Below are 56,175 nucleotides of genomic sequence, written 5' to 3'. Positions count from 1 at the left end.
ACCGCCCCCAGCGGGAGTTGGTGAGTGCTGGCGGTCCGCCTCATCGCACCCGCCGTGCCTTCCCCGGCTCCGGCGTACCTCCCGCCAAAATCTCCGCGAGCAACTCGATCCCGTCCACCACCCGCGGCCCCGGCCGCGCGAAGTAGCTGTTCGCATCCACCGCCCACACCTCGGCCCCCACCGGCATCCGCCCCAACACCCCACGCGCCTGCTCCGCCGCAGCCTCCACCCCAAACCCACAAGGCGCCACCACCACAACCTCAGCCCCCGTCAACGCCTCCCACCCCACAACCCCCGACCGCCCACCCGCCACCCCCACCAAATTCACCCCACCAGCCACCTCCACCATCTCCGGCACCCAATGCCCCGCCCCAAACAAAGGCTCCACCCACTCCACCACCCCCACCCGCTTCCCTTCGCCCACCCCGGCCCACCCACCCCGCGACCCCGCCACCCCACCAACGCCGGGCTCGCCGCCCGCGCGGCCGCCCGGGGCTGCGCTCCCGTCGACACCCGCTCCCGCGTGTCCACCGGCGGAGACGTTCCGGGTGTCGCCGGGGTGCACGCCTCCGGCGTGGAAGCCGCCGGGGAGGCGCCGCAGGCGGTCGGTGAGGTTGGTGAGGAGGGGCGTGCTGTCGCGGCCGATCGCCCTCGCGATTTGCTCGATGGAGGTGAGGATGCCGGGGAGGGTTTGGGGGTTGGTGGTGAGTAGTTGGGCGGTGCAGCCGAGGTAGGTGAGGGCTTCGGTGACGTCGGTGGTGTCGAGGGCGCAGACGGCGCAGAGGTCTTGGGTGATGACGAGGTCGGGGTCGAGGGCGCGGAGGGCGTCGGCGTGCAGGGTGTAGAGGTCCTCGCCGGCGGCCGCGCGGGCGCGGACCTCGGCGTCGATCTGGGCCGGGGTGAGGCCGGCGGGTAGTGCGGTGGTGGAGACGATCGGGCGGGTGCGGGCTTCGGCGGGGTAGTCGCATTCGAAGGTGACGCCGGCGACGTCGGCTCCGGCGCCGAGCGCGAAGCAGATCTCGGTGGCGGCGGGGAGGAGCGAGACGATGCGCACGTTTCAGACTCTAGACCCTGGGTTTGTCTTGCGTTGTCAAGGCAGGTAAGGGTTTTCCGCCTTGGGTTTGTGGGGAGGGTCACGTGTCTCGTTGTGAGACCAGTGTTCAACTGGACTGGTTTTCGGGCTTACTCTGAAAAGACGCCCCCGCCACCGGAGTCGACGGGCCAGCGGCCACCTCACCGCGTCCCAGCAGCACCCGCACCCCAGGGAGTGAACGTGCCGAAACTCGTCTACGACTTCGCCGAGGGCGACAAGTCCAAGAAGGAACTGCTCGGTGGCAAAGGCGCGAACCTCGCGGAGATGACCAATCTCGGCCTGCCGGTCCCGCCCGGGTTCACGATCAGTACCGAAGCCTGCAAGGTCTACCTGAGCACCGGCTCGGTACCGCCCGAGCTGGCCGACGAGATCGACCACCACGTCGACGTCCTGCAGCAGAAGATGGGCAAGAAACTCGGTCAGGCCGACGACCCGCTGCTGGTCTCGGTCCGCTCCGGCGCCGCGGTGTCGATGCCCGGCATGATGGAGACGGTGCTGAACGTCGGCCTCAACGACGACTCGGTGAACGGCCTGGCCCACCAGTCCGGCAACCCGCGGTTCGCCTGGGACGCCTACCGCCGGCTGATCCAGATGTTCGGAAAGACCGTGCTCGGGATGGAAGGCGACGTCTTCGAGGACGCGATCGAGGCCGCCAAACAGGCCAAGGGCACCCGCAACGACCTCGACCTGGACGCCGACGACCTGAAGGCGCTCGTCGAGACGTTCAAACAGGCCGTCCTCGACCACACCGGCCGTGAGTTCCCGCAGGACCCGCGGACCCAGATGGACCTCGCCACCGAGGCCGTCTTCTCCTCCTGGAACTCCGACCGCGCGATCCTCTACCGCCGCCAGGAGCGGATCGCGACCGACCTCGGCACCGCGGTCAACATCTGCTCGATGGTCTTCGGCAACCTCGGCATGGACTCCGGCACCGGTGTCTGCTTCACCCGCGACCCCGCCACCGGCCAGCCCGGCGTGTACGGCGACTACCTGCAGAACGCCCAGGGCGAGGACGTCGTCGCCGGCATCCGCAACACCGTCCCGCTCGCCGATCTCGAGCAGATCGACAAGACGTCGTACGACGAGCTGATGGCGATCATGGCCAAACTCGAGGGCCACTACCGCGACCTGTGCGACATCGAGTTCACCGTCGAGCGCGGCAAGCTGTGGATGCTGCAGACCCGCGTGGGCAAGCGGACGGCGGCCGCCGCGTTCCGGATCGCGACCAGCCTGATCGACGAGGGCGTGATCGACACCGACGAGGCGCTCAAGCGGGTCAAGGGCGCGCAGCTCGCGCAGCTGATGTTCCCGCGCTTCGACGGGGACGCCGAGACGGAGCTGCTCACCAAGGCGATCGGCGCGTCGCCGGGCGCGGCGTCCGGTCAGGTCGTGTTCACGTCGGCCGCCGCGGTCGAGGCCGCGGACCGCGGCGAGAAGGTGATCCTGGTCCGCCGCGAGACGAACCCGGACGACCTGCACGGGATGATCGCGGCGCAGGGCATCCTGACCAGCCGCGGCGGTAAGACGTCACACGCGGCCGTCGTCGCCCGCGGGATGGGCAAGACCTGCGTCTGCGGCGCCGACGAGCTCGACGTGAACGTTGCCCAGGGCACCATCAAGATCAACGGCACGGTCCTCGAGGCCGGCGCGACGATCTCGATCGACGGCACCACCGGCGAGGTCTTCCTCGGCGAGGTGCCCGTGGTCGCGTCCCCCGTCGTCCAGTACTTCGAGGGCACGCTGGACGCCGAAGCGGGTGACGAGCTCGTCGCCGCCGTCCACCGGCTGATCACGCACGCGGACGAGGTGCGCCGGCTCGGCGTCCGGACCAACGCCGACACCGCGGACGACGCGGCTCGCGCGCGCCGGTTCGGCGCCGAGGGGATCGGCCTGTGCCGGACCGAGCACATGTTCCTCGGCGAGCGCCGCGAGGCGGTCGAGCGGCTGATCCTGGCTTCGGACGACGCTGAGCGCGACGCGGCGCTGGCCGAGCTGGAGCCGCTGCAGCGCGGCGACTTCCTGGAGCTGCTCGGCGCGATGGACGGGCTGCCGGTGACGATCCGGCTGATCGACCCGCCGCTGCACGAGTTCCTGCCGTCGATGGAGGATCTCGCGGTCAAGGTCGCCTTGGCCAAGGAGCGCGGCGAGGACCCGGGGCGCGCGGCCGCCTTGCTGTCGGCGGTGCAGCGGCTGCACGAGCAGAACCCGATGCTCGGCTTGCGCGGGGTGCGGCTCGGGCTGGTGATTCCGGGGCTGTTCGCGATGCAGGTCCGCGCGATCGCCTCCGCCGCCGTCGAGCTGCGCGGCCAGGGCAAGGACCCGCGGCCGGAGATCATGATCCCGCTGGTCGGCGCCGTCCAGGAGCTGCACCTGGCCCGCGACGAGGTATCGCGGGTGCTGGCCGAGGTCGGCGTCGAGTGGGAGATCCCGATCGGCACGATGATCGAGCTGCCGCGCGCGGCTGTGATCGCGGACCAGATCGCCGAGGCCGCCGACTTCTTCTCGTTCGGCACCAACGACCTGACGCAGACCACCTGGGGTTTCAGCCGCGACGACGTCGAGGGCTCGTTCTTCTCCCGCTACCTGGAGAAGGGGATCTTCGCGGTCTCGCCGTTCGAGTCGATCGACACCGAAGGCGTCGGCGCCCTGGTCCGGACCGGCGTCGACCGCGGCCGGGCCGCCAAACCCGATCTGAAACTCGGCGTCTGCGGTGAGCACGGCGGCGACCCCGACTCGATCCACTTCTTCCACGAGGTGGGCCTCGACTACGTCTCCTGCTCGCCGTTCCGCGTCCCGATCGCTCGCCTCGAGGCCGGCCGCGCCGCGCTCTGAGGGCCGGCGCCAGGCCTTGACAGTGCGGCGGCGTGACGGACCGTATGAGCGTGTCCGCGCTCTCATCAGGCCCGGCGGGAAGTCGGTGACGAAGCGTCACCGGCGCCGACTTTCTGCTGCACTTTCTCTTAACCAAGGTCTTGCAAAGTACCTCGTGGGTTGGTCAGAATAACCGGGCGGGAAGGGAGTGCACCGTCGACTTTCGGGTCACTCGAACCAGCCGCTGTGGCGGCTCGTGACTCCCTCTCCCGCACCAAAATCTCGTTGTGTACAAGGCCGTATCCGATCCCCGTTGTAGGGTTCCGGGTATGGCCTTCTACGTTGTCCAGCTGCAGTTCGACCTTGCCGAGACCGACGAGCGGCTGGCGGTCCGCCCGGCCCACCGCGAGTACCTGAACGAGCTCAAGGCGGCCGGCAAACTCGTCGCCGCCGGCCCGTTCACCGACCAGACCGGCGCCCTGCTGGTGTACGACGTCGCCGATGAGGCCGAGTTGCGCGACATCCTCGCCAAGGACCCGTACACCCCGGCCGACGTCTACCAGCTCGCCCTGCTCACCGAGTGGCAGCCGCTGTTCCCGTTCACCGAGTGACGGGTTAGATCGCGCCTTCCAGATCGAGGTGGTCGACGTAGGCCCACAGCCAGACGAGCGGCGCCAGGACGAGTTCGGGGTCGCCGTCCTCGTCGGCGATGAAGATCATCGAGCCCTCGCCGTTCGAGATGTCCTCGACGACCGCCTCGCAGACGGCCAGTGACGCCTCGAAGATCAGTACCTCGGGTCCGTTCTCCCAGCGCGGCTGGGGGAGCGGGAGGACGGGCGCCTCGTCGCTGCCGCCGAGCTCGACCGAGACGCGCTGCAGCTCCTCGTAGAGATCGAAGGTGATCAGACCGGCCAGCGGGCGGCCGTCGTACCCGATCAGGTATGGGTCGTCGGCGCCTTCGCGGAAGTTGTCGCGCAGCTGGGGGAGGGCGGCCTGCAGGTCGGTCGCCTCCAGGTACGGCGCCTCGTCCAGCTCCTCGTCGTCGTCCGGCGCGCCCTGGCCGCTGCGCATCTCGTCGAACTGGTGCAGCAACTCGTTCAGCTCGTCGTGCGCTTCGCTGCCCGGCGCGCGCTGGGCGCGGCTCTCCAGATCGCGGAGGTGGTCGACCAGGTCGTCCTCGAAGTGCAGCTCGTACCGCGGCAGACCCGGCTCGCGGCCGGCGTTGATCTGCGCGACCAGCTGGGTGGAGACCGGCCCGAGCCGCTCGGCGAGCACCTCGAGCGGGGTGGTCGGCTTCTCCTCGGCGTCGTGCGCGCAGGAGTCGTCCTCGATGGCGCCGTCGCCATCGCCGTCGAGCGCGAGCAGCACCTGGAAGGCGGGGAACGCGAGCAGCGCGGCGGTCGCCATCATCCCGTCGCCGATCAGCATCAGCGGGTTGCCGCCGGCCTCGGTCCGGCGGACGTGGTCCGGCATCAGGGTCGCGGCCTGGTCGACGTTCACCTGGCTGGCCAGCGACGACAGGCCGTGGTCGGCGTCGACGCCGAGCAGCTCGACGAGCCGCTCCGAGCTCATGTCGAAATTCGACCGCAGCCAGTAGCGCAGCCAGCCGGCGTCGACCGGGTTGCCGAGCAGGTCGTTGACCCGGGCCCGGAAGTCGGCCAGGTCGGCGATCGCGAGGACGACGAGCACCGGCTCGTCACCGTCGCCGATCACCAGCGGCCGGGTGTCGCCGTCCTGGAAGCCGTCGATCACCTGGTGCAGGCTGTCGGCCGCCGCCTCCAGCGGCCACGCTTCCGCTTCGAACTCCCTCACCACCTCGGAGGTGTCGTCATACATCTGCTGGTCCTCTCCGAATGGCGGCGGGAGTTGGGTAAGTGTAGGCGGCGAGCGGCCCACCGGGGGTGCGGGGTCGACACCCCGTGACATTGGCTACGCTGGCACCGGAGGGTCGGCGCAGGGGTATCTCACATGTGAGATAAGGTCCGGCGCATGACTGATGACTACCTGAGCCGGATCGGCAATCTCATCCGGGACGCCCGCAAGCACCGCGGCTGGACGCAGACGCAGCTCGCGGATGTGCTGAACACCAGCCAGAGCGCGGTGAACCGGATCGAAAAAGGTCATCAGAACCTCACCCTCGAGATGCTCGCCCGGATCGGCGAGGCCCTCGACTCCGAAATTGTCTCTCTCGGTGGCGGTCCGGTCCACCTCCGTGTCGTCGGCGGTTTGCGGCTTTCCGGCGCGATCGACGTCAAGTCGTCCAAGAACGCCGGTGTCGCGCTGTTGTGCGCGAGTCTGCTCAACAAGGGCCGGACGACGCTGCGCAAGGTCGCCCGGATCGAGGAGGTCAACCGGCTGCTCGAGGTGCTGAACTCGATCGGCGTCCGGACCACCTGGCTGAACGACGCCGGTGACCTGGAGATCGTCCCGCCGGCGCAGCTCGACCTCGGCGCGATGGACGCCGCCGCGGCCCGCCGGACGCGCTCCATCATCATGTTCCTCGGCCCGCTGCTGCACCGCGAGGACACCTTCCAGCTCCCGTACGCCGGTGGCTGCGACCTCGGCACCCGCACGGTCGAGCCGCACATGACCGCGCTGCGCCCGTTCGGCCTGGACGTGAAGGCGACGGCCGGTGAGTACCACGCGGTGGTGAACCGGGCGATCACGCCGGTCAAGCCGATCGTGCTGACCGAGCGCGGCGACACCGTCACCGAGAACGCGCTGATGGCGGCCGCCCGGATCGACGGCGTCACCGTCATCCGCAACGCCAGCTCGAACTACATGGTCCAGGACCTCTGCTTCTACCTCGAGCTGCTCGGCGTGAAGGTCGAGGGCGTCGGCTCGACGACGCTGACCGTGCACGGCAAGGCCGAGATCGACGTGGACGTCGACTACGCGCCGTCCGAGGACCCGATCGAGGCGATGAGCCTGCTCACCGCGGCGATCGTCACCGGTTCGGAGATCACCATCCGCCGGGCGCCGGTCGAGTTCCTCGAGATCGAGCTCGCGCTGCTGGAGGAGATGGGCCTGGACTACAGCCGCAGCGAGGAGTACTTGGCCGAGAACGGCCGGACCCGCCTGGTCGACCTGACCACCCGCCCCTCGCAGCTGCACGCGCCGATCGACAAGATCCACCCGATGCCGTTCCCGGGGCTGAACATCGACAACCTGCCGTTCTTCGCGGTGATCGCCGCGAAGGCGACCGGGCAGACGCTGATCCACGACTGGGTCTACGAGAACCGCGCGATCTACCTGACCGACCTGAACAAACTCGGCGGCCGGGTCAAGCTGCTCGACCCGCACCGGGTGATGGTCGAGGGCCCGACGCACTTCTCCGGTGCCGAGATCATGTGCCCGCCGGCCCTGCGTCCCGCCGTCGTCACCCTGATCGCGATGATGGCCGCCAAGGGCACCTCGGTCCTGCGCAGCGTCTATGTCATCAACCGCGGCTACGAGGACCTGGCCACCCGCCTCAACTCCCTCGGCGCCCAGATCGAGACCTTCCGCGACATCTAGTCAGTCATCCGGAGAAGCCGTCACCGTCGACTGTCGGTGGCGGCTTCTACCGTTTTCCCATGCGGCCCCACGTAGTAGCCCAAATCGCCGTCTCCCTCGACGGCCGCACCACCGGCTTCGACGCCGACTTCGCCCGCTACTACGCCATGGCCACCCTCTGGCAAGAAGACGTCACCCTCATCGGCGCCGACACCATCCTCGCCCAAGAACCCGCCCTCCGCGCCGGCGCACGGGACGTCCTGGGCCGAGCCGCAGCGGCTGCTGCCGGGCCGGTGTTGGCTGTGGTGGATGGGCGGGGGCGGGTTGGGTGTTGGGAGGTGTTGCGGGGGCTGGGGTATTGGTCGGAGGTGTTGGCGTTGTATGCCGATCAGACGCCGGCGCGGGCGCCGGATGCGACTACTCGGGAGCTCGTGACCGGGTATGAGCAGGTCGACCTCGAAGAGGTTTTGCGGGTGTTGGGGAAGCGCGGGGCGGAGGTCGTGCGGGTGGAGTCGGGTGGGGGGTTGGTGCGGGGCTTGTTGGAGTTGGGGTTGGTGGATGAGCTGGCGTTGCTGGTGCATCCGGTGGTGGTGGGGGCGGGGGAGCCTTGGTGCGGGGCGGGCGGGGTGCGGTTCCGGCATGCCGGAACCGAGGTGTTCAGCGGCGGGATCGTGTGGTCCAGGTATTGCCTTGACTAAACTGGGTACACTGTACCTAGTTTCAGATTCGAGGAGGAGAAGGCTTGTCCGAAGCGAGTGTGCGGGAGTGGTTCGAGCGGTACGACGCGCTGGCGGCGGCGCGCGATTACGCGGGGATGGCCGACCTGGCGCTGTTCCCGCTGAACGAGGTGTCCGACGACGGCAAGGGGACCGGCAGCGCCACCCAGATCGACCGGGCGGCGTACCTGGCGCAGATGGAGCAGGTGATGGGCGGCGGCGGTGAGTTCAGCTTCGACGTGACGCGGACGCCGCATTTCCTGTCCGACGCGCTCGTCTTCGTGATCACCGACGGCACGATGACCTACGAGGGCCAGACCCAGCCGGTCCGGTACGGCGACCTGCTGGTCAAGGTCGGCGGCGACTGGAAGTTCCAGACCATGGCGCAGGGCGGCTGGGGTTAACCCGAACGTTCCGAAACTGTCGGTCGGCCCCGTTACTGTGAGCAGTGATGAGGAAGCAGCACGAGTGGTACGACGAGCATGACGCCGAGCGCTGGGTCGCGGAGCCGGTCAAACGACCGGGCCGGACGGCGTTCGCGCGTGATCGCGCCCGCGTGCTGCACAGCGCGGCGCTCCGGCGGCTGGCGGCCAAGACACAGGTCGCCACCGCCGGCAGCGACGACTTCGTCCGGAACCGGCTGACCCACAGCCTGGAGGTCGCGCAGATCGGGCGCGAGCTGGCCTCGACCCTCGGCTGCGATCCCGACATCGTCGACGCGGCCTGCCTGTCCCACGACCTCGGCCACCCGCCCTTCGGTCACAACGGCGAGCGCGCGCTCGACACGCTCGCCGCCGGGATCGGCGGTTTCGAGGGCAACGCGCAGACCCTGCGGCTGCTGACCCGGCTGGAGTCGAAGACCTTCGACGCGGCCGGCCGCAGCGTCGGGCTGAACCTCAGCCGCGCCACGCTCGACGCCTCGACGAAGTACCCGTGGGCCCGGCGTCCGGGGGAGCGGAAGTTCGGGGTGTACGACGACGATCTCGCGGTCTTCGGGTGGTTGCGCCCGGGGGTCGGCGAGCGGCGCTGCCTGGAGGCCCAGGTGATGGACTTCGCCGATGACGTCGCCTACTCGGTCCACGACGTCGAGGACGGCATCGTCGCGCGGCACATCGACCTCGCCGCGATCGACGCCGACCGGGCGCCGTACTGGGAGACCGTCCGGCGGATGTACTTGCCGGAGGCAACCGATGCTGAGCTCGACGAGAGCTGGCAGCGGCTGACCAAGCTGCCGTACTGGCCGGTCGGCCCGTTCGACGACAGCCGCCGCGCGCTCGGCGGCCTGAAGGATCTGACCAGTCAGCTGATCGGCCGGTTCGCGACCGCGGCCGAGCAGGCGACACATGCCGTCTTCGGCCGCTCCCGCCTGATCCGCTACGAGGCCGACCTCGTCGTCCCGGACGGCGTCCGCGTCGAGATCGGCCTGCTCAAGGGCATCGGCATGTTCCACGTGCTGAACTCGCCCGAGCGGCAGGCCCGCCGCGCCTCCCAGCGCGAGCTGCTCACCGAGCTGGTCGAGACGCTCTGGAAGACCGGCCCGGCCCACTTGGACGCCGCCCTCCGCGCCGACTTCCTCGAAGCCGCCGACGACGACGCCCGCCTCCGCGTGATCATCGACCAGGTCGCCTCGCTCACCGACCCATCTGCCCTCGCCTGGCACCACGCATTAGTCTCGAAGGTATGACCTCTGACCCCATCGTCATCGTCGGTGCGAGCCTCGCGGGAGCGACCGCGGCCAAGACCTTGCGGAAGGAGGGGTGGAGCGGCGGCGTCGTCCTGATCGGCGCCGAGACCGACCTCCCCTACGAGCGACCGCCGTTGTCGAAGGATGTCCTGCTCGGTAAGAAGGGGCCGGAGTCCGCCCAGCTGCACGACGAGCAGTGGTACGCCGATCAGTCGATCGAGCTCCGGCTCGGGACGACGGTCACCGCGGTCGACACCGCCGGGCACACCGTCACGTTGGAGGACGGTTCCCAGCAGGCCTACTCGAAGCTGTTGCTCGCGACCGGGAGCCGCGTCCGTCGCCTCGACGTACCGGGTGGCGACCTGCCCGGCATCCACTACCTGCGGACGGCGGAGCAGTCGCAGGAGCTGACCGACGCATACGCCGCGAAGCCGCGGGTGGTTGTTGTCGGCGCCGGCTGGATCGGTCTGGAGGCTGCGTCTGCGGCCAAGGAGCGTGGCTGCGAGGTGACTGTGGTGGCGCCGCAGTCGACCGTGCTCGCCTCGGTGATGGGTGAGCAGGTCGGCGAGCTGTACGCCGAGCTGCACCGCAAGCACGGGGTCGTGTTCCGCTTCGGTGCGCGGGTCGAGGGCTTCGAGGGCACCGACACGGTGACCGGCGTCCGGATCGCCGACGAGGTCCTGCCGGCGGACCTGGTGGTGGTAGGCGTCGGCGTCCAGCCGAACCTGGAGCTTGCTGAGGCTGCCGGGCTCGAGATCGCTTCCCCGGCTGAGGGCTCCGGTGTCGTCGCCGGCGCCGACCTGCAGACGTCCGCCGCGGATGTCTACGCCGCGGGCGACATCGTGCGCTGGCAGCACCCGAAGCTCGGCCGTTCGCTCCGCGTCGAGCACTGGCAGAACGCGAAGGACACCGGCGCGGTGGCCGCGAAGGCGATGCTCGGCCAGGAGGTCGTGCACGATGCGCAGCCGTACTTCTTCACCGACCAGTTCGACCTCGGCATGGAGTACGTCGGCGACGTCCCGCGCGACACGTCGTACGAGGTCGTCCTGCGCGGCGACCCCGCCTCGGGCGCCTATCTCGCCTTCTGGCTGGACGACGACCGCCACGTCCTGGCCGGTATGCACGTCAACGTCTGGGACGCGACCGACGGCATCCGGGCCCTCATCGGCAAGCAGGTCGACCCCGCCCGCCTCGCCGACACCTCGATCGAGCTAGCGGACGTCTAACGGATAAGCCACGTACGCGAAGGCGGTGCTGTCCGGGGACCAGCTCGGCACGTTCATCGTGCCCTGGCCGCCGAACAGCGTCGCCAGCTCGCGGATGCCGTCGGGGGTGAGCAGCCGGACGCGGACGTCCTCGATATCGGCCGGGTGCCCTTCGGTGCCGGGCGGGAAGCTGACGTAGGCGATCGACGAGCCGTCGGGCGCCGGGTGCGGGAACCAGTTGACCCGCTCGTCGTCGGTCAGCTGCTCGGCGACGCCGTCCGCGATCCGGAACAGCTGCGCATGCCCGGCGCGCTCGGAGTTGAAGTAGATCCACTTCCCGTCCGGCCCGTACTCCGAGCCGTCGTCCGCGTGCTCGTCATCGGTGATCTGGACGTCGGCGCCACCCGCGGCCGGGATCGTCCAGACGTTGGTGATCCGCCGGCCGTCGACCGGCTCCAGGCCGATGTAGGCGAGCGTCGTCCCGTCCGGTGAGATGCCGTGCAGGTAGTGCCGGAAGTCGGGCCCGCGATCGTTGGTCACCCGACGCCCCGGCCCGCCGGCGAACGGAACGGCGTACAGGTGACCGTCGGCGGCCGAGACATAGACGGTCGCGCCATCCGGGCTGACCACATGGTCGTTGTTGATATCCGGGACGCCGCCGAGCTCGATCTCGGTCAACCCGCCGTCGACCCGGAACAGCTTCCCGTTCCCGTTGACGATCAGCTCGCCGTCCGGCGTCCAGTTCGGCGCTTCGAACAGCACGTCGTCCGAGCTGAACACCAGCCGGGACGCGCCGCTCGCGACCTCGACGACATACAGCTCGGACCGTTGACCGGGGCGCAGAGTTCGGGGCACGGTCGCAAACCTAACCGACGCAGCCCGGGCCGGGCAGGGACAGCTCAGCCTGCAGGACGTCGAGATACGCACAACCGTCGCGCTCGTTGGGCTCGATCACGCCGCCCTCGTGCCATTCGTTCCACGCGTACAGGTAGAGGTGGTTGTCCACCGTGGACGGCCGTCCGGACGTGCGCATGTCGGACGCCGCGGCGCGCACCGCCTGGCGGAAACCTTCGATCGACTGATCCGGCATCCAGCGAATGGCCTTCACGTCGCGGGTCTCGATCGGATACCGCGGCCGCTCGTCGAAGTCGGCCAGCACGCAGCGGCCGTACGGACCCGTCGGCGCCTGGCGGTAGAACTTCGTCTGGTCGCGCAGGTAGGTCGCGTACGAGCGCGACTCGATCGACGGGCCGTCGGTCGTGCAGTACGGCGCATCCGCGCCCGCGTTCGTGACCTGTTGCGGGTCGAAACCCGCCTGGTTGATCATCACGTACAGGTCCTGGCCGGACTTCGCGCGGACCGCGTCGACGAACTGCTTGACCTGCGCGTTGCTGCCGTCGCCGAGCCCGCGGGCGTCGCAGATGTTCAAGATCTTCCGGCCGTCGTTGGTCCGCAGCGTGTTGTCCTGCTGCAGGTACCGCGCGAGGTTGGCGGCGACCGCGTCGTACTGGGCGACCGGGATGTTCAGCGGCGCGTACGGGTGCGCGCAGACGCCGATCGTGAAGTCGATCTTGTTCTTGTTCGACGCCTGCAGGAACGCTTCGAGCGCGGCGTCGGTCAGATCCTGCCGCTGCTTCTTGCTGTCCCAGTAGTAGTAGAAGTTGAAGAAGCTCAGCCCGGCGGACGTCGCCTGGTCGATGTGCTTCTCCAGCGTCGCGGGCTGTGAGTCGTCGTAGTACCCGATCGTGGGTTTGAGATTCGACCAGTCCTCGCCGGGCCAGTTGTCGGTCGCGTACGGCGTCCCGGCGTGGAAGTCGCGGACGCCGCCCCACCAGTCGTTGTCGCGGCCGTACACCTCTTTCGTGCGAGCGATGATCGTCGGGTGGCCGCCGGTGTGGAACATGCCGAAGTACACCGCGCCCGCGCGGATGGACGTCGGACGCACGTAGCCGACCGGACCGTCGAGGCGGTAGCCGGCGTTCAGCAGCTCGGTCGTGCGCGGCTCGGGCGCGAGGCGCCACTCTTTGCCGTTGCTGAAGCGGCGGAGCTGGACGAGCCCGGGACCGGGGCGGGCATCGACGTACCCGGCGATGCCCTCGTTGACCCAGCCCTTGCGGACCAGGGTGTCGCGCTCGTTGAGTGACGCGGTGAAGAGCCAGCGGGAGGCGCTCGCGGTCGGCTTCAGCCGGAACAGCGGTGTCGATCCGTCCTTCGGTTCGCGGCCGACGAAACCCGTCGTACCGGACTGGCGTCGGTAGCCGGCCGCAACAGCGGCATCCAGCTCCCGTGCGTCAGCGGTGTAGAGGCGGCCGACGCCGCCGGGAGAGACCAGCTCGACGAACGGCCGTGGGTGGCTCGGCCGGGCCGCGGCGGTGGCCGGCTTCTCGCCGGTCAGCACGAGGGTCGAGGCGAGCAGGGCGGCGGTCAGAACGAGCAGCCCAAGAGTGCGACGCACTTGTTTGTCCTCCCGTGGATGGGATCGGTTGCGGAGGATCGTAGACTCGCGGGGTGGCAGGCAGGATCAAGGAAGAGGACATCGCGCTGGTGCGCGAGCGCGCGCGGATCGACGACGTCGTCGGCTCGTACGTCACCTTGAAGAACGCCGGGGGCGGCTCGCTGAAGGGGCTGTGCCCGTTCCACGACGAGAAGTCGCCGTCGTTCAACGTCACCCCGGCCCGCGGCTTCTTCTACTGCTTCGGCTGCCAAGAGGGCGGCGACGTCATCGACTTCATCCAGAAGATCGATCAGATCACCTTCCACGAGGCCGTCGAGACGCTGGCCTCGAAGGTCGGCATCCAGCTGCGCTACGAGGAGTCCGGCGCGCCGATCCAGCGCGGTCCGGCCAACCAGCGCCCGCGGCTCGTCGAGGCGCACAAGGTCGCCGCCGAGTTCTACGTCGACCAGTTGTTCGGCGCGGCCGAGGCCTCGCTGGGCCGGCAGTTCCTGGACAAGCGCGGTTTCGACCGCGACGCCGCGGTCAAGTTCGGGGTCGGTTTCGCGCCCCGCGGCGGGGACGCGCTGATCGGCCACCTGCGCGGCCGCGGTTTCACGAACACCGAGCTGGTCAGCTCCGGCCTGGCCGCCGAGAACCAGCGCGGCCTGTACGACCGGTTCCGCGGCCGGCTGATGTGGCCGATCCGGGACGCGTCGTCCGATGTGATCGGGTTCGGCGCGCGACGGCTGTTCGACGACGACAAGATCGAAGCGAAGTACCTGAACACCCCCGAGACGCCGATCTACAAGAAGTCCAAGGTCCTGTACGGCGTCGACCTGGCCCGGCGCGAGATCGCCAAGGGCCGCCAGGCCGTCGTCGTCGAGGGCTACACCGACGTGATGGCCTGCCACCTGGCCGGCGTCCAGACCGCGGTCGCCACCTGTGGGACGTCGTTCGGCGACGACCACGCCCGGGTGCTGCGGCAGCTGCTGCTCGACCACGACCAGTTCCGCGGCGAGGTGATCTTCACCTTCGACGGCGACGAGGCCGGGCAGCGGGCGGCGCTCAAGGCCTTCGCCGGTGACCAGGCGTTCGCCTCGCAGACGTACGTCGCCGTCGAGCCCGACGGGCTGGACCCGTGCGACCTGAGACTGCAGAAGGGCGATGCCGCCGTCCGGGAGCTGATCGGCCGGCGGGTTCCGCTGTACCGGTTCGTGCTCGGCAACGTGCTGACGAAGTACGACCTGGATCGGGCCGACACCCGGATCGACGCGCTGCGCGAGGCGGCGAAGCTGGTGGTCAGCATCCGGGACCGCTCGAAGGTCGACTCGTTCACCCGCGAGCTCGCCGGGGAGCTGGGGATGGAGGTCGACCAGGTCCGGTCCGAGGTGCACCGCGCCGCGTCCCGGCCCGCGCCGCAGCCGCAGGCGGCCGGCCGCCCGCCGGTCACCGTCAGCACGGAGGCGCCGCCCCCGCCGCGGGCCGACGTCCCGTCGCCGCGGGACCAGCGGTTCGTCATCGAGTGGGATGTGCTGAAGGTCGCGATGCAGCATCCCGCGCTGGTCGGCGTCGCCTTCGACGAGCTGGACGACCACGACTTCACGCATCCGTGGCTGGCCGCCGTCCGGGCCGCGATGGCGAAGGTCGGCGGTCCGTCGGCCGCCGCGCCGGGAGAGGCCTGGGTGGTCGCCGTCCGCGAGGCCGTCGGGAACGATCCGGCCGCCGCGGTCGTCGGCGCGCTCGCGGTCGACCCGCTGCGGCTTGGCCGCGATCCCGACGAGCAGTACGCGCTGGCCTTGCTCGCGCGGCTGCAGGAGCTGACCTGCGCGCGCCGGATCGCGGATCTGAAGTCGAAGCTGCAGCGGACGAACCCGATCGACAAGGCCGACGACTACAACCGGATGTTCGGCGAGCTGATCGCGCTCGAGGCGTACCGCGCCGACCTCCGGAAGAAGGCCATCACCGGCGCGATCTGAGTAGTTCAGCGCATGTCGCGGGGGCTGGATTTCGCGACGATCGGTCCATGAACAAGCCGATTCAGCCGTCCCAGACCAACGCCTACTACGTGCAGGCCATCTTGTCGTTCGGCCTGTCCCTGACCGCGATGACGATCGCCGTCATCTACCTGCCCGCGGCCGGCTGGGTCCGCGCCTTCCTCGGCCTCGGACTGCTCTATCTGGTCACCTCGACGATCACGCTGTCGAAGGTCGTCCGGGACCGCCAGGAGCTGTCCGGAGTGAGTACCCGCGTCGACCAGGCGCGGCTGGACAAGCTGCTCGCCGAGCACGACCCGTTCCGCGTCGAGAACTAAGTATTCCTTGACAAGAATATTCTAGTCAGGGAATACTTCTGGTCATGGAACAGATCGCGGCGGTGCTGGGGGACGGGACGCGCTGGCGGATCGTCGAGCTGCTGGCCGAGCGTCCGCGCTCGGTCGGCGAGCTCGCGGAGCTGGTCGGGATGCGGCAGCCGCAGACGACCAAACACCTCCAGACGCTCGCCCGGGCGGGGCTGGTCACCGTCGTCCCGCTCGGCCAGCGGCGCGTGTACGCGCTCGAAGTCGAGCCGTTGCAGGCCTTCGAGCGGCGGGTGCGGGAGCTGATCGCCACCGCCGAGGCGCACGCGGGGGACCGGGACGTGATCGCCCGCTACCAGGCGGCGATCGCGGCCGAGACCGCTCGTGCCGACCGGGATCGGTGGGCCGATGGGCGGACGTTCGCCTTCGAGCGCCTGCTGCCGGTCGAGCCGGCCGTCGTCTGGCGGCACTGGGTCGAGCCGGCCCTGCTCGCTGCGTGGTGGGCGCCGCCGTCGCTGACGGTCTCCGAGGGCGTCATCGAGCCGCGGGCCGGTGGACGCGCCGTCCTGGAGTACGTCGATGCCGACGGGCGCTACCGGTCCGAGGGCACGGTTCAGCTGGCGACGGCGTACGAGCGGCTGGTGTTCGACCTCGCGCTGTTCGAATCGCCGGTGTCGTTCGTCTCGACGTACGACGTCGTCCTCAGTGCAGTGCCGACGGGGACGCGGCTGCAGATCGGCCTGCGGATCAGCGACAGCACGGTCGACGCCGCGCAGTACATCGCCGGGATCGAGACCGGGTGGAACCAGGTGCTCGACAACCTGACCAGAGTGATCGATGAAGGAGTTCAGTCATGACCAACCGCCTTGTCACCGCCAATCTGGCGCTCACCATCGACGGCCGCTACCACGGCCCGGGTGGGCCGCAGGACTTCGCGCCCATCGCGCCGTACGTGAGCACCGAGGTCGCGCGCGAGCATCTGGCGCGGATGCATCGCGACGCGACGACCGCGCTGCTCGGCCGGACCAGCGCCGAAGGATTCATGGGCTACTGGGCCGCGGTCGCCGAGGATGAGCAAGCCGACCCTCGGGATCGTGGCTACGCGCAATGGCTGGTCGGATCCGAGAAGGTCGTGCTGTCGACGACGATGACCGAGCCGCCGTGGGAGCGGACGCGGGTGCTGAACGCGCCGGCCGCGGAGGTGGTCGCCCAGCTCAAGACCGAGGGCTCCGGCGACATTTGGGTCAACAGTGCGCCGACCATCATCAAGGACCTGCTCGCCGCGGACCTCGTCGATCGGCTGTACCTGGTCATCGTTCCCGAGCTGGCCGGTGGCGGCTCGCGGCTCTTCGAGGACGGGCTGCCCGGGACGAAGTGGACGCTCGCGCACCAGGAGGCCGGATCGCTGGGTGAGCTGGCGCTCGTCTACGACCGCGCTTGATTCCAAGCGGTGAGCTTGACGGTGCCGGTGGTCCCGAGGTCGAGTTCGACCGGCCAGATCACCGGGCCCTCTTGCTTGCCGCGGGCAACGGAAAGGAAGGTCGCGCGCTGGGCGGCGCCGTCGTTGGTCGTGTTCGACCAGGACACGAACGCGTCCACCGACTTCCCTTGTTTCAGGCGGATCTTCCGCGGCCCCGGATCCTGTGCCATGTACGACGAGCCGCGGCTCACAGTGATCTTCATCGGCCGGCGCTCGGCGTCCAGGACGACGATCTCCGGGTAGCCCTCGACGACCAGGTCGTCGGCTCGGCAGTTGGTCAGCGTGACCGCCACCGACCGGTGCCCGAGTGCGGGCTCGATGTCGCTGACCGAGATTGACTGCCCCGATGCCGGACACGTCGCCGGCGGCCGCGTCGGCGTCCGCTTGACCGGTGTCGGCGTCCCGATGAGCTTCGGTGTCGGCACCGCCGTAGTCTGCCCGCCCGTCGCGCTTTCCGTCCCGCACGCGCTGATGATCAGCACCAGCCCCACCCACGCCAGTTTCACCCGAGGACGGTACCGCGCGGTCAGACCAGGTTCTTGCGTTGCGGGCAGGTGACGGCTCGCTTTCTTGCGTTCTGCGCAAGCTCTTATGCCTCTAGCGCCTGAGCGTTCTACGTTGGTGACATGACAACGAAGGGACAGCTCATGCAAGACATTCAGGTTCCCGCGGACTTCGCGGTGTGGCGCCGGGAGCGCTGGGACGAGATTGCCGGGCCCAATGGCAAGGCCAAAGTTGTTGCCAAGGGGATGATTTCTGGGGCCGCCGTCCAGACGCTGCCGGGGATTCCGGGTTCGTGGCGCACTGACGCCGAGGGCGGGCTGACCGTGACGGCGGCCGCCGCGGACGGCGTGACGGTCGGTGAGACGCTGGTGGACGGAACGGCCGTCGTCCCGTCCGGTAGCGCGCTCGGGTTTCCGGGCGGACGGGCCGGGTTCGCGGGTGGTGGGAACGGCGCCTACGGGGTTGTCGTCACCGATCCGCACGAGGTCGAGCGGCTCGGCCTGAGCGGGATCGACAGCTACCCGTACGATCCCGCCTGGGTTTACGAGGGGTACTACCAGGCCGCGCCCGAAGGTCGCCGGATCGAGGTGGAGCGACTGACCAGCCCGCCGAGTCCGGATCGGATCCTGGGGCCGCTGGATCTGGTCGTGACCATCGACGGCGCCGAGTTCGTGCTGACGGTGCTGGAGGAGCAGCCCGGGCAGCGGCTGGTCGTCTTCACCGACGAGACCTCCGGGAACGAAACCCCCGGCATCGGCCGGTGGCTGACGCTGCCGGACGCCGCTCCGGGCGAACCGCTGGTGATCGACTTCAACAAGGCGACGCTGTCGTACCACCATCTCCAGCCGTCGGTCTTCACCTGCCCGCTGTCACCGAAGGGCAACCACCTGCCGCTTCGGGTCGAGGCCGGTGAACGGGCCCTCGTCTTCGACGGCTCGGGCGACCTGAAAGCCAAGGCCGTGACCTACCTGCGCCACCTCGAGGAGCGCGACTGGAGCGCCGCCCGCGCCATGTGCACCCCCGCGGCGAGCGTGTGGCACAACGACGGCAAGGGCGACGAGTCCATCGACGAGAACATCAACGGGATGCAGGCCCAGATCGGCGCCATCGAGTCGATGCGGTACGACGTCCGCCGGCAGCTCGCCGTCGGCGACGAAGTCCTGCAGCAGCACGTCGTCCACGTCGCGACCCGGGACGGCCACCGCGGGGAGGTGCACGCCGCCGTCTACTTCCGCTTCGAGGGCGGGCTGATCAGCCGGATCGAGGAGTACGCCAACTTCGTCCCGGCCGAGTAGGCGCGGTCAGGACTGGACGGAGTCGCTCCACCAGTCGAGCCACTGCTTGGTCAGCTCGCTGTGGCGCGCTTCGTCGACGGCGTACAGGCTGAGGAGCACCCGGGACGACCCGCTGGTCTCGTCGTAGGTCAGGACGACGAGACCGTCGTTCCAGCCGTCGACCGTCAGGCCGAGCTGGTGTTCGGAGCGGAACCAGACCGTGCCGGTCGCCTGCTCGGCGGGGAACTCGAGCTCGTAGCGATCGCCGACGCGGAGCTCGGCGGCCTTGAGTGCGGCCTCGGGCGCGGTCTTGGCGGTGCCGGACACGAGCACCGTCCGGCGGACGTCGTCCGGGTGCCGCTCGACGGCGAACCTGAGCTGCTGCATGAAGGTGATCCAGCCCTCGGTGATATCGTCGTAGTACGAGGCCCAGTCGGGATCGTCGCCGACCGCGGCGCGGATCAGCGTGAGCTCGGTGCCGCCGTCGGCGGCCGCTTCGAGTTCGATCCGGTCGCCGCCGTTCAGGTCGATCGTGTGACCGTCCGTCGTCACGTCGGTGAAGTAGATCAGGTCGATCTCCTGGTCCAGGCTGCCGTCGACCCCGCCGGTGAACTCCCAGCCGTGCCACTGCCGGATCTTGTCCTTGTCCCGGAGCGCGGCCCAGACGGTGCTGGGCGGTGCGGCCACGGTGACCTTGATCCGTGGGCTGTCAGTCATCGGTTTCTCCTTCGGTTCTGGGCTTCCGCGGCGCCGGATGGGCGCCTGCGATCAATCGGTACGGACGGCCGTCGGGGGTGTCGAAAGCCGCGACGGTCTGCCGGACCGCCGCGGCCAGCGCGTCGCTGAAGCGATGCAGGTCGCCGGGCTCGGCGAACCGCACCTCGGTCTCGAGCGTGAACGTGAGCAGCCGCTGGCCGGCGTCGTCCGCGGCGGCCTGCATCCGGGCGACGTCCCGGACCGTCCCCGCAGCGACCTCGACCAGATGCTCGGCGGCGTACTGGTCCTGGATTCCTTCGAACGCGCGGCCCATCACGCCCGGATCGACCACCACCGCGCCGTCCGCGGCCCGAAACACCCGCTCCACGAACCCACGCCGCTGCCGCTCCTCCACCAGCTCGACCAGCCCGGCCTTCTCCAGCTCCCGCAAGTGGTAGTTCACCCGCTGCCGAGTCACCCCCAGCGCCTTCGCCAGCTCACTCGCCGACCCCGGCTCCCGCAGCAACTCCAACAGCTCCCGCCGCGCCGGCGACAGCGCAACCCGCACCGTCTCCGCCTCCTCGATGTACCGCATACCCCCAGTCTCCCAATAGAAAGAAAAATTTGTCAATAAGCCCTGCGAACCGCCGTGCTTGTGATTCGGCGTCCGGGGCCCGGCTGATCGGCCGGGCCCCGTCGTCGGCTCAGAAGGTGCCGGGGACCAGCGAGTCCTGCGGGAAGTTGTAGAGGCCGTTGCGGTTCTTCGCCGCGGACGCCGGCCCGGACAGCGGCAGGATCTCCCAGTGCTCGATGACCTTGCCCGCCTTGAACCGGATCAGGTCGAACGCGGACGCCGGCTGCCCGTTGAGCTCGAGCTCGCCGATGCTCAGGACGAAGTTCCCCTCGCCGAGGATCTTCACCACCTTCGTGTACTTCATCGCCCCCGACTCGAACGCCTGCCGGAAAGCCTCCCGACTGGCGGTAGCGCCGTCCTCATTGACCAGGACGCTGTGCTGCACGTACTCGCGAGCGTTCCACAACGGCTCGTCGAGCAGCGTGAAGTCGCCGTCCCGGAAGACCTTCGTGAGGACCGTCCAGGCCTTTGCCTTGTTCTGCTGGGTCAGGTGCCGATCCTCGACGGCGGTCGGTCCGTCGAACTGCGTGTGGCCGGCCCCGTTCGGCGGTGTGTCCCGCTGCTGCGCGTGCCACTGCTCGACGATCTGCCGATTCTCGAACCGGAACACATCCCACGCCGCGTAGTCGCCGTCGGGCAGCTTGGTGAGCGAATGCACCATCACGTACGGCCCATCACTCAGAACCCGCACCGGCGTCACCGAGATCTTCCCCGCCGGAATCCCAGCGAGCCACGCCTTGAGCCCACTCACTCCATCGGCGATCTCAGGATGATGCTGCACAAACCGCTGCGGATTGATGGCATTGAACGCCGCCGGATCGTTCGACCCGTACGCCGCCAGCAACCGCACCACAGCACTCTTCTGCTGCGCCGCGGACAACTCCCGCCCCTGCTCCACAACCGCCGGCGCCAACCCCGCCGGCTGCGCCTGCGCCGCAGGCACCACAACGGCCCCAAAAGCTCCAACGATCGCAACAGCCGTAATCAAAGCCTTCTTCATCATCAACACCTCACTGTCTGGGCGGCTCCTGAACTGCACCCCCAGTCTCGACAGCGAGGCGTCTTAGTTCAAAACTCAATCTCTTGTCATTTTCTGGTCACCGTTGGCCAGACCGTCAGCCCCCACGGATCGGGTCCGTGGGGGCCTGGGGGAGGGGTCAGGGGCCGACGCGGGGCGTCATCATGTCGTTGCCGCTGAGGCTCTGGTCGCGGGGGACGTCGTACTGGATGTTCTCCCAGTGCTCGACGATCTTGCCGTTGTCGACGCGGTAGACGTGCAGGACGATCACCGGTGTCGGGGTGATGTTCCGGAGCCGGGCGTGGACGACGACCTCGTCACCTTCGGCCATGATGAGGCCGGGCTCGAAGGTGGCGGCGGGCGGCAGGTTGACGATGGACTTGCGGAGCTGGGTCAGGCCGCTGGGGGTATTGGGGTCGTGCTGGGTGTACGGCTCCTTGTAGTAGCGCGGGATGATGCTCAGGTTGCGCTTGACCATGGTCTCGTTGAGGGCCGTGGCGACGATCCGTTCGTTGTCGTGGCGGTTCGGCTTGCTGGGCTTGAGCCGGGTGACCATCGGGTTCCCGTTGGCCGACTGCGACGCCGGCACCTCGGTCGCGACGACGTCCCACTGCTCGACGATCTGCCCGCGATCGAACCGGAACACGTCCATCACGATCTGCGTGACAGCGCTCCGTCCGGTGACCCGGGACTGCATCATCACGTAGTCGTCGTCCGCGATCACCTTGAACACGTCGTACCGCAACTTGGGCTTCTGCCGAATGAACTGCTTCAGCCCCGCGGCCCCGTTGGCGATATCCGGACTGTGCTGCACCAGCGACTGCCGGAAGTACCGGTCCACGGCCCGCAGATCATGCTTGTTGAACAGCTCGTGCACCACCGCCTTCGCCACCCGCTCGTTCCGCATCTCCTGCCCAGTCACCGGATTCGGCACAATCCCACTTCCACCCGCCGAAGCCGTCACCGGCGCCGCAACCAGCACCGCGGCCAAAACCGCCCCAACCATCCCCTTAACCCTCACGAGAACTCCCAACCGAGCTACCTGCGGCCGTTCCAGCCGCCATGTTCGAGGTCATGCCCCGAACCTAAAACCGCCCCGCCCACCCTCGGTCGTCCCGTTTTCCCCAGGACCCCCAGTCCCACCCTCGCCCCGAACGCCAGTAGGTTCGAGCCAATGTGGAGTGAAGTCCGACCCCCGACCCCAGCTCAGCTCCGCGACGCCTTCGGCGTCCAGGCCGACGAGCTACGCGCCCACCCAGCCGGCTTCGAGGCGGACGCCTTCACCGACGGCCGCTGGTTCGTGAAGCTATGTCGGCAGCAGCCGGAAGCCGACTCCACACTGGCCCTCACGGCCACCCTGGCCGCCCACGGCATCCCCGTGCCTATAGCGCAGCAAGCCCTCGACGGCTCGTTCACCGCCCCACACCTCGGCCGACGCTACGCCGTCTTCCCATACGTCGAAGGCCGCCAGGCAACAAGGAAGGACGCCGAGGCGATCGCCCAGGCGATGCGCGCGGTGCACGACATCCCGGACGTCGTACTCCCGCGGGCGAATCTGCACGAGTGGTGCATCGAGGCCCTGCGCGACCGATACGACCACCCCTGGCTCGGCGATCGCCGCGACGAGGTGTCGGCCGCCGTCGACCGGCTCGAGGCGACGATCGAGCGGGCACGCGCAATCGACGTCCCGCACGTCGTATGCCACCACGACCTCTTCCCCCACAACGTCCTCATCGACCGCGACGGCCAGATCGCCGCACTCCTCGACTGGGGCACCGCCCGCCTGGCCCCACCCGAGCACGACCTCTTCATGGCCCTCTGCGAGCCCAACACCGTCCACTTCCTAGAAACGTACGGCGCGGAGCACCTCGACCCCACCCACCTCGAATACGCCCGCCTGGCCCGCTCACTCCGCGACCTCGCCGTCCGTCTCCGCGACGAAGTCGACCTGGAAGGCATCAACACCTGGGGCTTCGCCGGCCTCCGCCGAGTCGACGCCGACCTCACACGCGCCCAGCCCTTCTGCGCCGGCTGACCGCACCGCCGCGCCGGCCTGTGGTGGGGCGGGTGGGGCTCGAACCCACGACCCAAGGATTATGAGTCCTCTGCTCTGACCGGCTGAGCTACCGCCCCGTGCTGGGAGATCGTAGCTGAGGGGGGTGGGGGGTTGGGGAAACCAGGGGTGGTTCAGGGGTTGTACGGAGCTGGTTCTGGGGTGGGGCGGGCATGATGGAGGTCAGGTTCGAGAAGGGAACGAGGATGGGCTGGTTCATTTTCCTGGTGCTCGTGGTTGGGGCGGTCGCGGCGTTCAAGTACCGGGTGCCTTTGTTGGCGAAGCTGACCGGGCAGCCGCAGCAGCGGATTCAGCGCGCGATCGATCGGCGGAAGGGCAAGTAGACGACGACAGGCCGCCCGGTACGCCGTACGCGTGTGCCGGGCGGATTGTGTCGGCCGGACCGGAGGGTTGGCCCGGGCGGTGAAGCGGCCCGGGGGCGGCGCAGGCGCGGGCGGTGCGGTGAGGGGGACGGCTGGCACTCAGCAACTCCCGCTAGAGGGGGTTGTGGGGGCAGGGGTGAGCGTGGCGGGGGCGGTACTGCGGATAGTTGGTGAGTGGGGGCGGTCCGGTTTCGGGAGGTGCGACGGGTGCGGAGGCGCGGCGGCTCCGAGGTTGTCGGAGCGGCGCGGTCGCTGGGGCGGCGCGGTGGCTGGGTGGTCGGGATGAGCTGCGGGGGACTGCTTTGTGCGCGTTTGGGGTGGTGGCGGGGCGCGGCTGAGCGGGGGTGGCGGATCTGGGCCTGAGTCGGCGGGGGATCCGGGGGAGAGGCGACGGTGGGCTGACCGGGGTGGTCGAGGAGAAACAATGAAGCCGAGTCTCTGGTGAGACTCGGCTTTTGGTGGCTCCCGCGACTGGACTCGAACCAGTAACCTGCCGGTTAACAGCCGGCTGCTCTGCCAATTGAGCTACGCGGGATCGGGGTGTTTCGGTGTCCCAATCCCTCAAGACCTGAGTAGGTTAGCAGGCCGGACGCGTAGGACAAAAACGGGATTGCAGCGGTGGGATTTCTGCTTCCGGGTCAGGGTTGCGGGGGGCTGTGGGGTCAGACGCCGAACTCGTCGCGGACGGCGGCGAGGGCGGCTTCGGCGCGGTCGACGAGGCCGGGCTGGGTGGGCTCCAAACCCTTGTCCAGAACGATGTTCCAGGTGATGGGGGCGTCGGTGGTGGCGGGGTTGCGGCGGCCGACGATGCGGACGCCGCGCTTGCCGGCGAGGAGGACGTGACGCTGGATGACGATACTCGCGTCGACCCGCTCGCGGAGGAGCTGGCCGAAGCGGCCCGGGTCGTCGAGTTTGAGGTCGGTGGCGCGCAACGGCGTACCGAAATCGGTGGTCTCGTAGACGTGCAGGACGGAGGCTTCGGAGTCCCACCCGGCGCGCTCGATCTGCTCCCAGCCGACTCGGCGGACGCCGGCTGCGGTTGGCTTCTCGGCGGCGACGTCGTCCGTCGGTAGGTAGACGGCTTCGCGCGTGCCGGCCACCCACTTGCCGTCGGTCAGTTGTACGGCGGCCAGGATCGACTCTTTCCGCCCGGCCGCGCCGCCGACCGCGGTCGCCAGCTCAGCCGGCCACGTCTTACGCCCAAATCTCACACCTCCATCCTCCCAGCCGCCTCAACCCCGCCGGCTGCGGCCCCGGGCGCGGGTCAGGCGGCGTAGTCGCGGAGGTGCTGCTGGGCTCGGCGGCGGAGGTGGCGGAGGGCTTCGCGTTCGAGGGCGCGGGCCTGGGTGGGGGTGAGGTCGAGCTCATGGGCGGTCTCCTCGGGGGTGGCGGGTGAGTGGTGGGGATGCAGTCCGTAGCGGAGGCGGATGACCTGCTCCTGCAGTTCGTCGAGGAATTGGAGCTGGTAGCCGAGGTCTTGGCGGAGGGCGGCTTGGTGGAGTTGGGGCTCTTCGTCGAGGACCGGGTCGGAATCGGCGGACTCGAGCGGCTCGTGGTGGACCTGCCAGGCGAGGGCGCGCTCGACGCGGGCCGCGGTCAGGGTGGTGGCGGTGGCCAGCTCGGCGGTCGTGGGCTCGCGGTTGTGGCGCTGGACGAGCTGGTGGCGGACGGCGGCGACGCGGCCGGCATCGGCGTACGCCTGGGCGGGCATCCGGATCATCCGGGAGCGGTCGGAGATGGCGCGGCCGACGGCCTGGCGGATCCACCAGATGGCGTACGTCGAGAAGCGGTGGCCGAGCCGGTGGTCGAAGCGCTCGATGGCTCGCATCAGGCCGATGTTGCCCTCCTGGACGAGATCCAGCAGGGAGATGCCTTTGCCGGTGTAGCGGCGGGCGATCGTGACGACGAGGCGGAGGTTGCCCTCGATCATCCGGTGCCAGGAGTGCCGGCCGCGGGCGACGAGCGCCTGCAGGTCGGCCGCGTTACCGGGCGGTGGCACGCGGGTGAGGCGTTCGCCGGCGAGCAGGCCGGCTTCGATCCAGAACGAGTGCTCGTTGACCTCCTCCAGGGTGAGTAGTTCGTGCCGCCCGATCTCGCGCAGGTAGGCCACCAGCGCGGTCACGTCGGCCGGGTCGCAGTCCAGTTCAGCCATCCGTCCTCCTGCACAAGAGAATGCAGGCGAACCGACGTCCGCGGACCGACAATCTGTGATCTGTGGATAACTCTCCGTTGATTACTACTTCAAGTACGCGCGCAGCCCGGACAGCAATCCGCCGTGGAACGGGTTCGCGTCCACCGCGTCGCACCAGTCCGCCCCGGTCGTGATCGGTTCGATCGGCGGCACCTCCACCGGCCCCGGCGCGGCGGCCTCCGCACCACGACGCCGTACCTCTACTTCCAGCTCGGGCGCAGGCATGTCCGGCAGCAGCACGAAGGCGTCGTACTCCGCGAGCACCCCCGCATCAGCCCGGACAACATCCGAATCCACAGTCAACGCGGACGCGGCGCGGGCGAGGGTGCTGGCGGCCCGGTGGGCGGCGGTGGTGGGGTTGGCGCGGATGGTGTTGAGCGCGGCGAGGATGCTGGGCCAGGTAGTGGTGGGGTCGCCGTAGTCGACGTGGCGGGTGAGGGGACCCAGACGGATGGGGGTAGCGCCGGGGGCCAGGGATTTCATCAGAGAGGGGAAGCCGTAGCGGGCGCGGCCGCCGATGACGACCAGGCGGATGTCTGGTTCGGTGGCGTTGATGAGGTTGCGGTACGGGTCGGGGTGGGTTCGGCGGACGACGATGAGGTCAGCCAGGGCTCCGCGTTCGATGCGGCCGACGGGGTGCGGCCAGACGGTGGAGAGGGCTTCGCCGGGGTTGCGGGTGGCCAGTGCGACCAGCTCGGCGTCGGTGAAGACGGGCGTCGGCTGGGCCTTGTTCCACAGGTCGGCGACCTTCAGCTCCCACAGCACGTTGCGGGTACCGGACGGCGCCCAGTCGGAGCCGATGCAGAGGCGGACGCCGGCCGCCTTCGCGGTCGCCACGTCGGCGGTCGCGCCGTACAGCCAGTAGTTCGAGAACGGCGACCAGACCAGACTCGATCCACCGGCCTTCATCAGCGCGAAGTCGGCCGCGTTCAGCGCGCCGCCGTGGATCGCGACGAGCTGCGGCTTCACCACGCCCACCTCGTCGAGCAGCTGGAACTCGGCCCGCAGCTTGGGGTCCGACCCCTCCGCCGAGTGCGCGATGAACCCGCGCCCGGCCGCGACCGCCGCCGCGTACGGCGCCAGCGCTTCCTTGCTGTCAGCAACCAATGTGCTGACCCGGATGAAGTCGTCCCGCGTCCCCAGCTTCTCGGAGTCCACGTTCCGGATCAGGTCGTCGTCCGGCGGGACGGCGCCGCGCGGGTTGCCCTGGATGGACGTCGTACCGCCCACGATCGCCCGGGTCTCGACGTACCGCAGCAGCGCCCGCCCGGCCGCCGCACCGAGCAGCCGCGCCGGCTGACTGATCTGCGCGCTGTACGTTGGCGCCCGGCCCCACTGGTTGTGCGACGTCCACGGGACCTGCCGCGACGGCTCCGTCCACAGCGGCAGGCTGTTGTACATCAGATGGTTGTGCAGATCGATCAGCCCTGGGCAGATGATCCCGCCGGCGGTGATCCGCGGCGCGTCCTCGAACCCGGCCGGTACGTCGTCCAGTGGCGTCACCGCCGCGATCAGCCCGTCGTCGCCGACGTACACCGCGCCCCGCGCCAGCACCCGCTCGTCGGAACGCATTGTCATGACCGTGCCCCGTAGTACGAACATCTACTGAGGGTAAGCGCGAGCAGGTACCTTTGGTCGGTGCGACTGGCGACGTGGAACGTGAACTCGGTGAAGCAGCGGATGCCCCGGCTCCTGGCCTGGCTCGACGAGCGGCAGCCGGATGTCGTCTGCCTGCAGGAGACCAAGCTGGCCGACGACGCGTTCAGCGCGTTGCTGGACGCCGAGCTGAGCTCCCGCGGCTACGAGACCGCCCTGTACGGCGAAGTCCAGTGGAACGGCGTCGCCATCTTGTCGAAGGTCGGCATCGAGGACGTCGTGACCGGCGTCGCCGGCGCGCCCGGCTTCCCGAACCCGGAGGCGCGCGCGGTCGCGGCGACCTGTGGCGGCATCCGCGTCCACTCGCTCTACGTCCCGAACGGTCGCGAGCCGGACTCCGACCACTACCACTACAAACTCGAATGGCTGCAGGCGCTCAAGGAGGTCGTGGCCAACGGCCCGGCCGACCAGATCGTCTGCGGCGACATGAACATCGCGCCGACCGATGCGGATGTGTTCGACCCGAAGGCGTTCATCGGCTCCACCCACGTCACGCCGAAGGAGCGGCAGGCGCTCGCCGACCTGATGGCCGCCAAGGATCTGCGCGACGTCGTCCGTGACCGCTGGCCGGACGACGTCGTCTACAGCTACTGGGACTACCGCGCCGGCATGTTCCACCAGAACCTCGGCATGCGGATCGACCTCACCCTGGCCACCCCAGGCGTCGCCGAGCGGGTCAAGGCGGCCTGGATCGACCGCCAGGCCCGCAAGGGCACCGGCCCGAGCGACCACGCGCCCGTCATGGTCGACCTGGACGTCGCACCGGACGGCGACCTCGGCCCGATGATCCCGCCGCCGTCCGCGCCGCGCCCCCGGAAACGCCCGGCGACGCTCCCGCAGAACCGATGATCCGCCGTCTGATCGCGGCCGCGCTGGTCCTGTCGCTGGCCGCGTGCAGCGGCGAGCCGCCGAAGACCGAGCGTCCGATCCACTGGGAGAAGGTGGACGTCGGCGCGGAGCCGGTCGCGCTGGCCGAACACGACGGCCGAATCCTGGTCGGCCTGAAACACCAAGGCGCCAAGGTCGTTCCGGGTGCGGTGCTGCTGAACGGCTCCGAGCGCAAGACCATCCCGGTCAAACCGTCCGCGGCGAGCCCGTACTCGTTCGAAGCGATCTGGTATTCAATCGCCTGGGACGGTAAGCAGGTTCTCGGCCTCGGCGGCGCGTCCGGCGGCGCCCACGGCAACGTCCGCTGGACGGTCTGGACCGGCACGACCGACACCGGCCTGACCGAGCACCCGCAGACCTTCGACACCTTCAACGGCCTGTCCGCCGGCCAGATGAGCTCAGCCGTGATCACCCCGGCCGGGCAGGCGCTGACCGGCTCGTGGGAGGGCGTCGAGACCGGCCTGGACGCCGCGATCTGGCTCCCGCAGCAGAACGACAAATGGCTCAAACAGAACTCGGCCACGACCCCGCTGCAGAACACCAAGTCGATGCTCGTCGGGACCAACTTCGGGACGGCGGACGGCGATGGCATCCTGCTCGCCGGATCGCAGGTCCGCCTCGCGCCCAACGTCGTCGAGCAGCACGCGGCGGTCTGGCGGTCGCAGAAACTCAACCAGGGCTGGACGCGCATCGAGCTTCCCGAGCCTGGCAACCGCGGCCAGGCGATCACCGCGCGCTGCGAACAACAAAGCTGTGTGATCTCCGGCGCGGTCGACGGCAAGCTCGCGATCTGGCGGCTCGGCCCTGGTAAGCCGCGCCGGCTGACCGGCGTCCCGGACATCCCGGTCGGTGACAAGGATCAGCTGCCGCAACCGCTCATCGACGGCTCCGACGACATCACCCAGGTATTTGCCCAGGACAACAAAATCCGGGTCCTGTCCGGCCGGGAAGGCGCCTGGCGGGTGTTCGACGCGAGCGGCGGGATCCAGGGGCCGGTGGGTCAGCTGGTCCGGGCCGGCGACAACTTCGACGCCTACTTGATCGCCGACGGCGCGCTCTGGCGAACCAACCTGCTCTAGCTGACCAGGCCCTTCACATATGCCGCCTGACCGATGTGCTCGAGGTCGTCGTCCAGGACGCTGACCAGGCGGACGGCGAGGGTGACCGGCGGGTTCCAGCGGGTGTCGACGATCCGGTCCAGCTCGGGTTCGGTGAGCAGGCGGAGGAAGTCGAGCGTGCGGGCGTGGACGGCGTCGTAGTACCCGCGGAGCAGCTCGGCCGACAGCACGACCTGGCCAACCTGCTCGGAGCTGTGGTCGTAGCCGGTGTCAGCGGCGTCGAACGGCAGGCCGAGGCGCTCGTGCCAGCCGTCGGTGGTGTGCACCTGCTCGTGCCCGGCGGCGTCGGCGAGGTGGTCGTCCTGGATCCGGGTCAGATGCCAGATCAGCCAGGCGATCGAGTTGGCCGTGTCGGACGGCCGGGCCGTCAGCGCCTGCTCGCCGATCCCGTCGAGTACGGCGTGCACCTGCTCCTGAACCCGGCTGAACCCGTCGATCAAGATCTCGCTCGACTTCATCACGATCCTCCTCGAGACGCTCTTATCCGGGCAGTACCCCGGACCACACGACGCCAACAGCGAGGCAGGCCAGAGTGACCAGGCCGAACACTCCGACCCACAGTAGCGCCGGTACGCCGGTGAGCCGGCGAAGCTGATCGGCGTCCGAGCTGCGGCCCTGCCCACCGCGGCGGGAGTGCTGCAGCTCGAGCACGGCCCGCGGCGCGGCCAGTAGCAGGAACCAGGTCAGCAGGTGCGCGAACGACGACTGCACCAACGGCGAGCCCCACCAGGTGACGCCGAAGACGATCGCGCCGAAGGCGAGCACCGACCAGAGCCCGAACAGGTTCCGGATCTGCAGCAGCAGGATCACCAGCGCCAGCAGCAGGCCCCACAGCAGCGCGACGGCGTACCCGCGGCTGAGCACGAAGGCCGCCGCGAGCCCGAACAGCGCGGGCCCGGGATAGCCGGCCAGCAGGACGGCGATCATCCCGGCACCGGTCGGTTTACCGCGGGAGACCGTCACCCCGGAGGTGTCGGAGTGCAGCCGGATGCCGGACAGCTTCCGCCCGACGAGCGCCGCGATCAGACCGTGCGCGCCCTCGTGCGCGATCGTCACGACCTGCCGCGTGTGCCGCCAGATCGGCCGCCAGGCGATCAACAGCAGGGCGGCCACCCCGGTCCCGATCACTACGCGGAGCGATGGCTCCGGCTGTGCCGACGTGATGCTGTCCCAGAACTCACTCACCCGCCCATCCTTGCAGTACTACGGAAATGGGATGTGCACGGTCACGCGTTCGCGGAGCTGCTCGTTCATTACCCATAGCTCGCCGGTGGCCGGCCAGTACGACAGGTTCTCGGTGTTCTTGGGCGCCTTCGTCCACACCGAGGTCGACGTCCCGCCGGTGCCGGTGTGCAGGCAGCTCGGGTAGTCGACGCCGTTGCCGATGTCGTCCGCGTACTCCGGGCATACCCCCGCGATCACGAACTTGTTGTTGTACGACACCGCGCCTTGCATCCCCCAGACCGGTGAGTTGAAGGCCTCGATCGCCCGGACGACGCCGTCCGTCCCGGCGCGCGGCAGCCCGGTCGCCTTGTCGAGCGGCCAGCGTACGATCCGGCCGCCGCCGCGGGTGGTGTGCTCGGCCGCGACGAACGAGCCGGTGCCGGCGTGGTCGAGGGCGAGGCTGGCGAAACAGGGCCGGACGCCGGTCGTCGACGCGCACCCGCCACCGGCGTACCAGTAGGCGCCGACCTGTGGGAGCGCAAAGGCGTGCCAGAGCGCGTGGTACTTGCCGTCGGCGCCCAATCCGACCTCGCCGGTGCTGGTGTCGGTGCGCCAGATGTGCCGCAGGTCGAAGACCCGCAGGACGGCGCCGCCGGTCGCGACGACGAGCAGATTGCCCGACCAGTACAGGCCGTGCCCGTGCCCGGCGATCGCCTGGAAGTTGCCGTCAGCTGTCGGCTCGACGAGCAACACGTGCCGGTACTTGTTGGTCGCGACGTCCAGGAACGAGACCCGGATCGCGGTGTCACCGCTGTTGTGCCAGCTCGCGACCACGACCCGCCGCGCGCCGCCGGCCGGCTGCGCGTCACCCGACCCGGACAGCCCCTGCGGGATCCACACGTTCAGGCCGTCGTCCTCGCCGTCCTGCCAGCAGAAACCCTTCGGATTCAGCGCGGCGTTCAAGTACGTCGAGTGACACAGCGGACGTCCGGTCCGGTTGGACGCAGCAAGCACCTCGGTCACACCGACCGGAGCAAGCTGCGGCTTCGTCTCCAGCTGGGCCACCCGCGCGCCGTACGTCGCGAATGTATCGCCAGAAACCAACTGAAACCCGGTCGCATCGATCCGGGGAAAGGACGCCGCCGCCTGGGCCGTAGGTGCAGTAAGCACGCCGACCACCAGCGCCACCGTGAAGAACATTCGACTGATCCGCATAACCCGATAATCGTTGACCCCAACGTAACGCGCGGCCGCACTGGCGTGGCGGCCGCCGATCGACGTCGTTGAGGGAAGGCCCTCGGTGCGACGCCAGTGACACCGAGGGCCTTCCGTCTCAGCGGGCCGAGGGTTTGCTCGCGGTGGCGAGCTCTTCGTCGGCGCGGACCAGGTACGGGTCGCGGTCGAGGACCAGGCGGGCCGCGGCCGCGCCGATGTCGAACCAGAGCCCGATCAGCTCGAGGCGTCCTTCGGCCTCGGCCTTGCGTACGCAGGGGAAACTGCGCAGGTTGGCGAGCTGGACGCCGACGTTCGCGACGGACAGCTTGTCGGCGGGGGACAGGGTCGACCCGGTGGCCGGATCGACGATGTCGGGTAGGCCGACCGCGCGGCGGACGGACGGCTCGAAGTGCCGGAGCCAGCTCTCCAGGCCGGTGCCGCTGGGCGCGTTCCCCGCCAGGGTCGCCGCGGCGGCCCCGCAGTGCGAGTGGCCGCAGACGACGATCGAGCGGACGCCGAGGACCTCGACGGCGTACTCGATCGCGGCGTCGACGGAGTTGCTGTTGGAGCCGTTGGGCGGCACCAGGTTGCCGACGTTGCGGACGCAGAACTGGTCGCCCGGACCGGTCGTGGTGATCATGTTCGGCACGATCCGCGAGTCCGCGCAGGTGATGAACAGCTGCGTCGGGCGCTGCCCCTCGGCGGCGAGTTTGGCCAGCATCGGCCGGATCTGGTCGGCCGACTCCTCGAACGCGCGGATGCCGTCCAGCATCGAGACCCGATGGTCGGGCTCGGCGATCACCTGGGGTTGCCAGGGGAGCAGCCGGCGCGCCGGATCCGGGCGCAGGGCGGCCCGGAAGGCTGTCCGGTTCAGGTCGACCGAGCCGCCGCGGGCGATGTGCCCGCGCCGCCAGTCCTCGATCGCTTCGTAGGCCGCGTGGTCGAGATGGTCGACGCTGAGCTCGATGCGGACATGGGCGCCGGTCGGGACCGAACGCAGCGTGCGGACCAGGGAGGCGACGCCGAGGAAGACCAGCGTGCCGCGGATCCGCACGGTCCACTCGCCGTTTTCCTCGGTCGCGGTGACCGTTGCCTTGGCCAACCGGTACAGCACCCGGCCGAGCGCGAGCATCAGACCGATCAGCACGCCTTCGGCGAGCCCGAGGACGGCGACGCCGCCCGCGGTCACGACGTACACGAGGAGCTCGTCATGCCGGCGCAAGGTGCGGATGTGCGCCATCTGGACCAGCCGCAGCCCGGTGACCAGCAGGACGCCGGCCAGCGCGGACATCGGGATCAGCTCGAGCATGGACCCGGCGGCCAGCACGAACGCCGCGATCCAGATCCCGTGCATGATCGTGGACGCGCGGGACTTCGCCCCGGCCGCCACGTTCGTCGAGCTGCGCACGATCACGCCGGTCACCGGCATCCCACCGAGAGCGCCGGAGACCGCGTTGGCCGCGCCCTGCCCGATCAGCTCGCGATCGAGGTTGCTGCGCTTGCCGTTGTGCAACTTGTCGACGGCGACCGCCGACAGCAGGGACTCCACGCTGGCGACCAGCGCGACGGTGAGCACCGCGGCGACGATCGCCCACGGCGTACCTTCCGGCAGGGCCGGCGGAATCAGCTCCTGGAGCGGTTGGTCGGGCAGGTTGACGCGGGTCACGTCGGGCATCGAGACCGCGGCCAGCGCGGTCACCGCGACGACCGCGACCAGCGGCGCCGGAACGGCCTTCACCTTGGGCAGTCTGGGCCAGGCGAGCAGGATGGCGACGGTGAGGACACCGATCAGCACCGAGTGTGGGTGATGCGCCACCAGGCGGCCGGGTAAGGCCGCGAGGTTCGCGATCAGGGAGCTCTGGGCCTGGCCGCCGAGCACCACGTGCAGCTGCTGGACGGCGATCGTGACGCCGATCCCGGCGAGCATGCCGTGCACCACGGCGGGCGACAGCGAGAGCGCGAGCCGGCCGATCTTGGTGACGCCCAGCAGAATCTGGACGACGCCGGCCGCGCAGGTGATGGCCGCGGTGGCCGCCCAGCCGAACTGGCCGACGAGACCCGCGACGACGACGGTCAGGCCCGCGGCCGGGCCGCTGACCTGGAGTGCGGAGCCGCCGAGCGCGCCGGCGACCACCCCACCGACGACCGCGGCCACGAGGCCCGCGATCAGGGGCGCGCCGGAAGCCGCGGCGATCCCCAGGGAGAGCGGTATTGCGATCAGGAAGACCACCAGCGAAGCCGGTAGGTCATGGTGAAGGATGGACTTCCAGCGACTGGCATCGGGCGCAGCACTGGAAGGGGGTGGTGAATGGGAAGTGGACATGGTCGGCACGGGTCCCTCCGGCGTCTGGTGCTCTCGGCATCTGGCGTCGAAACAAAGAGTGTCGATCTGATTACTGATCGTACTGGCCCGTTCAAGCCGGAAAAAGGAAAAATGCGAATTCGTTGCCAGCAGCATCGAGGAGTGCCGCAGTGGATCTACAGCTGACCGGAAAAGTTGCCGTCGTCACCGGAGCGAGTAAGGGCATCGGGCTGGCCTGCGCCGAGGCGCTGGCCTGGGAAGGCGCGACGGTGTTCGGCATCTCGCGCGATCCGGTCAACCTGGGGAAGGCGCGTGAGGATCTTTCAGCGAAAGGGCTGGAGCTGATCCCGGAGCTCGCCGACCTGACCGATCCGGAGGCGACCGCGGCCGCGTTCGCGCGGATCGGCGTCCCGGACATCCTGATCAACTGCGCGGGCGCGGCCCGGCAGATCCCGGTCGACGAGTTGAGCAGCGCGACGCTGCATGCCGCGATGGAGTCGAAGTACTTCACCTACATGCACGCGACCGAGGCCGTCGTCCGGCCGATGGCCGAGCGCGGCAGCGGCGCGATCGTGAACATCGTCGGCCAGGGCGGCAAGTCCGCGAACCCGCTGCACATCGGCGGCGGCGCGGCGAACGCGGCGCTGACGCTCGCGTCGATGGGCTACGCGAAGGCGTACGCCGGGCGCGGCGTCCGGGTCAATGTCATCAACCCGGGGCTGACGCTGACCGGCCGCGTCGACGACCGGCTGGACGCCGCCACCCGCGCGAGCGGCCGGCCGCGCGAAGAGCTGCTGGCCGAAATGGTTGCCGACATCCCGCTCGGCCGGGCCGGCGACCCGGCCGAGGTCGCGAATGTCGCCGTCTTCCTCGCGTCGCCGAAGGCCAGTTACGTCAATGGCGCCATCATCACGATGGATGGTGGCGCCACTGGCGTGATCTGATCGTCAGACGGTGATCCAGTCGATGTCGGCGATGTAGCCGGACGGGTTGTGGATCTTGAGCGAGTTGGCGCCCGCCGTCAGCTTGACCGGCAGGTAGGTGACCTGCGGCGTACCCCAGTCGTTGTCGCCGAGGCCGTGGTAGTTGATCCAGTAGCTGTCGCCGCCGTTGACGGTCAGCATGCTCTGCCGGCTGGTGTCGCCGTCGGTGTAGGCGACCTTGACCAGATAGGTGCCGGTCTTCGGGACGGTGATGTCGTTGAGCGTGACAGAGGCGTCGTACCCGATGTTGCCGATCTTCTTGCCGCCGGAGCACAGGGTGCAGCCGTTGGCGCTGGCGTTACCGGTGAGCGTGCTGTTCGCCGCTTCGGCCTCGTAGCGGACCGGCCCGCCGTTCTTCGAGGTCAGCATCGTGACCGGCGCGCTCGCCTCCGACGTCCGGTGGCCGTTCGCGCCCTTCACGGTGAAGGTGTACTGCGTCTGCGGCAGCAGCCCGGTGACGACGGCGCTCGGGCTCGAGCTGGTCGCGACCTGCTTGCCGTTGGCAAAGATCTTGTACGACGACGCGCCCGTGCTCGGCTGCCAGGACAGCGTGGTCGTCGTCCGGCTGACGTCGGTCGCGGTCAGATCGGCCGGGACGCTGATCGACGGCCGGTTGTTCGGCGTGATCTTGTACAGCTTCGAGCCGTGCGCCGGCAGTGTCGCGCTGACCGAGCCGGAGACGTTGCGGGTGTTCTTACCGGCCCAGACGTCGCGGACGGTCGCCTTGCCGTTGAGGCCGAGCTGGGCGAAGTCGCCGGTCACGGTCGCCGGCGTCTCGGCCAGGTTGAACAGGCCGACCGTGACGCTGCCGTCGGCGTTCTTGGCGTACCAGACCTGCTGCAGCTGGTCCTGGTTCAGCGGCCGGGCCGGGTTCGCGGACTGGTTGATCGCGAGTACCTCGCGGTTGGTCAGCAGCTTGAGACCGTAGGCGTCCAGCTTGGTCATGTCGTCACCGACGAACAGCGGCGCCGCGTTGATCGCCCAGAACGTCATGTAGCTCTGCCGCTCGGCCTCGTTCAGGCCGTCCATCTCGCCGACGCCGACGTTGATCGCGTCCAGGTTGTTCCAGTGGCCGGGGCCCGCGTCGTCGATCCACTGCGGCAGGTCCCACCAGCGCTGCTTCACCGAGCCGTCCCAGCGGACGATCGTCTCGCAGTAGCACTCGACGTCGGTGTCGATCCGCCAGCCGTTCGAGTTCTGCTTCCAGACGTCGGCGTACCGGTGGCTGAGCGACCACGACAGGGTGTAGAGCATCGGGCGGCCGGCGTTCTGCACCGAGCGCCACCAGGCTTCGACGTCCTCGGTGTTGTTGTGGTTCGGGTCGTCCGGGGCGCCCTTCCAGGAGCCGGGGCCGACGCCGTCCATCTTGATGAAGTCGACGCCCCAGCTCGCGAACAGCTTGGTGATCGAGTCGGCGTACTTCTGCGCGCAGTCGCTCTCGTAATTGATCTTGTACGCCGCGTCCCAGCCGTTGGTCTTGCGCAGGTCGGGGTAGACGATGTCGCGGGTGAAACAGCCGGGCGCGTTGTGGATCGGCGTGTTGCCCTCGCGGTAGACGTCCATGCCGAGGCCGACCACGGTGTAGATGCCGAACTTCAGCCCGAGTTTGTGGAGGTCGTCGCCGACGGCCTTCATCCCGCGCGGGAAGCGCTTCAGGTTGGCGACCGGGCGGCCGTACTCGTCGCCGCCGTCCTGCCAGCCGGCGTCGATGTTGATGTACTCGTAGCCGAACGGCTTGAGCTTGGTCGCCATCGCGTTGGCCTGGGCCAGGATGTTCTTCTCACTGATGAAACTGCCGGGACCGTCCGGGTTCACACCCGGGTAGTTGGTCGACTGCAGGCTCCACGAGCTCCAGCCGAGATACGGCTTGGCGGCCAGCTGTGGGTACTTGGCCGGGACCGGCCGCTTCTCGGCCTGCGGGGCGAGTGGCTGGGCGAGGGGCAGCGCGGCGTCGGCGGGGGCGATCACAGCTGACGTCGTCACCAGCGCGACGGCAGCCAGGGCAGCGGAAACACGGCGTCTGTTCACCCGGCCGAGCGTAGGGTCGCTTAATTTACATCGTCAAGTATTCAGGCCCGATGACTCTGAGTGCTGGCTGTGACACGAATGGCACATGTTCTTGATCAACCTCTCGCGGGGGGCCGCGCGTCCTACGTCCCAGAGGGCCGGCTCGTGAGGATCCGGCTCGATGAAGGAGGGGGTTCCATCATCATCACGTCGAACAAGGCCGTGCGAACGGCCATTGCGGCGGCGAGCGCCGTCGGTCTGGTCGCCGTCGCGGCGTCCAGCGCGACGGCAGCAGGGACGGCGGCGCCCGCCAGGCCCGCGCTGGCCCTGGTCTCGCCGGTCACCGAGGTCACGCTGGACGCCGACCCGGAGTACGGCACGCAGCTGAATCTGAGCACATACGTCGTGGCCGGCAACGCGCCGATCGAGGTCCGGGCGACCCGGGCGAACTTCAACTCGCCGGTGGTCGCCAAGCAGTACGTGAAGGGTAAGCCGGTGGCGATGCCGAAGCGGCTCGTCACGGACTTCTCCGGTCTGGGTAAGTTCCTGCACGTCGCGCTGACCGACGCCAAGGGCAAGAAGGTACTCGACGTCGACCAGTCGCTGTGCCTGAACGGCGACGGCTCGCGGACCCGGCCGGACGCGCCGGCCACCTCGCCGTACCCGGACTACTGCAACTCCAACCCGTTCACCACGGGCGCGGTCTGGGGTCTGCAGACCGGCTGGTCGGCCAGCACGTTCTCGTACGAGGACAAGCCGGTCAAACTTGCCGTCGGCAAGTACAAGGCCGTCATCACCGTCAACAAGGCCTACCGGGACCTGTTCAAGATCCCGGCGAACCAGTCGAAGCTCACGATGAACGTGAACATCGTCCCGGGTGACCCCGGCTGCGACCCGGGTCACGGCGACGGCTGCCGTTCGGCCCAGGGCAAGCAGGGCCCGGCGCCGAAGGCCAAGGCGCTGCAGCCGCACGCGAAGCGCCCGACCGGTAAGCCGTCGACGCCGAAGGGCCCGAAGCCGGACCTGGTCTCGGTACCCGCGTGGGGGATGGCGATCACCAAGGGCGAGGAGGGGACGGCCGACGCCGACCGCGAGTACCTGGCGTTCGCGGCGACCGTCTGGAACGCCGGCCCGTCGCCGCTGGTCCTGGACGGTTTCCGCCGCCAGGGCAAGGACCTGATGGACGCGTTCCAGTACTTCTACGACGACAAGGGTAAGGAGATCGGGTACCAGAACACCGGCACGATGGAGTGGGATCCGCGGGAGGGCCACGTGCACTGGCACTTCACCGACTTCGCGCGGTACAGCCTGCTGAACGGCAAGCAGTCCGAGGTCGTCCGCAGCCAGAAGGAAGCCTTCTGCCTGGCCGCGACCGACATGATGGACTACACGGTGAAGAACGCGAACTGGCACCCGATGAACACCGACCTGCACACCGCCTGCGGTGACCACACGTCGCTGTCGGTGCGTGAGGTGCTGGACGTCGGATCCGGTGACACCTACAACCAGACCAAGCCGGGTCAGTCGTTCGACATCACCGACCTGCCGAACGGCGAGTACTTCGTCGAGGTCAAGGCCAACCCGGAGGGCAAGTTGTTCGAGGGCAACACCAAGAACAACGTCGCGCTCCGCAAGGTGATCCTGGGCGGCGTGAAGGGCGCCCGGACGGTCAAGGTGCCGCCGGTCGGCGTGATCGACGCACCGTAATTGTCTGAGAAGACCCCGTGGCCCGCTCTCGCCGGCGGTCCACGGGGTCTTCGGCTATCTGCGCGTCCGGCGAGCGCTCAGCCGCGAGCGCCGCGACCGGCCCTCGGCCGGACAACGCCGGGCCTGCCCCGCGCTCTGCCCGCCGGACGGCCATCTCTCGTGCGCCGGCACCGGCTCGACCGGCGCCGGGGCCGCGACGCGGATCGTGCTCTGCTGCAGCGCGAGGCGGATCGGGGCCTGGTGCCACGGCGAGCGCGTCCGGACGACGACGATCCGGAAGCGGCCGTCCTTGCGCAGCCGCAGACCGATCGCGATGGTGGCGATCGCCGGGACGAGACCGGCGAGGGCGAGGCTGATCCGGGCGCCGAAGTTCTGCGCGATCAGGCCGACCAGCGGGCCGCCGATCGCGCCGCCGCCGATGAAGACCAGGTTGTAGAGACCGGAGACGCGGCCGCGCAGCTTGTCCGGCGTGGTCAGCTGCACCATCGACTGGCAGGCGGTCAGGAACATCAGCGTCGCCATCCCCATCGCGGCGAGCACGGGGATGAAGGTCCACAGCGATGGCTGGATCGCGGCCAGTACCTCGGTGACCGTGAGCAGGGTCGCGATACCGACCAGGTTGCGCAGGCGGGTCGGACGGACGCGACGGGCCGACAACAGCGCACCGGCCAGTGCGCCGACGGCCACCACCGAGTTCAGGACGCCGTACCCGGTCGCGCCGGTGTGGAAGACGCGGTCCGCGAACGCCGTCAGGGTCACGGGGAGGCTGATCGCGAACATGCCGTAGATGCCGACCAGGGCGATGGCCCAGCGGACGGCGGGCTCGTGGAACGCGTACTGCAGGCCGTCGCGGAGCCCGTCCCGGATCCGCAGGCCGGCCTGTTTGGCCGCCTTCTTCGCGGGCATCTCGCTCTCCCGCATCCGGAGCAGCGCGGTGATCGAGGCGAAGAACGTGCAGGCGTTGATCGCGAACGCCCAGCCCGCGCCGAGCGAGCCGAGCAGGACGCCGCCGAGCGCCGGGCCGATCATGCTGCCGAGCTGGAACGTCGACGACACCATGCTGATCGCGTTCCGGACGCGGTCGCGGCCGACGAGTTCGGTGACGAAGGACTGGCGGGTCGGGTTGTCGACGGCGGTGGCCAGGCCGAGGAAGAGCGCCATCGTGTAGACCTGCCAGACCTGCACGTCGCCGGTGAACGCGAGGACCGCGAGGACGGCGGCCGCGGTGCCCATCGAGATCTGGGTGACGAGCAGGATCTTCCGCTTCGGGAACCGGTCGGCGATCACGCCGCCGTACAGGCCGAGCAGGAGGGTGGGGAGGAACTGGAGCGCGGTGGTGATCCCGACCGCGGTGGCGCTGCCGGTGATCGTCAGGACCAGCCAGTCCTGGGCGATGCGCTGGATCCAGCCGCCGGTCGAGCTGACCAGCAGGCCGCTGACCAGGAGGCGGAAGTTGCGCACCTGGAGGGCGCTGAAGGTGTCGCGGAACCCGGGGCGGCGGAGGGGTTCGGTGCGGGGCGTCGTGGTGTGGGTGTGGAAGTCGGCTTCTTCTCGGACAGGACCGCTGGTCCGGGTGGTCAAAGGTGTTCCCTACGCGAGTGGGGTTGTCAGGGGAGGACATGTCCATACTTGTCGATCGGTCCTGGATTCCGACAGCGAATTACTCCTATTAGTCTTATTGCGTCCTGCAATAGGAGGTGTATCGATGTACGACCCGGACCAGCTGCGCACGTTCCTGGCGGTCGCCCAGTCGCTCAGCTTCACCCAGGCGGCCGACCGGCTCGGGATCCGGCAGCCGACGGTCAGCCAGCACATCCGCAAACTGGAAGGCGCCGTCGGCCGGCCGCTGTTCCTGCGCGACACCCGGACGGTCACACTGACCGCGGATGGCGAGGCGATGGCCGGCTTCGCGCGGACCATCCTGGCCGCGCACGAGGAGGCGGCCGGCTACTTCACCGGCTCGGAGCTGCGCGGCCGGCTGCGCTTCGGCGTCACGGACGACCTGGCGCTGACGCCGCTGCCGCGCATCCTGCGCGACTTCCGGCAGCTGTACCCGCGGATCGATCTGGAGCTGACAGTCGCCCAGAGCCCCAATCTGCTCCGGCGGGTCGAGTCCGGTCATCTGGACCTCGCGTACGTCAAACACTCGGTCGGGACGGCGTACGAGCCGAACGGACGCCTGGTACGCCGAGACCCGCTCGTCTGGGCCGGCATCGCGGGCACGCGGATCGCTCCGGACGGTCCGGTCCCGCTGGTCGCGTATCAGGCGCCCAGCCTGAGCCGGTCGCTCGGTGTGCAGACGCTGGAGCAGGCAGGGCGGTCCTGCCGGATCACCTGCATCGTGCGCGGTGTGAACGGCGTACTGGCTGCTGTGCGGGCCGGGCTGGGTATCGGGATCTTCGCGCGGTCGCTGATGCCGGTCGACCTGGTGGAGCCGCCTCCAAGCGCGGGGCTGCCGGAGCTGCCGGCCATCGACCTGGTGCTGATCACCAACCCGCGTGCGGCGAAGGAGCCCGCGGAGGCCTTGACTGCGGCCATTCTGGGCAGCAATGCGCCGTTGAAGCCGGACGCCGCCTAGAGCGCGGTTCCGCTGAGGATCAGGCTCACGACACTCACTGCTGCGATTCCGAGGGTCAGGAGGAACGGCGCCGTCCGCCAGGCGACCACTACGGCCAGCAGGCCGGCGACGAGACCTAATGCGATCCAGCCGACCACTCCGATCGGTCCGGGTGGCGGAATGGTCAGGAGCGCGGCGGAGGCCGCCAGCGGGATGGGCGCGAGCAGCCGGGCGTTGGCGCCGAGGCGCTGCGGCCAGCCGCGGACTCCGGTCGCCAGATCGTCTTGTAGGTCCGGTACGACGTTTGCCAGGTGGGCACCGACGCCTAGTAGTGCTCCGGCGGCCGTCGCCCACCAGGGCGCCCAGGTGTGCGTGGTGCCGAGGGTGACGAACGAGGGTAGTGCGCCGAAGGCAACGGCGTACGGGAGCCAGGAGATCGCGGTGGACTTCAGGCCGAGGTTGTAGGCCCAGGCGCACGCGACGAACAGCAGGTGGATCAGACCGGCCGCCAGTCCGTTGGCCAGCGATACGGGGATGGTGACGACCAACATGACTCCGGCGGCGACAGCGAGCGTGCGGCGACTCACCAGTCCGCGCACCACCGGCTTGTCTTTCCGGTTCACAATGGTGTCGCGGGCGGCATCTATCGCGTCATTGCTCCAGCCGATCGAGAGGTGGCCGGTGAGGATCGTTGCTGCGACCAGGAGACATCCGGCTGGACTACGCCCTGCGGACCAGGCCAGCGCCGTGACGAGCGCCGTCACCGCGACGGTCGGCCCGAGGTGGCAGGCCAGCAGCAGACCACGCAGTGTTCGCACCGACACCACGATGGCACGATGACGCGGGTCGCGGCGGTTCGGCCCGCGTTGCCGCCGTACCGGTATCAGCAGGCAGAGCTGACCGAGGCCTTCGCGGCAATGTGTCTGCCGGACGGTCGCGGGACTGCGCTGCTCCAGCGACTGCACGCGAACGCGGGCGTCTCCACACGGCATTTGGCGTTGCCGTTGGAGCAGTACAGCGAGCTGAAGGACTTTGGTGCGGCGAACGACGCCTGGATCGCCGCTGCGGTTGATCTGGGTGCCGAGGCGGTTGCGGGAGCGGTAGCGGACGCCGGGCTCGCGCTGTCGGACGTCGACGTCCTGATGTTCACCACTGTCACCGGTGTGGCCGCGCCGTCGATCGATGCGCGGGTTGCGGTGCGGCTGGGGCTGCGGGAGGACGTGAAGCGGCTACCGCTGTTTGGGCTGGGCTGCGTCGGTGGTGCGGCCGGGATCGCGCGGCTGCACGACTATCTGCTTGCTTGGCCGACGCAGGTCGCCGTACTGCTCTCTGTCGAGCTCTGCTCGCTCACGTTGCAGCGGGACGACTCCTCACTGCCCAACTTGGTTGGTGGTGCTCTGTTCGGGGACGGCGCGGCTGCTGTCTTACTGACCGGGTCGTCGCACCCGGCCGCGGCCGGTCCGTCGGTCGTGGCGACGCGGAGCCGGTTGTATCCGGACTCCGAGCGGGTGATGGGCTGGGACGTCGGGTCCGGTGGGTTCCGGATCGTGCTGGGGGCCGACGTCCCGGAGGTGGTGCGGACGTACCTCGGCGGCGACGTACGGGCGTTTCTGGGCGACCACGGGCTGACTGTGCCGGAGATCGAGACGTGGGTGAGCCATCCTGGCGGGCCGAAGGTGCTGGAGGCTGTGGCCGAGACACTCGACCTGCGGCCCGGTGCGCTCGACCTCACCTGGAAGTCGCTCGATGCGGTCGGCAACCTCTCCTCGTCGTCCGTGCTGCATGTACTAGGTGAAACGATGGCGATGCATCCTGCCCGCGAGGGCCCCGGCGTACTGCTCGCGATGGGTCCTGGCTTCTGTTCCGAGCTTGTCCTGCTGGAGTGGTGATGGTCTGGTACGTCGTACTCGTAGTACTGGTCGGCTTCGAACGGGTGGCCGAGCTGGTCGTCTCACTGCGCAACGCCAAGTGGAGCTTTGCCCAGGGCGGTGTGGAGTCGGGCCAGGGGCACTACCCGTTCATGGTCGTTCTGCACACCGGTCTGCTGGCCGGCTGCGTCGTCGAAGCCTTCTTCCGGCCCTTCGTCCCTGCACTTGGCTGGACGATGTTCGCCCTGGTCCTCCTCTCGCAGGCCCTCCGCTGGTGGTGCATCACCGTTCTGGGCCGGCAGTGGAACACCAGGGTGATCGTCGTACCGGGTCTGCAGCTGGTCGCCCGCGGCCCCTACAAGCTCCTGCGGCACCCCAACTACGTCGCTGTGATCCTCGAGGGCATCGCACTGCCCTTGGTCCACAGCGCCTGGATCACCGCAGTGGTTTTCACCGCGCTGAACATCCCGCTGCTCGCGGTCCGCATCCGCACCGAAGAGGCTGCCCTTACGAGCGCCCTCCACCGGTGATCGACCTCTTGGTAGCCGGCTGCGGCCCGGCCGGCGCCGCCACCGCCATCCGCGCCAAACTCGCCGGCCTCTCCGTACTAGTAGTCGAACCCCGCGAAGCGCCCATCGACAAAGCCTGCGGCGAAGGCATCGCCCACTCCGCCGTCGGCTACCTCGACCGCCTCGGCGTCGACGTCCCCGGCCGCCCTTTCCACGGCATCCGCTACCTCGACCCGCTCCACTCGGTCGAAGCCCGCTTCACCACCGGCCCCGGCCTCGGCGTCCGCCGCACCCAGCTCCACCAAGCCCTCCACACCCGCCTCCGCACCCTGGACATCCCCGTTATCCACACCCGGGTGGGGCCCATCACCCAAACCCCCTCCTCTGTAACCGCCGCCGGCCACACCGCCCGCTACCTAGCCGCCGCCGACGGCCTCCACTCACCCATCCGCCGCCACCTGGGCCTGGGCGTACAGACGGCGGGTGTACGGCGCGGGCTTCGGCAGCACTTCGCGGTGACGCCTTGGACTGACTTGGTGGAGGTGTACTGGTCGCGGCTGGGGGAGGCGTACGTGACGCCTGTTGCTGACGACCTGGTGGGGGTAGCGGTGCTGACCAGCGCGACGGGCAGCTTCGACTCACACCTGGAGGCGTTTCCGGCATTAAGAGACAGACTGCGCGGTGTCGCCCCTGCGTCGAGCGTGCTGGGCGCCGGTCCATTGCGCCAGCGGGTGCGACGCCGGGTCGCCGGGCGGGTGCTCCTGGTGGGGGACGCCGCTGGGTACGTCGACGCGCTCACGGGGGAGGGGATCGCGGTGGCGCTCCGGACGTCGGCTGAGCTGGTGGACTGCATCCGCGACGACCGACCGGGGGACTACGAGGCCGCCTGGCGCCGGGTGTCGCGGGAGTGCCGCCTGCTGACCGCTTCGTTGCTCTGGGCCCGCAACAACCGCCTGCTCGCGCCGAACATCGTTCCGGCCGCAGCCCGGCTGCCCGGTGTCTTCGCGCACATCGCCAACCGCCTCACCTGAGAGGCCCTGTCGGCTTTCCGACACCCTCTGTACCTACTCCACCACCCTCGGTACCCTCACCACACCGCACCCCCTCGCGACCACCGCCCCAGTCTTGAGGAGTCTGCTCATGAAAGCTCTCGCTGCCCTGGCGCTGCTCGCCGCCCTCGCCGGCTGCGGATCCGCGCCCGCAGCCGCCCCCGCGGCGCCCACGCCCACTCCGACGCCGACTCCCGCGGTCAGCACGGCGCCGGGCGAGCTGAAGATCGATCCGTCGTTCAACTCCGAGGACCTGGCCTGGATCGAGCTCATGATCCCGATGGACGACCAGCTGCTCCGGGTGCTCGGGATGGCCGAGCAGCAGGCGTCCGACCCCGCCGTCCGCGCCTTCGCGACCAGCGTCGCCAACGGGCACCGGGCCGAGCTGGAGCGGCTCAAGGAGACCCGGACCCGGTCCGGTCTGCCGATCCGCAACCCGCACGAAGGTCACGACATGCTCGGCATGATGACCGAGCCCGAAATCGTTGCCCTCGGCAAGACCTCCGGCCCGGACTTCGACAAGTCGTTCCGGACGAACCTCAAGGAACACCTGGACGAGTCGATCGTGATGGCCAACAACCTCGGCAAGATGGGCAAGGACCCGCAGACGAAACAATTCGCCGCCGGTATCGCCGTCAGCCGCGCAGCGCAGCTCAAGGAGCTCGCGGCGCTGTGAACGCGCAAAGGGGCCCGGCGATCGCTCAGACAATCGCCGGGCCCATGAGCCCGAGCCTCCTGGTGAAAGGCTCGGACCCGGCCGCCGCTCCAGCCTCCTGGTGAAAGGCTGGATCAGCGACAAGGAAGACTCTGTCAGCCGGATGTTGCCCAACCATTGCCGGAACATGAAGCCTTGTTACACGGGCCTGTGGCGTAAATCTCAGTGCTCAGTGCTCGGTTCGCACCGTCGCGATCTGCAATTGCAAGGCCAGTCGTTCCACTGGATCACTCAGGTCCAGTTCGGCGATCTCGCCGATCCGTTTCATCCGGTGCCGCAAGGTGTTCGTGTGCAGATGCAGCTCCCGCGCCGCGCGCTGCGGCTGCCCCGGATGCTCCAGCCAGGACTGCAAGGTCTCGACATAGCCGGTGTCGTGTTCGATGTCGTGCCGCAGCAGCGTTGCCAGCGGACCGTCCATCTTGTTCACGTCCAACGACATCACCGCCCGGTGCACGGTCAGCACGTGCCAGGCCTGCTCCACCCGCAACGCCGGCCCCGGTGCGACGCCTCGGCGTACCAGCCCTAACAGCTCCACCGCCTCAGCCCGCGAGCTCGGCAGATCTGCCGGACCGCGCGCCGGACCGCCTGCTGCGGCCACAGTCCCCGGGGCAGTCTTGCTCTGCTCAGCCACCAGCTTCGCCAACCACGGCCACGACCCGGGCCCCTCGGCATCCGTCACCACTGCGAGCACTGTCCCGTCCAGGTCGGCCAGATGCGGGTCGCTCCACCCGTGCCGCCGTCCGATCGACTCCCACAGGTCGAGCTGCTGCGGGACGTCGTACCCCTCCGGCGACCCGAGTGCGACCACGCGCCAGGGCTGCGGCGGTAGGCGTACGTCGACCGGGTTGTCCGGCGAGAACTGTCGTAGCAGCGTCCGCAGCCGGTCGATCGCACTGCGCCGCGCTACGTCGGCCTGCGCGCGCAGCCGCAACATGTGCAATGCCAACACCGAGGCCGCGTTACTGAGCTCCGCAGTGACGTCGTCACTCACCGGACCATCGACAACCGCCCAGATAGAGCCCAGCCACTCACCACCAGCCCGCACCGGGACGACGAGACGCGGCCGGATCCCGTTCGGCCCATCCGGCACCAGAAACGGCTCGCTGGACCGCGCCAGCCGCCGAAAGATCCCCCGAGCCCGGAAGTGCGCAATCACCTCAGCCGGCACCCGTCGTCCGACAATGGTCGAAACCCGCGTCGGGTCGGTGAAGTCCTGATTAGAGGAGTAGGCGAGCACCCGCGACTGGTTGTCCTCAATCGTCACCGGCGCATCCACAATCGCCGCGGCCGCGTCAGCCAGCGCGAACAGGTCCTGATGGACGCCGGCGTCCCCGGCGACTGGAGAGTCGGGTGCTGCTGCCCGGTCGATGACGCCGCGCAGCAGCCACACCACATGGGCCCACGTGACACTCGGCTGCAGCGCAACCAGCGTCAGCAGCCACCGCTCCGCCGCAGCGATGACAGTCGTCTCCTGAGCCAGCGTCGTCCGCAGTACGACGCCTGACGCGTTTCCGGCCGCGCAGCGCTCGACCAGCTCGATAGCATCCTCGGCGTCCCGCAGACCGAGCCCGAGCACCAGATCGCCCGGCTGACCGGTCGCCGGCTCCTGCGGGTCGGCCAGGAACACATCCCGGACCTCGGCGTCACCTTTGCCAGGCACCACCACGTCGAACAGCGCGGGGCCGACGGCAGTGACCAGGTCAGGCGCGGTGATCATGAAGTTATTGTGCGCTGAGCACAGTCATTTGTCCCGCGAATGGTGTGATCGCACCATGACAGCGCTCCGGAGCGGGCGCACCATCGATACATGGTCGCTGCTGGTTCCACTCATATCGTTCCCGACCGCGTCGCTGTCGTCGGCGCGGGCATGGTTGGTCTGGCTACCGCCTGGTTCCTCCAGGAGGCGGGCGTCGAGGTCACCGTGCTCGATCGCGAAGGCGTCGCCGCAGGCGCATCCTGGGGTAACGCGGGCTGGCTGACGCCGGGCCTGGCCACTCCGCTCCCGGAGCCGGCCGTCCTCAAGTACGGCGTCCGCGCGGTGCTGAGCCCGTCGTCCCCGGTGTACGTGCCGCCGAGCGCGAGCCCCCGGCTGCTCAACTTCCTGACCCGGTTCGCGCGGAACAGCACGGCCGGTCGCTGGAAGACCGCGATGGAGGCGCTGGTCCCGATCAACCGGCAGGCGCTGCCGGCGTTCGACTTCCTGGCCAAGGCCGGCGTCGAGGCGCAGACGTACGAGGCGAAGTCCTTCCTCGCGGCGTACCGGACCGAGGCCGAGCGCAGCGTCCTGCTCGAGGAGATCGAGCACATCCACGCCGCCGGCCAGGGCATCGAGTTCGAGGCCATCACCGGTGACGACGCCCGTGAGATCGAGCCGTCGCTGTCCGACGAGATCGGCGCGGCGATCCGGCTGCACGGCCAGCGCTTCATCAACCCCGGCGAGTACGTCGAGCTGCTCGCCGACTCGGTCCGCGCCCGCGGCGGCCAGATCATCAGCGGCGTCGTCGTCAAAGACATCATCGACGAGATCCGCGGCGTCCGGCTGATCACCGGCGACGGCGAGACCGACCCGTTCGACGCGGTCGTGATGGCCACCGGCGCCTGGCTGACCGACCTGGCCAAGGACTTCGGCGTCAAGACCGTCGTCCAGGCCGGCCGCGGCTACAGCTTCAGCGTCCCGATCGCGCATGTCCCGGCCGGGCCGGTCTACTTCCCGGCTCAGCGGGTCGCCTGTACGCCGCTCGGCGACCGGCTGCGGGTCGCGGGGATGATGGAGTTCCGTAAACCCGAGGCGAAACTGGATCCGCGCCGGATCGACGCGATCGTCGAGGCGGCCCGTCCGCTGCTCCGCGACGCCGACCTGGACGCCCGTACGTTCGAGTGGGTCGGCCCGCGGCCCTGCACCCCCGACGGCCTCCCGATCATCGGGGCCACCGCCTCGCCGCGCGTCTTCGCGGCCGGCGGGCACGGGATGTGGGGGATCACCCTCGGCCCGATCACCGGCCAGCTGCTGGCCGAGACCATCACCACCGGACGTACCCCGAGGGAGCTCGCGCCGTTTGACCCACTGCGCTGAGCCCCGTGGAGGGACCGGCGTCGACCGGTCCCTCACCGGGTGCTGACCACGCCTCTGACGGCACGAGGTGAACCCTTCCGGACGGCAGCCTCACCCGCCCGGCAACCACCAGGCTCACCTCGCGCCGCACCGGTCAGCACCCCGGAGCGGGCCCTGGATGTCGATCTCCTGCCCAGGGCCCGCTCCCGTACGACGAACGAGCCCCGGACTCCTGTCGGAGGAGCCCGGGGCTTCGTTCGTACGGTGTCAGTGCGTGTGCGGCTCGGTGCCGTGCTCGGCCTCGTGGGCCGCGATCTGCGCGCGGACCTCGTCCATGTCGACCGCCCGCAGCTGGGTGATCAGGTCCTCCAGCGCGGCGGCCGGCAGCGCGCCCGGCTGGGAGTACAGGACGACGCCGTCCCGGACCGCCATCAGCGTCGGGATCGACCGGATCTCGAAGGCCTGCGCCAGCTCGACCTGCGCCTCGGTGTCCACCTTGGCGAACCGGATGTCGTCATGGGTCTCCGACGACTTCTCGAACACCGGACCGAACATCTTGCACGGGCCACACCACTCCGCCCAGAAGTCGACCAGGACGAGGCCTTCGCCACCGACGACCGCGTCGAAGTTCTCCTGGGACAGCTCGACCGTTGCCACTACGACCTCCGAAGTTAGACGACTACAGGTCCTTCAACACCGAACCGCCCGCTGGTGTTCCCCAGGCTCAGATCGGCATGTCCACGAACGGGGAAGCGTAGTCCCGGACCTCCTGGAGGATCGAGGCGGCGTCATCGGCGGACAGCTCGGCCCGCTCCCGCTCGGCGATGATCATCTGTTTGAGCAGCCGGGTCTCGCCCGCGGTCGCCAGCCCGGTGATCTCGGGGTGCCCGTTCAGCAGCCAGGCGGTCGCCGCGGTGATGTACCGCTGCTCGTCGAACGGCCGGTACCAGGTGTCGTACGTCTTCTCCTCGCCGTCGCGCCAGCCGCGCCGGGCGATCATCTTGATCGTCATCAGCGCGGCGTCCGACGCCTGGACGGCGGCGACCAGCTCGGCGTAGTCCGCGGCGTACTGCGGATCGGTCGACAGGTGGTAGTTGAGCGGCGTGAGCACGGAGTCGAAGTCGAAGCGGCGCAGGCCCTCGCGGTGCACGGACGGCGCCTGCGCGGTGTGACCGGTGATGCCGATCGCGCCGACCAGTCCCTCTTCCTTCGCCCGGACGGCGGCCTCCAGCGAGCCGCCCTTACCGGTCACCAGGTCGAGGTTCTCCAGGTCGCAGACGGCGTGCATCTGGATCAGGTCGATGTGGTCGGTGCGCATCCGCTCCAGCGAGCGATTGATCTCGGCCCACGCCTCGTCGTACGTCCGCCGGCCGGTCTTGGTGGCGAGGAAGATCCGGTCCCGGATCTCGGGCATCCGCGGGCCCAGGCGGAGCTCGGCATCACCGTAGTCGGCCGCGACGTCGAAGTGGTTGAAACCGGCGTCCAGGGCCTCCTGGATCGACGCATCGGCGCGGTCCTGGTCGACGCCGCCGAGCGAGGCGGCGCCGAAGATCAGTACCGAGGACTGGTGGCCGAGCCGGCCCAGTCGGCGAGTTTCCATCCGGGTCCTCCAGGGGTAGCAGGGGTACTGCGACCCTATGCCCGGACAAAGCGGTTTTGACCCCTCGCCACGGGAGAGTTTTCCACAGGGGAGACCGCGAATCGGTTACTATGCGTGATCAGTTGGTGCGTTCTCATACCATGTTGTTCGCACGGATTTTCGAATCTGTCGGCGGCGTGTGGCATGGTGTGCGCTGCGTGGTCGAGTGAGCGGGAATGAGAGAGGAGCTATGGCGACGGTACCGAAGGTGTCACGCTTGGCGGATCAGGGTGACACTGCCCGCGTGCGGGGTAACAGTATGGCTGCGGGGAGCGATGGAACATCCGGATCCTGGTCCCAGGGCTCCCGATGGACAGTTGCTTGCCGTATTCTCCCGGCTACTGTCCGCGTAACTGCTGTCTGAGGGGCGGGTAGGTATGAGTTGGTGGCGAACTTTGCTGAATCTGCCGCCAAAAGGTGAGCACTGGGCGGACCAACGGCGGCCGAAGAAGGCTGGCCGAGGGCGCCCGCAGAGCACCGCACCGGAGTGGTGGCAACACCCCGACGGCCCGGTGTCACCCACCCCTCGCCAGGCCCAGGGCGTAGCCGCGCAGTACTCCGCGCCGCAGGGTCCGCCGCCGGCCGGTGGGGTGATGGCTCCGCCACGTCGTCCGGGCGCGCCGCAGCCTGGTCCTGGGGCCGGTCAGACCGGTCCTGGTCCGGCCGGCCCGCCGCCGGAGCAGCGCACCGGTCAGCGCCCGCCCGAGCGGCTGCGGCAGCGCTCGCCGCATGGCGCTCACGCCGCCCCTGGTCCCGTCCGCGAGGTCCTGGAGCCCGGCCAGGCCCCCTGGTCGACCGAGCCCGAGTCGTCCTTCTCCACCTGGGCCCGGCGGTTCTTCCGCGGCCTGGTGGTCGCCGTCCTCCTGCTCGCGGCGATCAGCGGCATCCGCTCGTGGATCAGCCCGAACCGCACACCGGAGACGATCGTCACCGGCCAGAACAGCTTCCCCGCGGACGAGTCGCGCGCGATCGCGACGCGGTACGCGATCTCCTACCTGACCTGGGACGAACAGGCCCCGGATGCGCGCTCCGCGCAGGTCAAGCTCGATCTCGCCAGCGGCCTGGACACCCGCGCCGGGTGGAACGGCCGCGGCAAGCAGACCGCGACGATCGCCTACCCGGGTGAGGTCAAGGTCGACCCGGGCGGGATCGCGGCGGTCGTCGACGTCCGCGTCCGCGTCCAGTCGTACTACTTGAAGGGCCGGGTCTGGACGCCGGGCGCCAGCTCCTGGCAGCGGCTCTCGATCCCCGTCGCGCGGACGGCGGCCCGCGTCGTGGCCAGCGGCGCCCCGACCTTCGTCCCGGACGGCAGCGCCCCGCTCCCGCAGAACCTTCCGGAGTCCGGCGTCCCGGACGACGACCTCACGGCCGCAACGCTCAAGGACGCGGAGGCGTTCTTCAGTGCGTACGCCGAGTCCGACAACAAGGTGTCGGCGGTGACGGCGCCGGGCGCGACCATCCGCAGCCTGGGCGGCGCGGTCAAGCTCGAGAAACTCAAGGACTGGCAGGTCTACACCGGCAACGACGACGAGCGCCGGGCGACCGCCGCCGTCACCTGGGACGGCGCGGGGGACACCGCTCTGGACCAGACGTACACGCTCACGTTGAGGCGTACTGTCGCCACCGACGGAGCACAGCGATGGCAAGTGGCCGCCGTCGGATGACAACAGCGACTGGCCGTCGGATTACCGAGGCACCAAGGGAGACACCGCAATGACGACGCACGAACTTGCTGCGAGCGTGGTTCAGCTCGTCGCGCCACTGGCCGACAGCAACGTCCCCACCGGCGCGGACTTCAAGGACTGGGTCCTGGTCATCGCGGGGAACATCTTCATCGCCATCCTCGTGCTGCGCGCGATCGGCCACTACTTCAAGCGTGAGTGGGGCGAGCTGTTCGGCCACATCGCGGCCGGGGTGCTGGTCGGCGGGCTGATCTACGCCAACAACCAGACCATCAACGTGCTCAAGGGCTTCTGGGGATTGCTCTCCGGGGGTAATTGATGCGTGTCGGCCGGACCCTGACCCACCACTTCGAGATCGAGACCCGGCAGTACGACCTGCTCGGGATCGACCTCGGTGAAGGCGCGCGGCGCCGGATGATCATCTTCGGCGCGGTGATCATCCTGCTCTGGATCGCGTTGCTGTTCCCGTTCATCGGCGTCCCGCAGAAGGGCACCGTGAGCCTGTACGTCGTACCGCCGTTCGTGATCACCGCGTTCGGCTGGCGGCCGGGCAAGTTCCACGAGCGGCGCCGCCGGGTGACCGAGTGGGCGCTCGCCGTCCGCTACGCGTTACGCGCGCACCGCCCGATCATCGGGCTCGGCGCCCGGGCCGCCGACAAGACGGAGTACCTGCCCTGGCGGGAGCGCGTCGCGACCCAGAAGGTGGCCAACCTGGCGAAGGCCAGAGTGACCCCGGAGTGGGAGCGCGAGGCCGTGGTGGAGCTGGATCCGATGGTCCGCGCCGGCGCGGACATCACCGTGAACCAGCGCGCCCGGTTGCTGGGCGCCGACCACGTCCGCCGGATCAGCGGCAAGACATCCTCAGGAAGAGGCAGGCATGAAGATCGCTGACAAGCTCCTCAACCTGGTGGGAGTCGGCCGCGAGCGCGGTCTGCCGCCGCCCCGGCTGGTCGCCATCGCCGACGGCCTGCTGGTCACCGAGCGCAGCGCCGAGGCGTGGTTCCTGATCTCGGTGGCCAACACCGACCTGGCCACCGAGGCCGAGCAGGACGCCGCGCTGGACGCCGCGGTCAGCGCCGCCGCGACCATCCTGGGCGACCGGCTCAGCCACCTGAAAGTGGTCTGGGGCCGCTCCACCGGCCAGGACTACCTCGACTCCGTCGCCGGCCACTACCGGCTCGGCGACCACGAGGCCTGGGCGCAGACCCGGGCCGACCGGATCGACGAGATGCGGATGCCCGAGCGGTACGTCGCGCTCGGCGTCCACCTCAGCGACCGCGACCCGCGCGCCACCGCGCAGGTCCGCGGCTCGATCAGCGACGCGCTCGGGACGACGTCCTGGCGGGTCAGCGCCCGCGAGCTCGCCCACCTGGACGAGCGGGTCCGCAAACTCGGCCGCCAGCTCGGATCGACCGTCTGGCGGGCGCACACCGCGCCGGCCGAGGTGATCTCCTGGCTGATCAGCCGCGAGATGCACCGCGGCGCCGTCGCGGCCCCGCGCCGCGGCCTGATCACCGGCGCCTCGCTGGCCCGGCTGACGTCCGGCCGCGTCGTCCCGTACACCGATCACCTGCGCATCTACGACTCGCGCGGCCAGATCGCGGCGTACACCTCTGTCCTGGCGATGACCGACTTCCCCGAGGAGCTCGAGACCCCGGGCGCGGGGGAGTGGCTGCGGACGCTGTCCGAGATCAAGGCGATCGACGACGACGGCGACGAGATCGACGTCACCGTCGAGGCCTCGGTGCGGTTCCGCGTGCTGACCAAGAAGACCGCGCGGCACCTGGTCGACGAGACCCGCAAGAGCGCGAAGGAGCAGCGGCGCTCGGCCGCCAAGGGCACCGCCGAGGAGACCGCCGACGAGATCGTCGAGACCGAGCGGGTGATGCGCGAGGTCAAACGCGACATCAACCGCAGCGGCCTGACCCTGGTCGAGGACCACCCGCGGCTGCTCGTCAGCGCGGACACCCGCGAGGACCTCGAGGCCTACGTCGACGCCGTCATCGCCCACTACGCGGACCGCGGTATCACCGTCGCGACCGGGGCCGACGAACAGCGCGACCTCTGGCTGGAGTCCCTGCCCGGTGACCAGCTGCGGGTGCCCGACCTCGGGCACGTCCGTGAGTCGACGGCGTTCTTCGGCTCCTGGTTCTGGGGCGGCGCCTCGATCGGCGACGCCACCGGCCCGTCCATCGGCTACCTGACCGGCTCCACACCCGGCCTGGTCCGCTTCGACGCCGCCGCCGGTTCCGCGCTCGGCGACGCGACGACGACGCTCTTCCTCGGCCGTTCCGGCCGCGGTAAGACGACCGCGGCCATGCTCGGCGGCCTCGACTCCGCCTTCGCCGGCGCCTGGGTCCCCCTGCTGGATCTGAAGGGTGACGCGGCCGGCGTCTCGGCCGTCGCCGCGGAGTACGGCGTCCCGACGGCTGTCATCGAGATCACCGCGCAGTTCTCCGGCGCCGCCGACCTGCTGCGCGTCCTCCCGGTCGACGACGCCTTGCTGCAGGCGCCGTCCCAGCTGATGCTCCTGCTGCCGCCGCACCTCCGCGGCGCCGCCGAAGCCCCGGTCGTCGCCGCGACCCGCGCCGAGATCCAGTCGCCGGATCCGTCGTCCTGGGGCGTCATCCAGCGCCTGTGCAACTCCGAGGAAGAGACCGTCCGGACGGTCGGCTTCGCCCTCCGCGACCTGGTCGAGACCGGTCTCGGCTCGGTCGTCGCCGGCCCGCCGTCCGGCCTGTCCTCGCTGACCACCAACCCAGGCCTCTGGGTGGTCCAGATGCCCGGCCTGACCCTGCCCTCACCCGAATCGGCCCCGGAGTCCTGGTCCCCGATCGAACGAGTCGGCATGGCCTGCCTCCGCGGCTGCCTGGCCTGGATGATCCGCACCACCGGCCGCCGCGAGTTCCGCGGCCGCTCCAAGGTCGTCATCGTCCCCGAGGTCCACCTCCTCACCAAGACCCCCGACGGCGCCTCCTTCCTCGACTACATCGCCCGAGTCGGCCGCGCCCTGGGCGCCTCCCTGGTCCTCGACACCCAGGACCCGGCGTCCATCCTCAAACTCCCCGGCCTGGTCGAGCAGATCACCACCCTGTTCGCCTTCAGCCTCCGCTCCAAAGAACAAGTCGACTCCCTCCTCGAACTCCTCGGCCGCCCCCAAACGGCCCCCTACCAAACCCTCGTCCGAGGCATCAACACCGCCGCCAACGGCAAATCCATCCGCCACGGCCACTGCATCATGCGCGACCGCTGGGACGAAGTAGCCACCGTCCAGATCGACATCCCCTCCCAACGCGTAGCCGCCCTCCTCCGCACCACCCCCGAATCCGAACACGCCCCCACCACCACCCCACCCGAACCCCCCACCCCGGCCGACCCCTTCACCGAAGAAGACCCCGAAGACCTCATCACCCCCGCCGCCACCGCCACCGCCCAATCCGCGGCCCACACCGCCCTCCCCACCCCACCTCCCGCCCCACCCCACCACCCCCTTCCCCCCCAACCCCCAACCAACGGCACCCCCGCCCCCCGCCACGAATCCCCCATCGGCCCCAACGAGGTCTACGACCAAGAAGCCGACCACCCCGCCTACAACGAAGCCATGCACACCCCCACCCCACCCCCCGACGACCGCCCCTCCAAAAAGGAGCACGTCGCATGAAATGGCAGCGCCGAGCCCGCACGGCGCTGACCGTCCTGGCCCTCTGGACCATCGTCAGCAGCCAGATCGCCCTGGCCGCCGACCCCGACCAGGGCCCCACCAACCCCACCGGCTTCGCCGACCTCCTCCCCACCCCCGACCTGACCCACGGCGACACCCGAACCCTCTTCGAGCAATACAGCCCGATGGACTATGGGCTCGACTTCGACACGGGCCTGTCGAACACGTTCAACATGATCTTCAACGGCTACGCGTCGATCGTCATGATGTACGTCCTGGCGATCACCCGCGCCGCGATCTCGGTCGGCTGGTGGCTGTTCTCCTTCACCGACGTCAAGCCGCTGACTGACGCCACCTCGGCGACGATCGGTGCGACAGGGACTCAGCTGGCCGGATGGTTGTTGCCTTCGGCACTCGCGTTCGGTGCCGTTGTCGC

51 protein-coding genes and 2 tRNA genes (1 of these 53 cut by a window edge) are annotated in these 56,175 nt (G+C 69.4%); 29 read left to right on the top strand and 24 right to left on the bottom strand.

The genetic code is table 11. From position 1 onward, the window contains the following. Nucleotides 1–40: 40 nt before the first annotated feature. The gene (locus ACZ6ZD_RS19370; RefSeq protein WP_465673915.1) at nt 41–1,054 is read right to left on the bottom strand and encodes a TroA family protein; all 1,014 of its coding nucleotides are present in this window, start codon (nt 1,052–1,054) and stop codon (nt 41–43) included. 219 nt (nt 1,055–1,273) lie between these two features. Here ACZ6ZD_RS19370 and ppdK point away from each other — a divergent pair, with 219 nt between their 5' ends. Both ppdK and ACZ6ZD_RS19360 read left to right on the top strand, forming a co-directional pair. Further along, a complete protein-coding gene (gene ppdK / locus ACZ6ZD_RS19365; RefSeq protein ID WP_465673913.1) occupies nt 1,274–3,925 on the top strand; it encodes a pyruvate, phosphate dikinase in 2,652 nt (883 codons plus the stop codon). Nucleotides 3,926–4,233: 308 nt separating this feature from the next. Then, nucleotides 4,234–4,515: a YciI family protein gene (locus tag ACZ6ZD_RS19360; protein ID WP_465673911.1), complete on the top strand. Its 282-nt coding sequence runs from the start codon at nt 4,234–4,236 to the stop codon at nt 4,513–4,515. 4 nt (nt 4,516–4,519) lie between these two features. Here the strand turns inward: ACZ6ZD_RS19360 and ACZ6ZD_RS19355 are convergent, their stop codons facing one another. Next, a complete protein-coding gene (locus tag ACZ6ZD_RS19355) occupies nt 4,520–5,740 on the bottom strand; it encodes a hypothetical protein (protein WP_465673909.1) in 1,221 nt (406 codons plus the stop codon). A gap of 153 nt (nt 5,741–5,893) precedes the next feature. Here ACZ6ZD_RS19355 and ACZ6ZD_RS19350 point away from each other — a divergent pair, with 153 nt between their 5' ends. The 5 genes from ACZ6ZD_RS19350 to ACZ6ZD_RS19330 are packed head-to-tail and all read left to right on the top strand — an operon-like array spanning nt 5,894 to nt 11,025. Then, a complete protein-coding gene (locus tag ACZ6ZD_RS19350; protein WP_465673907.1) occupies nt 5,894–7,420 on the top strand; it encodes a helix-turn-helix domain-containing protein in 1,527 nt (508 codons plus the stop codon). 59 nt (nt 7,421–7,479) lie between these two features. After that, nucleotides 7,480–8,097 (top strand): RibD family protein, encoded by a 618-nt coding sequence (locus ACZ6ZD_RS19345; protein WP_465673905.1) that lies wholly within the window; start codon nt 7,480–7,482, stop codon nt 8,095–8,097. Nucleotides 8,098–8,141: 44 nt separating this feature from the next. Then, entirely contained in the window at nt 8,142–8,519 is a 378-nt protein-coding gene (locus ACZ6ZD_RS19340) for a nuclear transport factor 2 family protein (protein ID WP_465673903.1), read from the top strand. 47 nt (nt 8,520–8,566) lie between these two features. Beyond that, nucleotides 8,567–9,799 (top strand): deoxyguanosinetriphosphate triphosphohydrolase, encoded by a 1,233-nt coding sequence (locus tag ACZ6ZD_RS19335; protein WP_465673901.1) that lies wholly within the window; start codon nt 8,567–8,569, stop codon nt 9,797–9,799. Beyond that, entirely contained in the window at nt 9,796–11,025 is a 1,230-nt protein-coding gene (locus tag ACZ6ZD_RS19330) for an NAD(P)/FAD-dependent oxidoreductase (protein ID WP_465673899.1), read from the top strand. The genes ACZ6ZD_RS19335 and ACZ6ZD_RS19330 overlap by 4 nt, the downstream gene beginning before the upstream one ends. On the opposite strand, the gene ACZ6ZD_RS19325 is transcribed toward ACZ6ZD_RS19330, so the two are convergent. Both ACZ6ZD_RS19325 and ACZ6ZD_RS19320 read right to left on the bottom strand, forming a co-directional pair. After that, nucleotides 11,011–11,859: a TolB family protein gene (locus tag ACZ6ZD_RS19325; protein ID WP_465673897.1), complete on the bottom strand. Its 849-nt coding sequence runs from the start codon at nt 11,857–11,859 to the stop codon at nt 11,011–11,013. The two genes, ACZ6ZD_RS19330 and ACZ6ZD_RS19325, sit on opposite strands and share 15 nt — an antisense overlap. Nucleotides 11,860–11,869: 10 nt before the next feature. Further along, the gene (locus ACZ6ZD_RS19320) at nt 11,870–13,459 is read right to left on the bottom strand and encodes a glycoside hydrolase family 99-like domain-containing protein (RefSeq protein ID WP_465673895.1); all 1,590 of its coding nucleotides are present in this window, start codon (nt 13,457–13,459) and stop codon (nt 11,870–11,872) included. Nucleotides 13,460–13,512: 53 nt separating this feature from the next. Here ACZ6ZD_RS19320 and dnaG point away from each other — a divergent pair, with 53 nt between their 5' ends. From dnaG to ACZ6ZD_RS19300, 4 genes are read left to right on the top strand one after another with little or no spacing between them, the layout of a single operon-like run. Further along, nucleotides 13,513–15,414: a DNA primase gene (gene dnaG, locus ACZ6ZD_RS19315; RefSeq protein ID WP_465673893.1), complete on the top strand. Its 1,902-nt coding sequence runs from the start codon at nt 13,513–13,515 to the stop codon at nt 15,412–15,414. A 47-nt stretch (nt 15,415–15,461) separates the two neighbouring features. Continuing rightward, nucleotides 15,462–15,749, top strand: a complete 288-nt coding sequence (locus ACZ6ZD_RS19310; protein WP_465673891.1) for a YiaA/YiaB family inner membrane protein — start codon at nt 15,462–15,464, stop codon at nt 15,747–15,749. A gap of 44 nt (nt 15,750–15,793) precedes the next feature. Continuing rightward, on the top strand, nt 15,794–16,591 hold the full coding sequence (locus ACZ6ZD_RS19305) for a metalloregulator ArsR/SmtB family transcription factor (protein ID WP_465673889.1): 798 nt from the start codon (nt 15,794–15,796) through the stop codon (nt 16,589–16,591). After that, the gene (locus ACZ6ZD_RS19300) at nt 16,588–17,175 is read left to right on the top strand and encodes a dihydrofolate reductase family protein (RefSeq protein ID WP_465673887.1); all 588 of its coding nucleotides are present in this window, start codon (nt 16,588–16,590) and stop codon (nt 17,173–17,175) included. Before ACZ6ZD_RS19305 ends, ACZ6ZD_RS19300 begins: the two co-directional genes overlap by 4 nt. Here ACZ6ZD_RS19300 and ACZ6ZD_RS19295 read toward each other — a convergent pair. Next, nucleotides 17,160–17,720, bottom strand: coding sequence for a DUF4232 domain-containing protein (locus ACZ6ZD_RS19295; RefSeq protein ID WP_465673885.1), 561 nt, complete (start codon nt 17,718–17,720; stop codon nt 17,160–17,162). The genes ACZ6ZD_RS19300 and ACZ6ZD_RS19295 overlap by 16 nt on opposite strands. Before the next feature lie 120 nt (nt 17,721–17,840). Between ACZ6ZD_RS19295 and ACZ6ZD_RS19290 the strand changes: the two genes are divergently transcribed. After that, complete coding sequence (locus ACZ6ZD_RS19290; RefSeq protein WP_465673883.1) at nt 17,841–19,013, top strand: DUF1684 domain-containing protein; 1,173 nt, start codon at nt 17,841–17,843, stop codon at nt 19,011–19,013. A gap of 6 nt (nt 19,014–19,019) precedes the next feature. Here the strand turns inward: ACZ6ZD_RS19290 and ACZ6ZD_RS19285 are convergent, their stop codons facing one another. The 4 genes from ACZ6ZD_RS19285 to ACZ6ZD_RS19270 all read right to left on the bottom strand — a co-directional run bounded on the left by ACZ6ZD_RS19285 (nt 19,020) and on the right by ACZ6ZD_RS19270 (nt 22,274). Then, the gene (locus tag ACZ6ZD_RS19285; protein ID WP_465673881.1) at nt 19,020–19,709 is read right to left on the bottom strand and encodes an SRPBCC family protein; all 690 of its coding nucleotides are present in this window, start codon (nt 19,707–19,709) and stop codon (nt 19,020–19,022) included. Next, nucleotides 19,702–20,283, bottom strand: coding sequence for a helix-turn-helix domain-containing protein (locus tag ACZ6ZD_RS19280; RefSeq protein WP_465673879.1), 582 nt, complete (start codon nt 20,281–20,283; stop codon nt 19,702–19,704). The genes ACZ6ZD_RS19285 and ACZ6ZD_RS19280 overlap by 8 nt, the downstream gene beginning before the upstream one ends. Before the next feature lie 109 nt (nt 20,284–20,392). Further along, a complete protein-coding gene (locus ACZ6ZD_RS19275) occupies nt 20,393–21,322 on the bottom strand; it encodes a nuclear transport factor 2 family protein (protein WP_465673877.1) in 930 nt (309 codons plus the stop codon). 157 nt (nt 21,323–21,479) lie between these two features. Continuing rightward, nucleotides 21,480–22,274: a nuclear transport factor 2 family protein gene (locus ACZ6ZD_RS19270; RefSeq protein ID WP_465673875.1), complete on the bottom strand. Its 795-nt coding sequence runs from the start codon at nt 22,272–22,274 to the stop codon at nt 21,480–21,482. A 240-nt stretch (nt 22,275–22,514) separates the two neighbouring features. On the opposite strand from ACZ6ZD_RS19270, the gene ACZ6ZD_RS19265 reads away from it, so the two are divergent. Then, nucleotides 22,515–23,375, top strand: coding sequence for an aminoglycoside phosphotransferase family protein (locus ACZ6ZD_RS19265; RefSeq protein WP_465673873.1), 861 nt, complete (start codon nt 22,515–22,517; stop codon nt 23,373–23,375). Nucleotides 23,376–23,396: 21 nt separating this feature from the next. Here ACZ6ZD_RS19265 and ACZ6ZD_RS19260 read toward each other — a convergent pair. Beyond that, a tRNA-Ile gene (locus ACZ6ZD_RS19260) sits at nt 23,397–23,473 on the bottom strand. 126 nt (nt 23,474–23,599) lie between these two features. On the opposite strand from ACZ6ZD_RS19260, the gene ACZ6ZD_RS19255 reads away from it, so the two are divergent. Continuing rightward, nucleotides 23,600–23,737 (top strand): hypothetical protein, encoded by a 138-nt coding sequence (locus tag ACZ6ZD_RS19255; RefSeq protein WP_465673871.1) that lies wholly within the window; start codon nt 23,600–23,602, stop codon nt 23,735–23,737. Between the two features lie 498 nt (nt 23,738–24,235). Here the strand turns inward: ACZ6ZD_RS19255 and ACZ6ZD_RS19250 are convergent. The 4 genes from ACZ6ZD_RS19250 to ACZ6ZD_RS19235 form a co-directional block, all read right to left on the bottom strand. Next, nucleotides 24,236–24,311 (bottom strand) — tRNA-Asn (locus tag ACZ6ZD_RS19250). Between the two features lie 127 nt (nt 24,312–24,438). Beyond that, nucleotides 24,439–24,987, bottom strand: coding sequence for a hypothetical protein (locus ACZ6ZD_RS19245; RefSeq protein ID WP_465673869.1), 549 nt, complete (start codon nt 24,985–24,987; stop codon nt 24,439–24,441). A 53-nt stretch (nt 24,988–25,040) separates the two neighbouring features. Then, a complete protein-coding gene (locus ACZ6ZD_RS19240) occupies nt 25,041–25,928 on the bottom strand; it encodes a sigma-70 family RNA polymerase sigma factor (protein WP_465673867.1) in 888 nt (295 codons plus the stop codon). 84 nt (nt 25,929–26,012) lie between these two features. Continuing rightward, nucleotides 26,013–27,569: an amidohydrolase family protein gene (locus ACZ6ZD_RS19235; protein ID WP_465673865.1), complete on the bottom strand. Its 1,557-nt coding sequence runs from the start codon at nt 27,567–27,569 to the stop codon at nt 26,013–26,015. A 36-nt stretch (nt 27,570–27,605) separates the two neighbouring features. Between ACZ6ZD_RS19235 and ACZ6ZD_RS19230 the strand changes: the two genes are divergently transcribed. Both ACZ6ZD_RS19230 and ACZ6ZD_RS19225 read left to right on the top strand, forming a co-directional pair. Further along, nucleotides 27,606–28,472: an exodeoxyribonuclease III gene (locus ACZ6ZD_RS19230; protein WP_465673863.1), complete on the top strand. Its 867-nt coding sequence runs from the start codon at nt 27,606–27,608 to the stop codon at nt 28,470–28,472. Continuing rightward, entirely contained in the window at nt 28,469–29,590 is a 1,122-nt protein-coding gene (locus ACZ6ZD_RS19225) for a hypothetical protein (protein ID WP_465673862.1), read from the top strand. The genes ACZ6ZD_RS19230 and ACZ6ZD_RS19225 overlap by 4 nt, the downstream gene beginning before the upstream one ends. On the opposite strand, the gene ACZ6ZD_RS19220 is transcribed toward ACZ6ZD_RS19225, so the two are convergent. From ACZ6ZD_RS19220 to ACZ6ZD_RS19205, 4 genes are all read right to left on the bottom strand, one after another. Beyond that, the gene (locus tag ACZ6ZD_RS19220) at nt 29,587–30,087 is read right to left on the bottom strand and encodes a mycothiol transferase (RefSeq protein ID WP_465673860.1); all 501 of its coding nucleotides are present in this window, start codon (nt 30,085–30,087) and stop codon (nt 29,587–29,589) included. The two genes, ACZ6ZD_RS19225 and ACZ6ZD_RS19220, sit on opposite strands and share 4 nt — an antisense overlap. Nucleotides 30,088–30,109: 22 nt before the next feature. After that, complete coding sequence (locus tag ACZ6ZD_RS19215) at nt 30,110–30,814, bottom strand: M50 family metallopeptidase (protein ID WP_465673858.1); 705 nt, start codon at nt 30,812–30,814, stop codon at nt 30,110–30,112. 18 nt (nt 30,815–30,832) lie between these two features. Beyond that, on the bottom strand, nt 30,833–32,008 hold the full coding sequence (locus tag ACZ6ZD_RS19210) for a hypothetical protein (RefSeq protein ID WP_465673857.1): 1,176 nt from the start codon (nt 32,006–32,008) through the stop codon (nt 30,833–30,835). Nucleotides 32,009–32,126: 118 nt separating this feature from the next. Continuing rightward, entirely contained in the window at nt 32,127–34,331 is a 2,205-nt protein-coding gene (locus ACZ6ZD_RS19205; protein ID WP_465673855.1) for a bifunctional SulP family inorganic anion transporter/carbonic anhydrase, read from the bottom strand. 149 nt (nt 34,332–34,480) lie between these two features. Between ACZ6ZD_RS19205 and ACZ6ZD_RS19200 the strand changes: the two genes are divergently transcribed. Further along, entirely contained in the window at nt 34,481–35,254 is a 774-nt protein-coding gene (locus tag ACZ6ZD_RS19200) for an SDR family NAD(P)-dependent oxidoreductase (RefSeq protein WP_465673853.1), read from the top strand. A gap of 3 nt (nt 35,255–35,257) precedes the next feature. On the opposite strand, the gene ACZ6ZD_RS19195 is transcribed toward ACZ6ZD_RS19200, so the two are convergent. Then, nucleotides 35,258–37,321, bottom strand: a complete 2,064-nt coding sequence (locus ACZ6ZD_RS19195; protein ID WP_465673851.1) for a fibronectin type III domain-containing protein — start codon at nt 37,319–37,321, stop codon at nt 35,258–35,260. A gap of 201 nt (nt 37,322–37,522) precedes the next feature. Between ACZ6ZD_RS19195 and ACZ6ZD_RS19190 the strand changes: the two genes are divergently transcribed. Then, nucleotides 37,523–39,007 carry a lysyl oxidase family protein gene (locus tag ACZ6ZD_RS19190; RefSeq protein ID WP_465673849.1) on the top strand — a complete coding sequence of 495 codons (1,485 nt, stop codon included), beginning with the start codon at nt 37,523–37,525 and terminating at the stop codon, nt 39,005–39,007. Between the two features lie 54 nt (nt 39,008–39,061). Here ACZ6ZD_RS19190 and ACZ6ZD_RS19185 read toward each other — a convergent pair whose 3' ends face one another. Beyond that, nucleotides 39,062–40,588, bottom strand: coding sequence for an MFS transporter (locus ACZ6ZD_RS19185; protein WP_465673847.1), 1,527 nt, complete (start codon nt 40,586–40,588; stop codon nt 39,062–39,064). Between the two features lie 124 nt (nt 40,589–40,712). Between ACZ6ZD_RS19185 and ACZ6ZD_RS19180 the strand changes: the two genes are divergently transcribed. Beyond that, entirely contained in the window at nt 40,713–41,585 is an 873-nt protein-coding gene (locus ACZ6ZD_RS19180; RefSeq protein ID WP_465673845.1) for a LysR substrate-binding domain-containing protein, read from the top strand. Here the strand turns inward: ACZ6ZD_RS19180 and ACZ6ZD_RS19175 are convergent. Beyond that, entirely contained in the window at nt 41,582–42,382 is an 801-nt protein-coding gene (locus ACZ6ZD_RS19175) for a UbiA family prenyltransferase (RefSeq protein ID WP_465673843.1), read from the bottom strand. The two genes, ACZ6ZD_RS19180 and ACZ6ZD_RS19175, sit on opposite strands and share 4 nt — an antisense overlap. 18 nt (nt 42,383–42,400) lie before the next feature. On the opposite strand from ACZ6ZD_RS19175, the gene ACZ6ZD_RS19170 reads away from it, so the two are divergent. From ACZ6ZD_RS19170 to ACZ6ZD_RS19155, 4 genes are all read left to right on the top strand, one after another. Continuing rightward, nucleotides 42,401–43,453, top strand: coding sequence for a type III polyketide synthase (locus ACZ6ZD_RS19170; protein WP_465673841.1), 1,053 nt, complete (start codon nt 42,401–42,403; stop codon nt 43,451–43,453). Next, entirely contained in the window at nt 43,453–43,962 is a 510-nt protein-coding gene (locus tag ACZ6ZD_RS19165; protein ID WP_465673839.1) for an isoprenylcysteine carboxyl methyltransferase family protein, read from the top strand. The genes ACZ6ZD_RS19170 and ACZ6ZD_RS19165 overlap by 1 nt, the downstream gene beginning before the upstream one ends. Beyond that, nucleotides 43,959–44,972: an NAD(P)/FAD-dependent oxidoreductase gene (locus tag ACZ6ZD_RS19160; RefSeq protein WP_465673837.1), complete on the top strand. Its 1,014-nt coding sequence runs from the start codon at nt 43,959–43,961 to the stop codon at nt 44,970–44,972. Before ACZ6ZD_RS19165 ends, ACZ6ZD_RS19160 begins: the two co-directional genes overlap by 4 nt. 109 nt (nt 44,973–45,081) lie before the next feature. Beyond that, entirely contained in the window at nt 45,082–45,666 is a 585-nt protein-coding gene (locus tag ACZ6ZD_RS19155) for a DUF305 domain-containing protein (RefSeq protein WP_465673835.1), read from the top strand. A gap of 208 nt (nt 45,667–45,874) precedes the next feature. On the opposite strand, the gene ACZ6ZD_RS19150 is transcribed toward ACZ6ZD_RS19155, so the two are convergent. Further along, nucleotides 45,875–47,422, bottom strand: coding sequence for a PucR family transcriptional regulator (locus tag ACZ6ZD_RS19150; protein ID WP_465673833.1), 1,548 nt, complete (start codon nt 47,420–47,422; stop codon nt 45,875–45,877). A 90-nt stretch (nt 47,423–47,512) separates the two neighbouring features. Between ACZ6ZD_RS19150 and ACZ6ZD_RS19145 the strand changes: the two genes are divergently transcribed. Then, entirely contained in the window at nt 47,513–48,778 is a 1,266-nt protein-coding gene (locus tag ACZ6ZD_RS19145; RefSeq protein ID WP_465673831.1) for an NAD(P)/FAD-dependent oxidoreductase, read from the top strand. A 246-nt stretch (nt 48,779–49,024) separates the two neighbouring features. Here ACZ6ZD_RS19145 and trxA read toward each other — a convergent pair whose 3' ends face one another. Both trxA and ACZ6ZD_RS19135 read right to left on the bottom strand, forming a co-directional pair. Beyond that, entirely contained in the window at nt 49,025–49,414 is a 390-nt protein-coding gene (trxA, locus tag ACZ6ZD_RS19140; protein ID WP_465673829.1) for a thioredoxin, read from the bottom strand. 67 nt (nt 49,415–49,481) lie between these two features. Next, nucleotides 49,482–50,357 (bottom strand): aldo/keto reductase, encoded by an 876-nt coding sequence (locus ACZ6ZD_RS19135; RefSeq protein ID WP_465673827.1) that lies wholly within the window; start codon nt 50,355–50,357, stop codon nt 49,482–49,484. Nucleotides 50,358–50,773: 416 nt separating this feature from the next. Between ACZ6ZD_RS19135 and ACZ6ZD_RS19130 the strand changes: the two genes are divergently transcribed. The 5 genes in view from ACZ6ZD_RS19130 to ACZ6ZD_RS19110 are tightly spaced (at most 49 nt apart) and all read left to right on the top strand, a layout consistent with a single transcriptional unit that may run on beyond the window. Next, the gene (locus ACZ6ZD_RS19130; protein ID WP_465673825.1) at nt 50,774–52,060 is read left to right on the top strand and encodes a hypothetical protein; all 1,287 of its coding nucleotides are present in this window, start codon (nt 50,774–50,776) and stop codon (nt 52,058–52,060) included. 49 nt (nt 52,061–52,109) lie between these two features. Beyond that, nucleotides 52,110–52,397 (top strand): hypothetical protein, encoded by a 288-nt coding sequence (locus ACZ6ZD_RS19125; RefSeq protein WP_465673823.1) that lies wholly within the window; start codon nt 52,110–52,112, stop codon nt 52,395–52,397. Further along, the gene (locus tag ACZ6ZD_RS19120; RefSeq protein ID WP_465673821.1) at nt 52,397–52,969 is read left to right on the top strand and encodes a hypothetical protein; all 573 of its coding nucleotides are present in this window, start codon (nt 52,397–52,399) and stop codon (nt 52,967–52,969) included. Before ACZ6ZD_RS19125 ends, ACZ6ZD_RS19120 begins: the two co-directional genes overlap by 1 nt. Beyond that, nucleotides 52,956–55,739 carry an ATP-binding protein gene (locus ACZ6ZD_RS19115; protein WP_465673819.1) on the top strand — a complete coding sequence of 928 codons (2,784 nt, stop codon included), beginning with the start codon at nt 52,956–52,958 and terminating at the stop codon, nt 55,737–55,739. Before ACZ6ZD_RS19120 ends, ACZ6ZD_RS19115 begins: the two co-directional genes overlap by 14 nt. Continuing rightward, nucleotides 55,736–56,175, top strand: the start of a protein-coding gene (locus tag ACZ6ZD_RS19110; RefSeq protein ID WP_465673817.1) for a hypothetical protein. Its footprint extends 1,546 nt past the window's final position; the window shows 440 of its 1,986 coding nt (coding positions 1–440); its start codon is at nt 55,736–55,738; the stop codon falls past the right edge of the window. The genes ACZ6ZD_RS19115 and ACZ6ZD_RS19110 overlap by 4 nt, the downstream gene beginning before the upstream one ends.

Source organism: Kribbella sp. NPDC104218, assembly GCF_055584105.1.
Note: the sequence above shows the minus strand (reverse complement) of the source record. Positions and strands in the feature narration are given on the sequence as shown.

Excerpts from the sequence above, each read along its gene's own strand:
- ACZ6ZD_RS19290 (WP_465673883.1), top strand. The coding sequence starts at position 17,841 with ATGACAACGAAGGGACAGCTCATGCAAGACATTCAGGTTCCCGCGGAC.
- ACZ6ZD_RS19335 (WP_465673901.1), top strand. The coding sequence starts at position 8,567 with ATGAGGAAGCAGCACGAGTGGTACGACGAGCATGACGCCGAGCGCTGG.
- ACZ6ZD_RS19330 (WP_465673899.1), top strand. The coding sequence starts at position 9,796 with ATGACCTCTGACCCCATCGTCATCGTCGGTGCGAGCCTCGCGGGAGCG.
- ACZ6ZD_RS19300 (WP_465673887.1), top strand. The coding sequence starts at position 16,588 with ATGACCAACCGCCTTGTCACCGCCAATCTGGCGCTCACCATCGACGGC.
- ACZ6ZD_RS19220 (WP_465673860.1), bottom strand. The coding sequence starts at position 30,087 with ATGAAGTCGAGCGAGATCTTGATCGACGGGTTCAGCCGGGTTCAGGAG.
- ACZ6ZD_RS19285 (WP_465673881.1), bottom strand. The coding sequence starts at position 19,709 with ATGACTGACAGCCCACGGATCAAGGTCACCGTGGCCGCACCGCCCAGC.
- ACZ6ZD_RS19170 (WP_465673841.1), top strand. The coding sequence starts at position 42,401 with ATGACGCGGGTCGCGGCGGTTCGGCCCGCGTTGCCGCCGTACCGGTAT.
- ACZ6ZD_RS19165 (WP_465673839.1), top strand. The coding sequence starts at position 43,453 with ATGGTCTGGTACGTCGTACTCGTAGTACTGGTCGGCTTCGAACGGGTG.
- ACZ6ZD_RS19265 (WP_465673873.1), top strand. The coding sequence starts at position 22,515 with ATGTGGAGTGAAGTCCGACCCCCGACCCCAGCTCAGCTCCGCGACGCC.
- ACZ6ZD_RS19280 (WP_465673879.1), bottom strand. The coding sequence starts at position 20,283 with ATGCGGTACATCGAGGAGGCGGAGACGGTGCGGGTTGCGCTGTCGCCG.
- ACZ6ZD_RS19115 (WP_465673819.1), top strand. The coding sequence starts at position 52,956 with ATGAAGATCGCTGACAAGCTCCTCAACCTGGTGGGAGTCGGCCGCGAG.
- ACZ6ZD_RS19225 (WP_465673862.1), top strand. The coding sequence starts at position 28,469 with ATGATCCGCCGTCTGATCGCGGCCGCGCTGGTCCTGTCGCTGGCCGCG.
- ACZ6ZD_RS19305 (WP_465673889.1), top strand. The coding sequence starts at position 15,794 with ATGGAACAGATCGCGGCGGTGCTGGGGGACGGGACGCGCTGGCGGATC.
- ACZ6ZD_RS19240 (WP_465673867.1), bottom strand. The coding sequence starts at position 25,928 with ATGGCTGAACTGGACTGCGACCCGGCCGACGTGACCGCGCTGGTGGCC.
- ACZ6ZD_RS19180 (WP_465673845.1), top strand. The coding sequence starts at position 40,713 with ATGTACGACCCGGACCAGCTGCGCACGTTCCTGGCGGTCGCCCAGTCG.
- ACZ6ZD_RS19350 (WP_465673907.1), top strand. The coding sequence starts at position 5,894 with ATGACTGATGACTACCTGAGCCGGATCGGCAATCTCATCCGGGACGCC.
- ACZ6ZD_RS19135 (WP_465673827.1), bottom strand. The coding sequence starts at position 50,357 with ATGGAAACTCGCCGACTGGGCCGGCTCGGCCACCAGTCCTCGGTACTG.
- ACZ6ZD_RS19275 (WP_465673877.1), bottom strand. The coding sequence starts at position 21,322 with ATGAAGAAGGCTTTGATTACGGCTGTTGCGATCGTTGGAGCTTTTGGG.
- ACZ6ZD_RS19130 (WP_465673825.1), top strand. The coding sequence starts at position 50,774 with ATGAGTTGGTGGCGAACTTTGCTGAATCTGCCGCCAAAAGGTGAGCAC.
- ACZ6ZD_RS19360 (WP_465673911.1), top strand. The coding sequence starts at position 4,234 with ATGGCCTTCTACGTTGTCCAGCTGCAGTTCGACCTTGCCGAGACCGAC.
- ACZ6ZD_RS19155 (WP_465673835.1), top strand. The coding sequence starts at position 45,082 with ATGAAAGCTCTCGCTGCCCTGGCGCTGCTCGCCGCCCTCGCCGGCTGC.
- ACZ6ZD_RS19355 (WP_465673909.1), bottom strand. The coding sequence starts at position 5,740 with ATGTATGACGACACCTCCGAGGTGGTGAGGGAGTTCGAAGCGGAAGCG.
- ACZ6ZD_RS19145 (WP_465673831.1), top strand. The coding sequence starts at position 47,513 with ATGGTCGCTGCTGGTTCCACTCATATCGTTCCCGACCGCGTCGCTGTC.
- ACZ6ZD_RS19125 (WP_465673823.1), top strand. The coding sequence starts at position 52,110 with ATGACGACGCACGAACTTGCTGCGAGCGTGGTTCAGCTCGTCGCGCCA.
- ACZ6ZD_RS19255 (WP_465673871.1), top strand. The coding sequence starts at position 23,600 with ATGGGCTGGTTCATTTTCCTGGTGCTCGTGGTTGGGGCGGTCGCGGCG.
- ACZ6ZD_RS19345 (WP_465673905.1), top strand. The coding sequence starts at position 7,480 with ATGCGGCCCCACGTAGTAGCCCAAATCGCCGTCTCCCTCGACGGCCGC.
- ACZ6ZD_RS19210 (WP_465673857.1), bottom strand. The coding sequence starts at position 32,008 with ATGCGGATCAGTCGAATGTTCTTCACGGTGGCGCTGGTGGTCGGCGTG.
- ACZ6ZD_RS19235 (WP_465673865.1), bottom strand. The coding sequence starts at position 27,569 with ATGTTCGTACTACGGGGCACGGTCATGACAATGCGTTCCGACGAGCGG.
- ACZ6ZD_RS19310 (WP_465673891.1), top strand. The coding sequence starts at position 15,462 with ATGAACAAGCCGATTCAGCCGTCCCAGACCAACGCCTACTACGTGCAG.
- ACZ6ZD_RS19150 (WP_465673833.1), bottom strand. The coding sequence starts at position 47,422 with ATGATCACCGCGCCTGACCTGGTCACTGCCGTCGGCCCCGCGCTGTTC.
- ACZ6ZD_RS19120 (WP_465673821.1), top strand. The coding sequence starts at position 52,397 with ATGCGTGTCGGCCGGACCCTGACCCACCACTTCGAGATCGAGACCCGG.
- ACZ6ZD_RS19205 (WP_465673855.1), bottom strand. The coding sequence starts at position 34,331 with ATGTCCACTTCCCATTCACCACCCCCTTCCAGTGCTGCGCCCGATGCC.